This is a genomic window from Hydrogenophaga pseudoflava NBRC 102511 (genome assembly GCF_001592285.1).
Lineage (GTDB): Bacteria > Pseudomonadota > Gammaproteobacteria > Burkholderiales > Burkholderiaceae_C > Hydrogenophaga > Hydrogenophaga pseudoflava.
This window is the reverse complement of record NZ_BCWQ01000001.1, coordinates 164,012-218,082: the sequence shown is the minus strand read 5'-3', so window position 1 is coordinate 218,082 and position 54,071 is coordinate 164,012. Positions and strand designations below refer to the sequence as shown.

General features: G+C 67.3%; 60 protein-coding genes and 1 tRNA gene (2 of these 61 running past the window's edge). 40 read left to right on the top strand and 21 right to left on the bottom strand.

The annotated features are described in order from the left end of the window. From HPS01S_RS01115 to HPS01S_RS01085, 7 genes are all read left to right on the top strand, one after another. Nucleotides 1-290, top strand: the final stretch of a protein-coding gene (locus HPS01S_RS01115) for a nitrate regulatory protein (protein ID WP_066149972.1). Its footprint begins 994 nt before the window's first position; 290 of the gene's 1,284 nt are visible here — the last part of the coding sequence; its start codon lies beyond the left edge, outside the window; it ends in the stop codon at nt 288-290. A 341-nt stretch (nt 291-631) separates the two neighbouring features. Further along, entirely contained in the window at nt 632-1,909 is a 1,278-nt protein-coding gene (locus HPS01S_RS01110) for a CmpA/NrtA family ABC transporter substrate-binding protein (RefSeq protein WP_133156187.1), read from the top strand. A 21-nt stretch (nt 1,910-1,930) separates the two neighbouring features. Then, a complete protein-coding gene (gene ntrB / locus HPS01S_RS01105; protein WP_066149969.1) occupies nt 1,931-2,857 on the top strand; it encodes a nitrate ABC transporter permease in 927 nt (308 codons plus the stop codon). After that, the gene (locus tag HPS01S_RS01100) at nt 2,854-3,654 is read left to right on the top strand and encodes an ABC transporter ATP-binding protein (RefSeq protein WP_066149966.1); all 801 of its coding nucleotides are present in this window, start codon (nt 2,854-2,856) and stop codon (nt 3,652-3,654) included. Before ntrB ends, HPS01S_RS01100 begins: the two co-directional genes overlap by 4 nt. A gap of 204 nt (nt 3,655-3,858) precedes the next feature. Beyond that, nucleotides 3,859-5,073 carry an MFS transporter gene (locus tag HPS01S_RS01095; protein WP_066149964.1) on the top strand — a complete coding sequence of 405 codons (1,215 nt, stop codon included), beginning with the start codon at nt 3,859-3,861 and terminating at the stop codon, nt 5,071-5,073. 78 nt (nt 5,074-5,151) lie between these two features. After that, nucleotides 5,152-6,420, top strand: a complete 1,269-nt coding sequence (serA, locus tag HPS01S_RS01090; protein ID WP_066149961.1) for a phosphoglycerate dehydrogenase — start codon at nt 5,152-5,154, stop codon at nt 6,418-6,420. A gap of 241 nt (nt 6,421-6,661) precedes the next feature. Continuing rightward, entirely contained in the window at nt 6,662-7,360 is a 699-nt protein-coding gene (locus tag HPS01S_RS01085) for a succinate dehydrogenase iron-sulfur subunit (RefSeq protein WP_066149959.1), read from the top strand. Nucleotides 7,361-7,365: 5 nt separating this feature from the next. Here HPS01S_RS01085 and HPS01S_RS01080 read toward each other — a convergent pair whose 3' ends face one another. Further along, nucleotides 7,366-8,283 (bottom strand): 3-hydroxyacyl-CoA dehydrogenase NAD-binding domain-containing protein, encoded by a 918-nt coding sequence (locus HPS01S_RS01080; protein WP_255284124.1) that lies wholly within the window; start codon nt 8,281-8,283, stop codon nt 7,366-7,368. 83 nt (nt 8,284-8,366) lie between these two features. Then, a complete protein-coding gene (locus HPS01S_RS21925; RefSeq protein WP_066149953.1) occupies nt 8,367-9,416 on the bottom strand; it encodes an acyltransferase family protein in 1,050 nt (349 codons plus the stop codon). 300 nt (nt 9,417-9,716) lie between these two features. Here HPS01S_RS21925 and HPS01S_RS01070 point away from each other — a divergent pair, with 300 nt between their 5' ends. The 3 genes from HPS01S_RS01070 to argG all read left to right on the top strand — a co-directional run bounded on the left by HPS01S_RS01070 (nt 9,717) and on the right by argG (nt 13,137). Continuing rightward, nucleotides 9,717-11,375, top strand: coding sequence for an NHL domain-containing protein (locus HPS01S_RS01070; protein ID WP_066149951.1), 1,659 nt, complete (start codon nt 9,717-9,719; stop codon nt 11,373-11,375). 76 nt (nt 11,376-11,451) lie between these two features. Next, nucleotides 11,452-11,769 (top strand): pyrimidine/purine nucleoside phosphorylase, encoded by a 318-nt coding sequence (gene ppnP / locus HPS01S_RS01065; protein ID WP_066149948.1) that lies wholly within the window; start codon nt 11,452-11,454, stop codon nt 11,767-11,769. A 30-nt stretch (nt 11,770-11,799) separates the two neighbouring features. After that, nucleotides 11,800-13,137 (top strand): argininosuccinate synthase, encoded by a 1,338-nt coding sequence (argG, locus tag HPS01S_RS01060; RefSeq protein WP_066149945.1) that lies wholly within the window; start codon nt 11,800-11,802, stop codon nt 13,135-13,137. A 141-nt stretch (nt 13,138-13,278) separates the two neighbouring features. Here argG and murB read toward each other — a convergent pair whose 3' ends face one another. Next, on the bottom strand, nt 13,279-14,343 hold the full coding sequence (gene murB, locus HPS01S_RS01055; RefSeq protein WP_066149942.1) for a UDP-N-acetylmuramate dehydrogenase: 1,065 nt from the start codon (nt 14,341-14,343) through the stop codon (nt 13,279-13,281). 39 nt (nt 14,344-14,382) lie between these two features. On the opposite strand from murB, the gene HPS01S_RS01050 reads away from it, so the two are divergent. From HPS01S_RS01050 to HPS01S_RS01040, 3 genes are read left to right on the top strand one after another with little or no spacing between them, the layout of a single operon-like run. Beyond that, nucleotides 14,383-14,874 carry a YajQ family cyclic di-GMP-binding protein gene (locus tag HPS01S_RS01050; protein ID WP_066149938.1) on the top strand — a complete coding sequence of 164 codons (492 nt, stop codon included), beginning with the start codon at nt 14,383-14,385 and terminating at the stop codon, nt 14,872-14,874. A 22-nt stretch (nt 14,875-14,896) separates the two neighbouring features. Further along, complete coding sequence (locus HPS01S_RS01045; RefSeq protein WP_157576024.1) at nt 14,897-15,496, top strand: hypothetical protein; 600 nt, start codon at nt 14,897-14,899, stop codon at nt 15,494-15,496. Between the two features lie 20 nt (nt 15,497-15,516). Next, nucleotides 15,517-16,185: a retropepsin-like aspartic protease family protein gene (locus HPS01S_RS01040; RefSeq protein WP_066149932.1), complete on the top strand. Its 669-nt coding sequence runs from the start codon at nt 15,517-15,519 to the stop codon at nt 16,183-16,185. On the opposite strand, the gene HPS01S_RS01035 is transcribed toward HPS01S_RS01040, so the two are convergent. From HPS01S_RS01035 to HPS01S_RS01015, 5 genes are read right to left on the bottom strand one after another with little or no spacing between them, the layout of a single operon-like run. Then, entirely contained in the window at nt 16,182-16,550 is a 369-nt protein-coding gene (locus HPS01S_RS01035) for a RidA family protein (protein ID WP_066149929.1), read from the bottom strand. The genes HPS01S_RS01040 and HPS01S_RS01035 overlap by 4 nt on opposite strands. Further along, on the bottom strand, nt 16,547-17,176 hold the full coding sequence (gene plsY / locus HPS01S_RS01030) for a glycerol-3-phosphate 1-O-acyltransferase PlsY (RefSeq protein ID WP_066149927.1): 630 nt from the start codon (nt 17,174-17,176) through the stop codon (nt 16,547-16,549). Before plsY ends, HPS01S_RS01035 begins: the two co-directional genes overlap by 4 nt. Nucleotides 17,177-17,219: 43 nt before the next feature. Continuing rightward, the gene (locus HPS01S_RS01025) at nt 17,220-17,711 is read right to left on the bottom strand and encodes an aminoacyl-tRNA deacylase (protein ID WP_066149923.1); all 492 of its coding nucleotides are present in this window, start codon (nt 17,709-17,711) and stop codon (nt 17,220-17,222) included. Continuing rightward, a complete protein-coding gene (locus tag HPS01S_RS01020) occupies nt 17,711-18,754 on the bottom strand; it encodes an aldo/keto reductase (protein WP_066149920.1) in 1,044 nt (347 codons plus the stop codon). Before HPS01S_RS01020 ends, HPS01S_RS01025 begins: the two co-directional genes overlap by 1 nt. 54 nt (nt 18,755-18,808) lie before the next feature. Then, nucleotides 18,809-20,557, bottom strand: coding sequence for an acetate--CoA ligase (locus HPS01S_RS01015; protein ID WP_066149917.1), 1,749 nt, complete (start codon nt 20,555-20,557; stop codon nt 18,809-18,811). A gap of 35 nt (nt 20,558-20,592) precedes the next feature. Here HPS01S_RS01015 and HPS01S_RS01010 point away from each other — a divergent pair, with 35 nt between their 5' ends. From HPS01S_RS01010 to gloA, 11 genes are all read left to right on the top strand, one after another. Then, entirely contained in the window at nt 20,593-21,510 is a 918-nt protein-coding gene (locus HPS01S_RS01010; RefSeq protein ID WP_066149914.1) for an alpha/beta fold hydrolase, read from the top strand. Between the two features lie 54 nt (nt 21,511-21,564). After that, a protein-coding gene (gene prfB, locus HPS01S_RS21690; RefSeq protein WP_157576022.1) for a peptide chain release factor 2 occupies nt 21,565-22,669 on the top strand; the annotation gives its coding sequence in 2 pieces (ribosomal slippage) (nt 21,565-21,645 and nt 21,647-22,669; 1,104 coding nt in all). Beyond that, complete coding sequence (locus tag HPS01S_RS01000; RefSeq protein ID WP_066149911.1) at nt 22,669-23,331, top strand: HAD family hydrolase; 663 nt, start codon at nt 22,669-22,671, stop codon at nt 23,329-23,331. Before prfB ends, HPS01S_RS01000 begins: the two co-directional genes overlap by 1 nt. Then, nucleotides 23,318-26,017, top strand: coding sequence for an aminopeptidase N (pepN, locus tag HPS01S_RS00995; RefSeq protein ID WP_066149908.1), 2,700 nt, complete (start codon nt 23,318-23,320; stop codon nt 26,015-26,017). The genes HPS01S_RS01000 and pepN overlap by 14 nt, the downstream gene beginning before the upstream one ends. Before the next feature lie 18 nt (nt 26,018-26,035). Then, nucleotides 26,036-27,052, top strand: a complete 1,017-nt coding sequence (locus tag HPS01S_RS00990; RefSeq protein WP_066149905.1) for a class 1 fructose-bisphosphatase — start codon at nt 26,036-26,038, stop codon at nt 27,050-27,052. A 24-nt stretch (nt 27,053-27,076) separates the two neighbouring features. Then, a tRNA-Thr gene (locus HPS01S_RS00985) sits at nt 27,077-27,152 on the top strand. A gap of 52 nt (nt 27,153-27,204) precedes the next feature. Next, nucleotides 27,205-27,687, top strand: coding sequence for a YeeE/YedE family protein (locus HPS01S_RS00980; protein WP_066149902.1), 483 nt, complete (start codon nt 27,205-27,207; stop codon nt 27,685-27,687). Beyond that, entirely contained in the window at nt 27,684-28,109 is a 426-nt protein-coding gene (locus HPS01S_RS00975) for a DUF6691 family protein (protein ID WP_066149899.1), read from the top strand. The genes HPS01S_RS00980 and HPS01S_RS00975 overlap by 4 nt, the downstream gene beginning before the upstream one ends. Before the next feature lie 50 nt (nt 28,110-28,159). Continuing rightward, complete coding sequence (locus HPS01S_RS00970; protein WP_066149894.1) at nt 28,160-28,750, top strand: thioredoxin fold domain-containing protein; 591 nt, start codon at nt 28,160-28,162, stop codon at nt 28,748-28,750. 16 nt (nt 28,751-28,766) lie between these two features. Continuing rightward, the gene (locus HPS01S_RS00965; protein WP_066149891.1) at nt 28,767-29,390 is read left to right on the top strand and encodes a hypothetical protein; all 624 of its coding nucleotides are present in this window, start codon (nt 28,767-28,769) and stop codon (nt 29,388-29,390) included. 11 nt (nt 29,391-29,401) lie between these two features. Continuing rightward, nucleotides 29,402-29,815 carry a lactoylglutathione lyase gene (gloA, locus tag HPS01S_RS00960; RefSeq protein ID WP_066149888.1) on the top strand — a complete coding sequence of 138 codons (414 nt, stop codon included), beginning with the start codon at nt 29,402-29,404 and terminating at the stop codon, nt 29,813-29,815. A 63-nt stretch (nt 29,816-29,878) separates the two neighbouring features. On the opposite strand, the gene HPS01S_RS00955 is transcribed toward gloA, so the two are convergent. Then, nucleotides 29,879-30,460, bottom strand: a complete 582-nt coding sequence (locus HPS01S_RS00955; protein ID WP_066149885.1) for an OmpA family protein — start codon at nt 30,458-30,460, stop codon at nt 29,879-29,881. Nucleotides 30,461-30,591: 131 nt separating this feature from the next. Here HPS01S_RS00955 and HPS01S_RS00950 point away from each other — a divergent pair, with 131 nt between their 5' ends. Then, a complete protein-coding gene (locus HPS01S_RS00950; RefSeq protein WP_066150878.1) occupies nt 30,592-31,212 on the top strand; it encodes a gamma-glutamylcyclotransferase in 621 nt (206 codons plus the stop codon). Nucleotides 31,213-31,235: 23 nt separating this feature from the next. Further along, nucleotides 31,236-31,871, top strand: a complete 636-nt coding sequence (pdxH, locus tag HPS01S_RS00945; protein ID WP_066149881.1) for a pyridoxamine 5'-phosphate oxidase — start codon at nt 31,236-31,238, stop codon at nt 31,869-31,871. A gap of 8 nt (nt 31,872-31,879) precedes the next feature. Here pdxH and folK read toward each other — a convergent pair whose 3' ends face one another. Genes folK through HPS01S_RS00920 form a run of 5 tightly spaced genes read right to left on the bottom strand, consistent with a single transcriptional unit; the run spans nt 31,880 to nt 36,563 of the window. Continuing rightward, nucleotides 31,880-32,356 carry a 2-amino-4-hydroxy-6-hydroxymethyldihydropteridine diphosphokinase gene (gene folK / locus HPS01S_RS00940; RefSeq protein WP_066149878.1) on the bottom strand — a complete coding sequence of 159 codons (477 nt, stop codon included), beginning with the start codon at nt 32,354-32,356 and terminating at the stop codon, nt 31,880-31,882. Between the two features lie 18 nt (nt 32,357-32,374). After that, nucleotides 32,375-34,069: a polynucleotide adenylyltransferase PcnB gene (gene pcnB, locus HPS01S_RS00935; RefSeq protein ID WP_066149875.1), complete on the bottom strand. Its 1,695-nt coding sequence runs from the start codon at nt 34,067-34,069 to the stop codon at nt 32,375-32,377. Further along, entirely contained in the window at nt 34,066-34,734 is a 669-nt protein-coding gene (locus HPS01S_RS00930) for a histidinol-phosphatase (RefSeq protein WP_066149872.1), read from the bottom strand. Before HPS01S_RS00930 ends, pcnB begins: the two co-directional genes overlap by 4 nt. Nucleotides 34,735-34,746: 12 nt before the next feature. After that, a complete protein-coding gene (hda, locus tag HPS01S_RS00925) occupies nt 34,747-35,433 on the bottom strand; it encodes a DnaA regulatory inactivator Hda (protein WP_066149869.1) in 687 nt (228 codons plus the stop codon). Nucleotides 35,434-35,450: 17 nt separating this feature from the next. After that, nucleotides 35,451-36,563, bottom strand: a complete 1,113-nt coding sequence (locus HPS01S_RS00920) for an AI-2E family transporter (RefSeq protein ID WP_066149866.1) — start codon at nt 36,561-36,563, stop codon at nt 35,451-35,453. A 103-nt stretch (nt 36,564-36,666) separates the two neighbouring features. On the opposite strand from HPS01S_RS00920, the gene purM reads away from it, so the two are divergent. From purM to HPS01S_RS00900, 4 genes are all read left to right on the top strand, one after another. Then, nucleotides 36,667-37,704 carry a phosphoribosylformylglycinamidine cyclo-ligase gene (gene purM, locus HPS01S_RS00915; RefSeq protein ID WP_066149863.1) on the top strand — a complete coding sequence of 346 codons (1,038 nt, stop codon included), beginning with the start codon at nt 36,667-36,669 and terminating at the stop codon, nt 37,702-37,704. 93 nt (nt 37,705-37,797) lie between these two features. Next, complete coding sequence (locus HPS01S_RS00910) at nt 37,798-38,364, top strand: isochorismatase family protein (RefSeq protein WP_066149860.1); 567 nt, start codon at nt 37,798-37,800, stop codon at nt 38,362-38,364. Next, a complete protein-coding gene (locus tag HPS01S_RS00905; RefSeq protein WP_066149857.1) occupies nt 38,361-38,993 on the top strand; it encodes a DJ-1/PfpI family protein in 633 nt (210 codons plus the stop codon). The genes HPS01S_RS00910 and HPS01S_RS00905 overlap by 4 nt, the downstream gene beginning before the upstream one ends. Continuing rightward, nucleotides 38,972-39,988, top strand: coding sequence for a GlxA family transcriptional regulator (locus HPS01S_RS00900; RefSeq protein WP_066149855.1), 1,017 nt, complete (start codon nt 38,972-38,974; stop codon nt 39,986-39,988). The genes HPS01S_RS00905 and HPS01S_RS00900 overlap by 22 nt, the downstream gene beginning before the upstream one ends. Nucleotides 39,989-39,992: 4 nt before the next feature. Here the strand turns inward: HPS01S_RS00900 and HPS01S_RS00895 are convergent, their stop codons facing one another. Next, nucleotides 39,993-40,850, bottom strand: coding sequence for a SirB1 family protein (locus tag HPS01S_RS00895; protein WP_066149852.1), 858 nt, complete (start codon nt 40,848-40,850; stop codon nt 39,993-39,995). Between the two features lie 7 nt (nt 40,851-40,857). Beyond that, nucleotides 40,858-42,423: a murein biosynthesis integral membrane protein MurJ gene (gene murJ, locus HPS01S_RS00890; protein ID WP_066149849.1), complete on the bottom strand. Its 1,566-nt coding sequence runs from the start codon at nt 42,421-42,423 to the stop codon at nt 40,858-40,860. Between the two features lie 117 nt (nt 42,424-42,540). Here murJ and rpsT point away from each other — a divergent pair, with 117 nt between their 5' ends. After that, entirely contained in the window at nt 42,541-42,840 is a 300-nt protein-coding gene (gene rpsT / locus HPS01S_RS00885) for a 30S ribosomal protein S20 (protein ID WP_066149844.1), read from the top strand. 247 nt (nt 42,841-43,087) lie between these two features. Here the strand turns inward: rpsT and HPS01S_RS00880 are convergent, their stop codons facing one another. After that, nucleotides 43,088-43,915, bottom strand: coding sequence for a TIGR00266 family protein (locus tag HPS01S_RS00880; RefSeq protein WP_066149842.1), 828 nt, complete (start codon nt 43,913-43,915; stop codon nt 43,088-43,090). 150 nt (nt 43,916-44,065) lie between these two features. Then, nucleotides 44,066-44,386 (bottom strand): DUF3579 domain-containing protein, encoded by a 321-nt coding sequence (locus HPS01S_RS00875; RefSeq protein ID WP_066149839.1) that lies wholly within the window; start codon nt 44,384-44,386, stop codon nt 44,066-44,068. Nucleotides 44,387-44,601: 215 nt separating this feature from the next. Here HPS01S_RS00875 and HPS01S_RS00870 point away from each other — a divergent pair, with 215 nt between their 5' ends. The 5 genes from HPS01S_RS00870 to HPS01S_RS00850 are packed head-to-tail and all read left to right on the top strand — an operon-like array spanning nt 44,602 to nt 48,483. Continuing rightward, nucleotides 44,602-45,807: an aspartate aminotransferase family protein gene (locus tag HPS01S_RS00870; protein WP_066149836.1), complete on the top strand. Its 1,206-nt coding sequence runs from the start codon at nt 44,602-44,604 to the stop codon at nt 45,805-45,807. Nucleotides 45,808-45,825: 18 nt separating this feature from the next. Beyond that, nucleotides 45,826-46,773 carry an ornithine carbamoyltransferase gene (gene argF / locus HPS01S_RS00865; protein WP_066149833.1) on the top strand — a complete coding sequence of 316 codons (948 nt, stop codon included), beginning with the start codon at nt 45,826-45,828 and terminating at the stop codon, nt 46,771-46,773. 9 nt (nt 46,774-46,782) lie between these two features. Then, nucleotides 46,783-47,238, top strand: coding sequence for a GNAT family N-acetyltransferase (locus tag HPS01S_RS00860; RefSeq protein WP_066149829.1), 456 nt, complete (start codon nt 46,783-46,785; stop codon nt 47,236-47,238). Then, entirely contained in the window at nt 47,235-47,546 is a 312-nt protein-coding gene (locus HPS01S_RS00855; RefSeq protein ID WP_066149827.1) for a YkgJ family cysteine cluster protein, read from the top strand. The genes HPS01S_RS00860 and HPS01S_RS00855 overlap by 4 nt, the downstream gene beginning before the upstream one ends. Before the next feature lie 7 nt (nt 47,547-47,553). Continuing rightward, nucleotides 47,554-48,483 carry a class I SAM-dependent methyltransferase gene (locus HPS01S_RS00850; protein ID WP_066149824.1) on the top strand — a complete coding sequence of 310 codons (930 nt, stop codon included), beginning with the start codon at nt 47,554-47,556 and terminating at the stop codon, nt 48,481-48,483. A 6-nt stretch (nt 48,484-48,489) separates the two neighbouring features. On the opposite strand, the gene HPS01S_RS00845 is transcribed toward HPS01S_RS00850, so the two are convergent. Genes HPS01S_RS00845 through HPS01S_RS00835 form a run of 3 tightly spaced genes read right to left on the bottom strand, consistent with a single transcriptional unit; the run spans nt 48,490 to nt 50,851 of the window. After that, the gene (locus HPS01S_RS00845) at nt 48,490-48,675 is read right to left on the bottom strand and encodes a hypothetical protein (RefSeq protein ID WP_066149821.1); all 186 of its coding nucleotides are present in this window, start codon (nt 48,673-48,675) and stop codon (nt 48,490-48,492) included. After that, a complete protein-coding gene (gene feoB / locus HPS01S_RS00840) occupies nt 48,672-50,546 on the bottom strand; it encodes a ferrous iron transport protein B (RefSeq protein ID WP_066149819.1) in 1,875 nt (624 codons plus the stop codon). The genes HPS01S_RS00845 and feoB overlap by 4 nt, the downstream gene beginning before the upstream one ends. Further along, nucleotides 50,543-50,851 (bottom strand): FeoA family protein, encoded by a 309-nt coding sequence (locus HPS01S_RS00835; RefSeq protein WP_079367123.1) that lies wholly within the window; start codon nt 50,849-50,851, stop codon nt 50,543-50,545. Before HPS01S_RS00835 ends, feoB begins: the two co-directional genes overlap by 4 nt. 191 nt (nt 50,852-51,042) lie before the next feature. On the opposite strand from HPS01S_RS00835, the gene kynB reads away from it, so the two are divergent. The 4 genes in view from kynB to HPS01S_RS00815 are tightly spaced (at most 26 nt apart) and all read left to right on the top strand, a layout consistent with a single transcriptional unit that may run on beyond the window. Then, nucleotides 51,043-51,669 carry an arylformamidase gene (gene kynB / locus HPS01S_RS00830; protein WP_066149817.1) on the top strand — a complete coding sequence of 209 codons (627 nt, stop codon included), beginning with the start codon at nt 51,043-51,045 and terminating at the stop codon, nt 51,667-51,669. 19 nt (nt 51,670-51,688) lie between these two features. Beyond that, a complete protein-coding gene (kynU, locus tag HPS01S_RS00825; RefSeq protein WP_066149814.1) occupies nt 51,689-52,963 on the top strand; it encodes a kynureninase in 1,275 nt (424 codons plus the stop codon). Nucleotides 52,964-52,974: 11 nt separating this feature from the next. Beyond that, a complete protein-coding gene (kynA, locus tag HPS01S_RS00820; RefSeq protein ID WP_066149811.1) occupies nt 52,975-53,853 on the top strand; it encodes a tryptophan 2,3-dioxygenase in 879 nt (292 codons plus the stop codon). Between the two features lie 26 nt (nt 53,854-53,879). Next, nucleotides 53,880-54,071, top strand: partial view of a DNA glycosylase AlkZ-like family protein gene (locus HPS01S_RS00815; RefSeq protein ID WP_066149808.1) — the start only. Its footprint extends 900 nt past the window's final position; only the first 192 of its 1,092 coding nucleotides appear in the window; the start codon lies at nt 53,880-53,882; its stop codon lies off the right edge, out of view.

Here is a 54,071-nt window from a genome sequence, read left to right as displayed (position 1 = left end):
CGGTGCAGGCCTACGGCCCGCAGGTGGAACGCTCGATCCTCGAACTGGTGCACGAACAGGCGCAGCGCCTGCAGCAGATGGGTGACGAGCTGGACATGGTCCGTGCCAGCCTGAACGAACGCAAGATCGTCGAACGCGCCAAGGGCCTGCTGATGGCACACCGCCAGCTCAGCGAGCACGAGGCGCACAAGACGCTGCGCCAGATGGCGATGAACCAGAACCGGCGCCTGGTGGACGTGGCGCAGGCGGTGCTGGCCATGGCCGAGATCCTGCCGCCGGGCCTGCGCTGAGCCGCCCTGCTGCGGCGCACAAAAGCTGTGCCGCACCACAACAGCGCACCAGTTTGAAGCCACCCCGACGGCGCCCGCCGCCCCACCGCCTCACTGAGCGTTTCAAAAAACACATACAAATCAAAAACTTACCCCAACACGGCGGCACAGAGCAACAAGCTGGCACGGTCCGTGCTGAAGGATGGACAACGGGACGTGCCAATGGCGGCACACCCTCCCGACCGTCTCAGGACACTCAGGACAACGGCGTCCATTTCTCGCCCCCGACAGGGGGGCCTGAAATGGGCGCCGTTTTGTTTTCCGGTTTCAGTTTTTGGTTTTTTTCTTCACAGGAGTTGAGCATGAACGACCACCGCGCCACGACACCCGAGACCGCCGCCGCGCCCACCGCGGACAGCGCCTCGCGCCGCGACTTCATCAAGAAGGGCGCGGCCGCCGCCACCTTCTTCTCCACCCTGGGCCACAGCGGCGTCTGGGCCGCCGGCTCCGACGCGCCGGAAAAGACCGAGGTCAAGATCGGTTTCATCCCGCTGACCGACTGCGCCAGCGTGGTGATGGCCAGCGTGCTGGGCTTCGACAAGAAATACGGCGTGACCATCGTGCCGACCAAGGAGGCGAGCTGGGCCGGCGTGCGCGACAAGCTGGTCAACGGCGAGCTGGACTTCGCCCACGTGCTCTATGGCCTGGTCTACGGTGTGCACATGGGCACGGCCGGCCCCAAGAAGGACATGGCGGTGCTGATGAGCCTGAACAACAACGGCCAGGCGATCACGCTGTCCAAGGCGCTGGCCGACAAGGGCGCGGTGGACGGCCCGTCCCTGGCCAGGTTCATGGCCGCCAACAAACGCGAGTACACCTTCGCGGGCACCTTCCCGACCGGCACCCACGCCATGTGGATGCACTACTGGCTGGCCGCCGCGGGCATCAACCCGCTGTCGGGCGCCAAGCTGATCACCGTGCCGCCGCCGCAGATGGTGGCCAACATGCGCGTGGGCAACATGGACGGCTTCTGCGTGGGCGAGCCCTGGAACCACCGCGCCATCATGGACGGCATCGGCATCACGGCCAACACCACGCAGGACCTCTGGAAGGACCACCCTGAAAAGGTGCTGGGCACCACGGCCGAGTTCACCAAGAAGTACCCCAACACCACGCGCGCCGTGATGATGGCCGTGCTCGAAGCCAGCAAGTGGATCGATGCCGGTCTGCAGAACAAGCTGAAGATGGCCGAGACCGTGGCGCAGAAGGCCTACATCAACACCGGTGTCGACGCGATCAACCAGCGCATCCTGGGCCGTTATCAGAACGGCATGGGCAAGACCTGGGACGACCCCAACCACATGAAGTTCTTCAACGACGGCAAGGTCAACTTCCCCTACCTGTCCGACGGCATGTGGTTCCTCACCCAGCACAAGCGCTGGGGCTTGATCAAGAGCCACCCCGACTACCTCGGCATCGCGAAGCAGATCAACCAGATCGAGCTCTACAAGTCCGTCGCAGGCGCCATGGGCATCAGCGTGCCCAAGGACCCGATGCGCAGCAGCAAGCTGATGGACGGCGTGGTGTGGGACGGCAAGGACCCCGCCAAGTACGCCGACGGCTTCGCCATCAAGGCCTGACCCTTTACAAGGAGCACCACCATGGTCGCCGCCGTTTTTCACATGCCGCTGGAGGCCTCGGCCCCGCCCGCCGCCAGCCCCACCACCTCGCCCATCGCCAAAGCCATGACCGCCTCGCAAGCCAGGCCCGCCGCAGCGCCCCCTGCTCCGAAAAAGCCTGCGATCGATCTGCGCAGCTTCTGGATGGCCGTGCTGCCGCCGGTGCTGGGCCTGGCGGTGCTCGTGCTGGTCTGGCAGGCCATCGCGTCCACCTCCAACAGCGGCATACCCAAACCGGCCGAGACCTGGGCGCAGGCGGTGCAGGTGTTCTCCGACCCGTTCTACAGCAACGGCCCGAACGACCAGGGCGTGGGCTGGAACGTGCTGGCCTCGTTGCAGCGCGTGGCCATCGGCTTCGGCATGGCGGCGCTGGTGGGCATCCCCGCGGGCTTTGCCATCGGCCGCTCGGTCTTCCTCTCGCGCATGTTCAACCCGCTCATCAGCCTCCTGCGCCCGGTCTCGCCGCTGGCCTGGCTGCCCATCGGTCTGCTGGTGTTCAAGGGCGCCAACCCGGCCGCCATCTGGACCATCTTCATCTGCTCGATCTGGCCCATGGTCATCAACACCGCGGTGGGCGTGCAGCGCGTGCCGCAGGACTACATGAACGTGGCCCGCGTGCTCAACCTCAGCGAGTGGAAGATCTTCACCAAGATCCTGTTCCCCGCCGTGCTGCCCTACCTGCTGACCGGCGTGCGCCTGGCGGTGGGCACCGCCTGGCTGGTGATCGTGGCGGCCGAGATGCTGACCGGCGGCGTGGGCATCGGCTTCTGGGTCTGGGACGAGTGGAACAACCTCAACGTCTCGTCCATCATCATCGCCATCTTCGTGATCGGCATCGTCGGCCTGCTGCTGGAGTTCGCGCTCATCAAGCTGGCCTCTCTCTTCACCTATGAGGAAGTGAAAGCATGAACACGAAGTACATCGACATCCAGGGCGCAGAACAGACCTTCAAGACCAAGAAGGGCCTGTTCCCCGCGCTCAAGGACATCAACCTCTCCGTCGCCAAAGGCGAGTTCGTCGCGCTGATCGGCCACTCGGGCTGCGGCAAGTCCACGCTGCTGAACCTGATCGCCGGACTGACCACGCCCACCAGTGGCGTGCTGCTGTGCGCCGACAAGGAAATCGCAGGCCCCGGCCCCGAGCGCGCCGTGGTGTTCCAGAACCATTCGCTGCTGCCCTGGCTGACCTGCTACGAGAACATCTTCCTGGCTGTGGAGCGGGTGTTCGGCCGCACCGAAACCCGCATCCAGCTGAAGGTGCGCACCGATGCGGCGCTGGAACTGGTGGGCCTGAAGGCCGCCGCGCAGAAGCGCCCCGGCGAAATCTCGGGCGGCATGAAGCAGCGCGTGGGCATTGCCCGTGCGCTGTCGATGGAGCCCAAGGTGCTGCTGATGGACGAGCCCTTCGGCGCGCTGGACGCGCTCACCCGCGCCAAGCTGCAGGACGAGCTGCTGGAGATCGTCGGCAAAACCCACGCCACCGTGGTCATGGTCACGCACGACGTGGACGAGGCGGTGCTGCTCTCCGACAAGATCGTGATGATGACCAACGGGCCGGCCGCCACCATCGGCGAAGTGCTCGCGGTCGACCTGCCGCGCCCGCGCCACCGCGTCGCCCTCGCCGACGATCCGCAGTACCAGCAGCACCGCAAGGCCGTGATCGACTTCCTCTACACGCGCCAGGCGCACGTCGAGAAGGCAGCCTGAGCGCACGCACCCCAAGCTGGTGCATCCCGCCCGTGATTCGACGGGCACGAAGCTTGCAAGAAATCGGGCGAAGGCTGACGAAGGCCTTCCCTCTCTGCGCCACACCGCGTTCGCGGTGAACAGGCGCCTCCGCGACCGCAGCGCCCGCCCGGGTGGCCTGCGGCCGTGGTGCATCCACCCCGCCCCACTCCACAGACCACGACCATGGCCGGATTCCGCTCGTTCCTCCAAAGTGGCCACACGCCCACGCTGTTCGCCGCCTTCTTCTACCTGATGTTCTCCTTCGTCATCTGGGTGATGAACGGCGCCATGGCCCCCTTCATCAGCGAGGAGTTCAACCTCACGCCGGCGCAGAAAGGCCTGCTGCTGTCCATCCCCATCGTGGCCGGCGCGATCATGCGCTTCCCCCTGGGTCTGCTGGCGCAGTACGTGGGCCGCAAGACCGCCACCCTGGTCGAGCTGAGCCTGATCACGCTGACCATGGCCTTCGGTTACTTCTTCGTGCACAGCTACGACGACCTGCTCAAGCTCGCCCTGCTGCTGGGCGTGGCGGGCGCCAGCTTCGGCGTCGCGATGTCGCTGGGTTCGGGCTGGTACCCACCCAAGTACAAGGGACTGGCCATGGGCCTGGTGGGCGCGGGCAATGTGGGCACCGCCGTGGCGGCCCTGCTCGCACCGCCGCTGGCGCAGAAGTTCGGCTGGCAGACCGTGTACGGCTTCGCCGCCCTCGCCTCCTTCGTGCCCATGCTGGTGGTGCTGTTCATGGCCAAGGAGCCGCCCGACCGCGACGAACACGCCCACCTCAAGGACCACCTGGCCTGCCTGCTGGAAAAGGACGGCTGGGTGTTCAGCCTGATCTACGTCGTCACCTTCGGCGGCTTCATCGGCATCACCACCTTCCTGCCCACCTACTACCACGACCAGTTCGGCGTGAGCAAGGTGCAGGCCGGCCAGCTCACCATGCTCGCCGCCTTCATGGGCGCCGCAGTGCGCGTCTTCGGCGGCTGGATTTCGGACCACTGGGGCGGCGTCAACACGCTGACCGTGGTGCTGGTGGTGGTGGCCGCGGCGCTGGTCGGCGTGGGCCTGTCCTCGCAGTCCATCGTGCTCACCACGCTGCTGCTCATCGTGTGTTTTGCTGCGCTGGGCGCGGGCAACGGTGCGTTGTTTCAGCTGGTGCCGCTGCGCTGGCCCACCTCCACCGCCGTGGCCGGCTCCATGATCGGAGAGATCGGCGCCCTCGGCGGTGGCCTGGTGCCCATGCTCATGGGCCAGTCCAAACAGAACACCGACAGCTTCCTCACCGGCTTCATCGTGCTGGCCGTGTTCTCGCTGCTGATGCTGGGTGTGATGCGCAAGATGCAGGTGCGCTGGACGCGGACCTGGGCGGAGAAAGGTGGGCGGGCGCGGACCGCGTGACGGGCCTACCCGCAACCGGCTGAGGGGTATGAGCCGCGAAGAGGGCGCCAGCGAAAGAAGTGACTACATTCATCAGCCATGAACGCAAGCACCACGACGCCCCAGACTCCTCCGCCTCGCCCGAAAACCTCGACCGACAAGAGCAAGATCCGCTTCCTGTTGCTGGAAGGCATTCACCCCTCGGCCGTCGAGGTGCTGCGCGCAGCGGGCTACAGCCAGATCGAGAGCGTTCCGGGCGCCCTGCCCGACGATGAACTCAAGGCCAAGATCGCCGACGTGCACTTCCTGGGCATCCGCTCGCGCACCCAGCTCACCGCCGAGGTGCTGAGCCACACCCACCGCCTGGCCGCCGTGGGCTGCTTCTGCATCGGCACCAACCAGGTGGACCTGGCCGCCGCGCGCGAACGCGGCATCGCGGTGTTCAACGCCCCCTTCTCCAACACCCGTTCGGTGGCCGAACTGGTGCTGGCCGAAGCCATCCTGCTGATGCGCGGCGTCCCCGAAAAGAACGCCGTGGCGCACCGCGGCGGCTGGCTGAAATCGGCCAGCAACTCGTTCGAGATTCGCGGCAAGACACTGGGCATCGTGGGCTATGGCGCCATCGGCACGCAACTCTCGGTGCTGGCCGAAGCGCTGGGCATGCAGGTGGTGTTTTTTGACGTCGCGACCAAGCTGCCACTGGGCAACGCCAGACCGCTCACCAGCCTGGACGAGCTGATGGCCACCGCCGACGTGGTGAGCCTGCACGTGCCCGAAACGCCCGCCACGCAATGGATGATCGGCGCCGCCCAGATCGCGCGCATGAAGCCCAGCGCCGTGCTGATCAACGCCTCGCGCGGCACCGTGGTGCAGGTGGACGCGCTGGCCAGCGCGCTGCAAAACCAGTCCTTGCTCGGAGCCGCCATCGACGTCTTCCCCGAAGAGCCGCACAGCAACAAGGACACGTTCGAATCGCCCCTGCGCGGCCTGGACAACGTGATCCTCACGCCGCACATCGGCGGCTCCACGCTGGAGGCGCAGGAGAACATCGGCATCGAGGTGGCGGAAAAGCTGGTCAAGTACAGCGACAACGGCACCACCACCTCGGCCGTCAACTTTCCCGAGGTGGCCCTGCCCGCGCACCCCGGCAAACACCGCCTGCTGCACATCCATCGCAATGTGCCCGGCGTGCTCTCCGGCATCAACCGCATTTTTTCGGACCACCAGATCAACATCTCGGCGCAGTACCTGCAGACGCGCGACGACGTGGGCTACGTGGTGATGGACATCGACGCTGCGCACTCCGAGCTGGCGCTGGCCGAGCTGGCGCGCGTGCCGGGCACCCTGCGCAGCCGCGTGCTGTTCTGAGGGCTGGCGCCGCACCTGCTGGCCGCCAGCCAGTCGCAGGATGCGCAAGAAGCGTCAGCGCACGGGCAGGCTTGTGCGGACACCATAAAACGGCACAATGCCGTGAAATGGCCAGCGACCTCTCCACTCGGCCAGGCTGCACAGCTCACTCACTCACCATCCATTCGGAAGACCAGATGCGCCACCTGGTGGATCACGCGGACCGCCTCCAGTCCGAGCAGGCTGGCTGAGGGAACGGCTCATGCGGGTCTTCAACATCTACCGCTACGACCCGGACAAGGATGTAGCGCCGCGCATGCAGCGCTACCAGATCGACGTGCACCCGGGCGACCGGATGCTGCTGGATGTCCTGATCCGACTCAAGGCCATGGACCCGACACTGAGCTTCCGCCGGTCCTGCCGCGAGGGTGTCTGTGGTTCAGACGCCATGAACATCAATGGCAAGAACGGGCTGGCCTGCCTCACCAACATGACGACCTTGCCGCAGACCGTGACCCTCAAGCCACTGCCTGGGCTGCCGGTGGTGCGCGACCTGTTCGTCGACATGACCGGATTTTTCAAGCAGTACCACTCGGTCAAGCCGTGGCTCATGACCGAGTCGCCGCCACCAGCCCGGGAGCGACTGCAGTCCAGCCAATCCCGTGAAGAACTCAACGGCCTGTACGAATGCATTCTGTGCGCCTGCTGTTCGAGCGCGTGCCCGAGCTTCTGGTGGAACCCGGACAAGTACGTTGGCCCTGCTGGCCTGCTACAGGCCTACCGATTTCTCGTGGACAGTCGCGATGAGGCCACCGGAGCAAGGCTAGACAACCTGCACGACCCCTATCGCCTGTTCCGCTGTCGGACCATCCTGAACTGCACCGATGTGTGCCCCAAGGGTCTGAACCCGGCACTGGCCATCGGCAAGATCAAGGAAATGATGGTGCGGCGCGCTGCCTGACTCAGTCAGTCAGGCGCAACCCCCAGCACCGCAAACGCCGCCTGCAAGCGCGCCTCGTACCGCTGCCTGAACGCGGCCACCTCGTCGGGCGTCCACTCCTCAAACCCTGCGCCACTCTTCATGCCGGTGCGGCCCTGCTTCACCAGATCGGCCACGCAGGCCGGCGGGGTGCTGATGTTCGACAGGCTGGGGTAGACCGACGCGCCGGAGGCGACGTGTGTGTCCCATCCGGACATTTCTTTCTGCGCCATGGGGCCAAGCGCGGCAAAGCGGAAACCGAAGCCGAAGCGCACCGCGTCGTCGATGTCCTGCGGAGTGACCAGCCCACGATCCACCAGCGAGAGGGCTTCGCGCATCAGCGCGTGCTGCAGACGCGTGATGAGCAGGCCGGGGATGTACTGCCTGATCAGCGTGGTCTTCTTGCCGGTGGCCTGGATGAGGCGGCACACGCCTTCGGCCAGCGGCAGGCTCGTCCTGGAACCCATCGCCACCTCCACCATGGGCACGATGTGCGCGGGCATGGAGTAGTGCACGTTGAGCATGCGATCGGTGGTGCCCAGACCCTCGGTCATCTCGTCGATGCCATAACCCGAACTGTTGCTGCCGATGGGAATGTGCGGCGGCACGCGGTGGTCAAGGTCGGCGAACAGGGCGCGCTTGGCGGCCAGGTCCTCGCTGATGGTTTCGATGACGAGTGCCACATCGTCCCAGTTGTTCCAGGTGAGCACATCAGCGGCCACCAATGAGCCAGGCGGCTGGGCCGCTGGCAGCGTGGCGGCCAGTGCGCCGATGACAGGCAAGCGCGTTTGCAATCGGGCCACATCGCGGCCGAGCAGCACGACTGGGTGGCCAGCGGCGCTGAAGATGGCAGCGATGCCAGCGCCCATGTGGCCGGAGCCGATGATCACGATGGTGTGGTTCACGAGCCGTTCCTTGTCAGGTTTTGTCCGGCACAAACACGGCATTCGGCACGAGGACCGCCTTGGTCATTCTCGACGCCTGGCACTCAGATCGACAGCCAGGTCGCACCGGCAAAAGCCAGCAGAAAGAGCATGGCGAACGCACGGCGAATGCCTCCGGACCAACGGTCCACCCGGTTCTTCAGCAGCCTGTAGAGGCGGATGTCGACCTCCCCCACCAACACGGAAACCAGGAACGTCAGTCCGACGGCGGACCAGAAGAGCGTCATCGGCGCTGCGTCCGTCCACACGGCGTAGAGCGTGCGCACGACCGGCACATGGCACAGGTAGATGGCATAGCTGTAACCCCCCAGGCGGTCTCCGACGGCATCCACCACAGGGTGCGTCCAGGTGGGCACATGGTGCGTCAGGCTGTGCACCAGCAGTGCCGCCCCGACACCCATGCACCATCTCACCTGCATGACCCCGAGCGACGACCCGACGTAGAACAAGGTCACTGCGAGCACGGCCGCCAGCACAGGATGAACCGATCGGTCCCGCCACACCAGGGGAATCAGCATCCCCATCGCAAAGCCGACGTTGACCGTCACGAACGGCAGCAGAAAGGGGTGGTAGACGTTGACCTGCGGGTTGTCCGGTCGAAGGATGTTGTTCAGCAGAATCAGCGCCAGCCATCCCACCAGGAAAGACACCGCGCTGCCTGTCTTCCGGAACCAGATCAGCAAGGCGACAAAGACGTAGAAAGCGATCTCGAAAACCAGCGTCCATTCAACCCCCAGCGGATAGGTCGTCCCTCCGTACGGAAACAGGGACAGCGCACGCCAGTCAAAGGGTGGCTTGATCGGAGACGCCAGGGACGCCAGAAACACCAGCGCCACCACGATGTAGTAAATCGGGTAGATGCGCACCACCCGGTGCATCAGGAAGGTGGGCGCGTCGCTGCGCATCATCAGCATGGCCATCAGGTTGCCGGACAGCGCAAAAAAAAGCGTGACCCCCACGCCGCCAAACCACATGGGCACGAAGCCGACATGCGCGCCCTTTTTCATCATTGTCAGGTACACCGCCGCGTGGTAGAGCACCACCATGGACGCAGCAACGAAGCGCAGCCACTGAAGGCTGACGATCTTGCCCACGGGCTGACTGGGGGACGGAGGGAGGGTCATGGAGGGTCCAGGTGCAGGTCGCGGGATTCTAGAGAACACGGCTTGCACACCCTGAGGGAACCCAGAACGCATACAAAAGTATACTTTCGAATCCAAAAAAACCCGATACTGGGCTCGGATAGTCAGTTCTTTTGTTTCTTCAGGGAGTGATTCGACATGATACGAACGAGCATAGTCAGTGCTCTGTGCGTCTGCGCGCTGCTGAGCGCTTGCGGAGGCGGGAGCGAACAAGACCAACCACAGGCGCAGGAACCACGCAGCGACACGGCGTTGGCAGACACCACAACCGCCGGTCGCCCTGCTGAGGCCCCTGGAGCCACAGCAGCAGACAACGAGGCCTGGGCCGGATCGGCGGCCCTGAATCAGGCCGAGGTCCAGCAGGTTCGAGAGGTAGAAAACATCGAACAAGCCGCGTCGAGCGTCGCCCGAAAAGCGGTGACAGCGCCCGCAGCCCCGATCTACCGCTTCTTCAACAACCAGACAGGCGCCCACCTGCTGACCAAGTCCATCGCAGAACGGGACGCTATCCTCAACACCTTGTCCCAGTTCCGCTACGAGGGCCCGGTCTTTGCCGCCTGGCAGACCACCGATACAGGCCTCGCGCCGGTGTACCGGTTCGCCAACACCCGGAATGGCACACATGTCTTCACCATCAGTGAAACCGAGCGGAACCACATCCTGGCCACCATGCCCTGGATGGCACTGGAGGGCGCCGCCTACTACGCGGCCAGAACCGCGCTGCCCGGCACCACTGCGCTCTACCGCTTCTATCACCTGCAACGCGGTTTCCACTTCTACACCGCCAGCGTCGGCGAACGCGACCACCTGATCGCCAATCTGGCCAGCACTTACCGCTATGAGGGTGTCGCGTACTACGTCAATGCAACCGTGGGTAGCTACAGCAAGGCTCTGGCTTCGTTCGCCGGCAAGGTGAATGCGTACGGAAACGTAAACGCCGCCGGAGAGAGTGCAAGGTTCGGTGGGCTGCGTGGCTTGGTCTTTGATCCGGCGGGGACGTTGTACGCCGTCGACAGCAAACAGACCTCAGCTGACTATCTCGGATACCCCGAGATAAGGAAGGTTTCACCCAACGGAACGGTCAGCAGCTTCGTTGGCTCCTGGAACAGCCCGGTCGCCTACCGAGATGGCGTCGGCAGCGGAGCCGCGCTGTTCGGTATGCAGGCCATCACGTTCGACGCAAATGGAATGGGGTACACCGGCGACAACCACACTGTAAGAACCATCAATCCGACTGGGGTCGTCACCACCATCGCGGGAGATCTCAGGAATTCAGGGTATGTCAATGGACAGGCGCAGGCAGCCCGTTTCCTAGGCATCCGGGGCATCGCACGTGATTCCAGCGGCAACATTTTCGTGAGCGAGTGCTATACCGGTGCCGTCTTCCCCAGCTCGCGGATCAGGAAGGTCACACCGGCCGGCGTTGTCAGCACCTTTGCTGGCGCTCCAACCCAGTACAGCAACTTTGGCTATGCCGACGGTCAGGGAACCGATGCGCGCTTCAGGTGCCCTGGACAGATTGCCGTGGATGCGAGCGACAACCTCTACGTCGCTGACGAGGGAAATCACCGCATCCGAAAAATCACACCGTCGGGCTTGGTGACCACACTCGCAGGACAAGGCGCCTATGGCGTTGTGGACGGCGAGGGTACTGCGGCGCGTTTCGACAACCCTTATGCCCTCACGGTGGACATGGCCACGGGCAACGTGTACACGGCTGACTGGGATGGCTACACCGTCAGGAGAATCACGCCATCCGGTACGGTCACAACCATTGTTGGCTCACCGTACGCGCGTGGTGTGTTTTTCGGCGCCCTACCCGCAGGTCTGGCAGAAGTTGGCGGCCTGGCGATCCGCAATGGTCGTCTCTACATCGCCTCTCTGAACGGCATCTACTGGACCAACCTTTGACACCACCAGTGGTCCACTAAAATCGCGGGTTGCCCGGGCGCCGTTCGGCGCCCGTTTCCTTTTCCGGACCTTCCTCATGACCACCTCGCGCATCGACGGCGTTGCCGTCACCACCCAGGCCAATGTCTACTTCGACGGCAAGTGCGTCAGCCATGGCATCACCTTCCCCGACGGCACCAAAAAGTCGGTCGGCGTGGTGCTGCCCGCCACCCTGACCTTCAACACCGGCGCGCCCGAGATCATGGAATGCGTGGCCGGTGGCTGCGAGTACAAGCTGGCCGGCACCGATGCCTGGATCAAGTCCGGCCCGGGCGACAAGTTCAGCGTGCCCGGCAACAGCAGCTTCGACATCCGCGTGACCGAGGCCTACCACTACATCTGCCACTTCGGCTGATCCGCGGCCGATCCCAAAGAGAGCACACACATGGCCACCATTCTTCAGAACCTGCCCGCCCAGCAGAAAGTCGGCATCGCCTTCTCCGGCGGCCTGGACACCTCCGCCGCCCTGCTGTGGATGAAGCAGAAGGGCGCCCTGCCCTACGCCTACACCGCCAACCTCGGCCAGCCCGACGAGAGCGACTACGAAGAGATCCCGCGCAAGGCCATGGCCTACGGCGCTGAAAAAGCCCGCCTGGTGGACTGCCGCCTGCAGCTGGCGCACGAAGGTATTGCCGCCATCCAATGCGGCGCCTTCCACATCAGCACCGGCGGCATCACCTACTTCAACACCACCCCGCTGGGCCGCGCCGTGACCGGCACCATGCTGGTGGCCGCCATGAAGGAGGACGACGTCCACATCTGGGGCGACGGCAGCACCTTCAAGGGCAACGACATCGAGCGCTTCTACCGCTATGGCCTGCTGACCAACCCGAGCCTGAAGATCTACAAGCCCTGGCTGGACCAGCGCTTCATCGACGAGCTGGGCGGCCGCAAGGAAATGAGCGAGTTCCTGATCGCCAACGGCTTCGACTACAAGATGTCGGTCGAGAAGGCCTACAGCACCGACAGCAACATGCTCGGCGCCACGCACGAGGCCAAGGACCTGGAACACCTCAACAGCGGCATCCGCATCGTCAACCCCATCATGGGCGTGGCGTTCTGGAAGCCCGAAGTCGAAGTCAAGGCCGAGGAAGTCACGATCCGCTTCGAGGAAGGCCAGCCGGTCGCCCTCAACGGCCAGACCTTCGCCTCGCCGGTCGAGCTGTTCCTCAAGGCCAACGAGATCGGTGGCCGCCACGGCCTGGGCATGAGCGACCAGATCGAGAACCGCATCATCGAAGCCAAGAGCCGCGGCATCTACGAAGCCCCGGGCATGGCGCTGCTGCACATCGCCTACGAGCGACTGGTCACCGGCATCCACAACGAAGACACGATCGAGCAGTACCGCATCAACGGTCTCAAGCTCGGCCGCCTGCTCTACCAGGGCCGCTGGTTCGACCCGCAGTCCATCATGCTGCGCGAAACCGCCCAGCGCTGGGTGGCCCGCGCCGTGACCGGCGAAGTGACGCTGGAACTGCGCCGCGGCAACGACTATTCGATCCTCAACACCGAGTCGCCCAACCTGACCTATGCGCCCGAGCGCCTGTCGATGGAGAAGGTGGAGGACGCCCCGTTCAGCCCGCTGGACCGCATCGGCCAGCTGACCATGCGCAACCTCGACATCACCGACACGCGCGCCAAGCTGGGCATCTACGCCCACACCGGCCTGCTGTCGATGGGCGACGGCACGTCGGAGATCTTCAAGCTCGAAGGCGGGAAGTGATCTGACTTCGTGGAGCGGGCGGCGCCGGGGTGCGGCGCTGCGCCGCTCATGTCCCCCGGCGGCCTGTGGCCGCCTCCTCCTTTACTTCGCTTTGCAGCACCCCACCCCGGCACCGCCCTGGGCACGCAAAGATCGAAGACGTCAGATGACGACAGGCTCCGGCTCCAGCCGGATGCCAAAGCGCTCGTAGACACTGGTCTGGATCGCCTTGGCCAGGGTCATCACCTCGCCACCGGTGCAAGGGTGCTCGTCATCCCCCCGGTTGACCAGCACCAGCGCCTGCTTGTCGTACACGCCCGCATGGCCCATGGTCTTGCCCTTCCAGCCGCAGGCGTCGATGAGCCAGCCGGCGGCCAGCTTGATGCTGCCGTCGTCCATCGGGTAGTGCACCACCTTCGGATCGCGCGCGATGATGTCGGCGCACTGCTCGGGCGTCACCGTCGGGTTCTTGAAGAAGCTGCCGGCGTTGCCGATGACGGCCGGGTCGGGCAGTTTGGCGCGGCGGATCGCGACCACCCAGTCGAAGATCTGGCGCGCATCGGGCTGGCGGATGCCCGTCTCGTCCATCTTGCGCTCCAGGTCCAGATAGCCCAGCACCGGTTTCCAGGGCTTGGGCAGCCAGAAGCGCACCCGCGTGATGAGTGCACGACCTTTCAGGCCAAAACTGCGCTCGTCCGAGGGTGCGTGCTTGAACACCGAATCGCGGTAACCGAAACCGCACTGGGCCGCATCCAGCGAAAACATCCGCCCGGTCTCCAGGTCCATCGCGTCCAGCGAGTGGAACCGGTCCTGCAGCTCGACGCCATAGGCGCCAATGTTCTGCACCGGCGCCGCCCCCACCGTGCCCGGGATCAGCGCCATGTTCTCCAGCCCCGGCCAGCCCTGCTCCAGCGTCCAGCGCACGAAGTCGTGCCAGCCCTCTCCGCCGCCGGCCTCCACCAGCCAGCCCTTGTCCGTTTCTTCGACCAGCCGCCGCCCGGCGATCTCCACCTTGAGCACCAGGGCCTTGAGGTCTCCCGTCAGCACCAGGTTGCTCCCGCCGCCCAGCACGAACACCGGGTGTTCCGCCGACGGCTGCCGCCAGTCGGGGCTGGCCATCAGGCCGAGCAGATCATCGACGGAGCGCAGACGAACGAGGCGTTGCGCACGCGCGGCGATGCCGAAGGTGTTCATCGGCTGGAGGGCGACATTGTTCTCGACTAACATCCATGGATTGTCTCATTCACGCATCCGGGAGTACCACTCATGCCCTCTTTCGACACCGTTCTTGAAGCCGATTTCGTGGAAGTGAAAAACGCGGTCGACCAGGTGGCCAAGGAGATCGGCACGCGCTTCGATTTCAAGGGCACCAGCGCCAGCATCGAGCTCAAGGAAAAAGACAAGGAAATCACCCTGTTCGGCGACGCCGACTTCCAGCTCCAGCAGGTCGAGGACATCCTGCGCAACAAGATGACCAAGCGCAACGTCGACGTGCGCTTCCTGGACATCGGCAAGGTCGAGAAGATCGGCGGCGACAAGGTCAAGCAGGTGGTCAAGGTGCGCAATGGCATCGCCAGCGAAGACGCCAAGAAGATCCAGCAGACCATCAAGAACAGCAAGATGAAGGTGCAGGCCGCGATCCAGGGCGACGCGGTGCGCGTGACCGGCGCCAAGCGCGACGACCTGCAGGCGGCGATGGCCCTGATCCGCAGCGAACTCAAGGAACTGCCGCTGGGCTTCAACAACTTCCGCGACTGAGCGACACCGGCTCCCTCGCCTCATGCGCAGCCCCTTCTGTCCTGTCCCGGCGCTGGTCCTGGCAATACCGCTGATGCTCGGCGGGCCGGCTCTCGCCGCTGTCTTCAAGTGCAAGGCCCCGGATGGCGCCACCATCTTCCAGGACAGCGAATGTGGTCCCGGAAGCCAGCCGCTGCAGGCGCCGAAAGCTGGCAACAGCCCCCCGGTCGATCTGACCCAGCCTCTGGACAAACGATTCAAGACACCCGAAGAAAGGGACCGGCTGATGGCGGCCCTCAAGATCGCAGGGCTTGATCTGGGCATGCGCAAAGGCATCGAGTTCTGCAAGACCCACGCGGCCGCGCATGTGGCCGGCATCGAGCAGGTCTACAACGAGTGGCGCCAGCAGCACGCGGTGGCGATCGGCACCGCCGACCGGCTGATCGAGAAGTACACCACCACGCGCGAGCGTGCCGATGGTGTCAGCGACATCGTCGCCCTGCTGGAGCAGTCCCTTCAAACGCGGGCCGGCAACGATGCGGCGCGCAACACGGACAACTGCAAGAGCGCGCCGGTCAAGCTGCGCTCCTTCCTGGACAACCGCCACACCGATATCTATTCGGCGGTCGGCAGCGGCCGCTGACACTCACCACGTGGGGATGCATGTCGACGAAGCCCGTCTTTCACGCCGTGTCGACCGCCCTGCTCCTGGCCCTGCTCGCGGGTCAGGCGGCCGCCCAGACCTCACCACAGGTGGCACTGTCCGGCGTGTCTGGGCAGAAGGCCTTGCTCGTGGTCGACGGCGCTGCACCAAAGTTCCTGGTCGCCGGACAGACACACCAGGGAGTGAAGCTCCTGTCGGTGGATGGTGACTCGGCCACCGTGGACATCCAGGGCCAGCGACACGTGTTGCAGGTGGGCGCGGCGCCGGTGAGCGTCGGCAACGGGCGTTCGGACGGGGGAGGACAGCGCATCGTGCTGACCGCCGACCCCAGCGGCCACTTCCTGCCCGATGGCCAGATCAACGGCAAGTCGGTGAAGTTTCTGGTGGACACCGGCGCCACCACCGTCGCCCTCGGGGCGGCCGAAGCCCGGCGCATCAACCTGAAGTACGACCACGGGCGCCGCATCCAGATGAGCACCGCCAATGGCCTGTCCACTGGCTACCTGATCCGTCTGGCGTCGGTGCGGGTGGGCGATGTCGTGGCCTACGACGTGGACGCCGTGGTCTCGCCACAGCCCATGCCCTTCGTGCTGCTGGGCAACAGCTTCCTCAACCGCTTCCAGATGCAGAAGAACAACGACCAGCTGACGCTGGAGAAACGTTTCTAGACCTGCGCCGCGGTCACGACGATCTCGATCTTCCAGGCCGGATCGGCCAGCGCGGCCTGCACCGTCGCCCGCGGCGGCGCGGTGCCCGGCACCACCCAGGCGTCCCAGACCTCGTTCATGGCCCCGATCTCGCGGATGTCGGTCAGGTAGATCTGCGTGCGCAGGATGCGCGACTTGTCGCTGCCCGCGTCCTTCAGCCGTTGCTCGACCTGGGCCAGCACGTCGGCGGTCTGGCTGCGGATGTCGGTGGCCTCGCATTCCGGCACCATACCGGCGAGGTAGACCACGCCGTTGAACACGGCGGCTTCGCTGTAGCGCGCGGCCATGCCGTGGCGCTGAATCTCTCGGGTGGTGTCGTGGCTCATGACTTCTTCGCTCCCAGCTTGCTTTCCTTGCCTGCGAGCAGGCGGTTGATGTTTTCCGCATGCCGCCAGATCAGCAGCAGGGCCATGAGCGCCAGCGCCAGCACCTGGGTCGACGGTGCGGTCCAGGCCACGTGGTTGCCGAACAGGAAGAACGTGGGCGCGAAGATGGCCGTGACCATGGACGCCAGCGACGAATAGCGGAACGCGTAGGCCACGATCACCCAGGTCAGCAGCGAGGCCAGCCCCAGCCAGGGGTTGAAGCCGATGATCACGCCCGCCGCGGTGGCCACGCCCTTGCCGCCCTCGAATCGGAAAAACACCGGCCAGAGGTGACCCAGGAAGGCCGCCAGCCCGACCAGGGCCACCGAGCCATCGCCCAGGCCCCAGGCCTCGCCCCACCATTTCACGGCCACCACCGGCACCCAGCCCTTGAGCGCGTCCAGCAGCAGCGTGAGGATGGCCGCCTTCTTGCTGCCCGAGCGCAGCACGTTGGTGGCGCCCGGGTTCTTGCTGCCGTAGGTGCGGGGGTCCTGCAGCCCCATGAGGCGGCTGACGACCACGGCAAACGACAGCGATCCGATCAGGTAGGCCACGACGGTGGCGATGGCGGGGGTCAGGAATTCCACGTTCGACGTCCTTGTTGACGCCGCACGGCGGCGGCGCGGGCAACTATTCTGCCAGCGCGCACTGCACCGGCTTCGCGCCCAGCGGCCCCACGAGCACGGCGGGATCGATGCCGACCAGAAAGCCGCGGCGCCCGCCGTTGATCCAGATCTTTGGCAATTCGAGCACGGTCGACTCCACGTAGACCGGCATCTCGCGCTTCAGGCCGAACGGCGAGGTGCCGCCCACCAGATAGCCGCTGTGGCGGTTGGCCACCTCGGGCTTGCAGGGCTCGACCGACTTGGCGCCGATCTGCCGGGCGAGGTTCTTGGTGGAGACGGTGCGGTTGCCATGCATCAGGATGGCCAGCGGCTTCGCCGTCTCGTCCTGCATGATCAGCGTCTTGACCACCGCGAACGGGTCGAAGCCCAGCACCGCCGCGCTGTGCTGAGCACCACCGTGCTCCAGGTACTCGTAGGGGTGCTCGGTGTACACCACACCGTGCGCCTTGAGCCAGGCAGTGGCGGGTGTTTCACTGACGTGGGGCTTCTTCGCCATCACTGGGCCGGGTCGCGCAGCTCCCAGCGGATCGTGTCGATGGCCTTGAGCAGTTCGGGCGACAGCGTGGTGCCCCACGCGTCCAGGCACTGCTCCAGTTGTGTCACCGAGGTCACGCCGATGATGGTGCTGGCCACCTTGGGGTGGTGGTAGCAGAAGGCCAGCGCCAGCTGGGCCGGCGTCAGGCCGTGTTCACGCGCCAGCGCGTTGTAGCGTTTCGCGGCGGCCAACGCCTCAGGCCTGCCCCAACGCTGCGCCTTCATGCTGTCGAACAGGGCCATGCGGCCGTGGTTGCCGACCAGCCCGGTTTCGTCGTACTTGCCGGTCAGCAGGCCGAAGCCCAGCGGCGAGTAGGCCAGCAGCGACACCCCCAGGCGGTGGCAGGTTTCGTCCAGGCCGTTTTCGTAGGCGCGGTTGATCAGGCAGTACGGGTTCTGCACCGTGGCCACGCGCGGCAGGCCCATCTGCTCGGCGATGCGCACGAACTCGTGCACGCCGTAGGGCGACTCGTTGGACAGGCCGATGGCGCGCACCTTGCCGGCCTTGACCAGCTCGGCCATGGCTTCGAGCTGCACCTCGATGGACGGCATGGGCCGGTCCTTGGCCGGATCGAAGTAGATCGCGCCAAACGCCGGCACGTTGCGCGCTGGCCAATGGATCTGGTAGAGGTCGATGACGTCCGTCTGCAGGCGCTTGAGGCTGCCTTCGCAGGCTTCGATGATCCCGGCCTTGCTGACTTCGCCGCGAATCCAGGGCATCCCGCGCGCCGGGCCGGCGACCTTGGTCGCCAGCACCACCTTCTGCCGCGCGCCGGGGTTCTTGGCGAACCAGTTCCCGATGATGGTTTCGGTGGAGCCGCAGGTCTCGGCCCTGGCCGGCACCGAGTACATCTCGGCGGCGTCGATGAAGTTGACACCGCGCGCCAGCGAGCGGTCGAGGATGGCGTGGGCGTCGGCCTCGTTCACCTGCTCGCCAAAGGTCATGGTGCCCAGGCAGATGGGGGTGACGGACAGGCCACTCTGGCCGAGGGTGACGTGATTCATGGGTGGTTCTGGAAAGGGTGGAAACGCGAGACAGCCGGCGAGTTTAGAAGCGAATCAAAGCCCACGCTGTCCTGCGCGTTCCCGCGCCCGCTCCTCCTCCTTCAGGCGCAGCACGCGCCGCTGCACCTTGCCGGTGGTGGTCATGGGCAGGGCGTCGACGAACTCGATCTCCTTGGGGTACTCATAGGGCGCGAGCTTGCCCTTGACGTGGGCCTGAAGGCTGGCGACCAGCGCCTCGTCGCCGGTGGTGCCCGGGGTCAGCACCACATAGGCCTTGACCACCGCGCCGCGTTCGGGGTCGGGCTTGGGCACCACCGCGGCGTTGGCCACCGCAGGGTGCTTGACCAGGCAGTTCTCGATCTCGCTGGGCCCGATGCGGTAGCCGGCGGCCTTGAACACGTCGTCGCTGCGGCCTTGGTACCAGAGGTATCCGTCGGCGTCGCGCACCGCGAGGTCGCCGGTGCGGCACCAGCTTTCCGCCATGTCACCGGTGAACTTGGCTTTTGTGGCGGCCTCGTTCTTCCAGTAGCCCAGGAAGAAGATCGGGTCCGGGTCGCCGTGGATGTCGAGCCGGTGCACCGCCACATCGCCCGGCACGCCGACCGGGCACTCGTGGCCTTCCTCGTCGATCACCGCCACGCGGTGACCCGGGTAGCCCTTGCCCATGCTGCCCGGCTTCGCGGGGTACAGCCGCGCGCAGTTGCCGACGATGTAGTTGATCTCGGTCTGACCGAACATCTCGTTGACGGTCACACCCAGCTGCTCGCGGCAGTAGGCGAACACCGCGTCGCCCACCGCCTCGCCCGCACTCATGATGGCTTCGAGCTTCAGCGTGAACTGTTCGCGCGGCGTCGGGAAGGCTTTCATCATGGCCTTGAGCGCGGTGGGGAACAGGAAGGTGTGGGTGACGCCGTGGCGCTGCATCAGCTCGAACGCGGTCTGTGGCGCGAAGCGGCCGTTGAAGCCAACGATGGGGCGGCCGAAATACAGCGTGGGCAGCAGCGCGTCCATCAGGCCACCGGTCCAGGCCCAGTCGGCCGGCGACCAGAACACCGCTTGCGAGGTTGCCGACGCGTCGAACGGGTCAAAACCGAACCAGTTCTGGCTGCAGACGAACCCGGTGAGGTTGCCGATCAGCGCGCGGTGCGGAATCAGCGCGCCCTTGGGATTGCCGGTGGTACCGCTGGTGTAGATCAGCACGGCCGCCTCGTCCGCCAGCGTGTTCACCACCTTGAACTTGGCCGGCTCCTGCGCCAGCACCGCCGACCAGTCCAGCACACCCGGCGCCGCGGCGTCCACCGCGATCATGTGGCCGAGCAGCGGGCACTGCGCCGCCACCGCTTGCAGCGCCGGCAGGGTGCTGGCGTCGCAGATGGCCACCACCGCCTCGCTGTCGTGCAGACGGAACTCCAGTGCCTCGGGCCCGAACAGCTGCGACAGCGGCATGCCGACCGCGCCCATCTGCAGCACCGCCATGTAGGCCACGGCGGTCTCGAAGCGTTGCGGCAGCACGATGGCCACGCGGTCGCCGCGCCGCACGCCCAGCGCTGCGAGCGCGTTCGACAGCCGGTTGGCCTGCGCCTGCAGCTCGGCATAGCCGTGGTAACGGTCCTCACGGTCGGGCGAACAGGCGATGACCGCCGTCTGCGAGGCCGTGGCCGGGTCGGCCGCCCAGCGGCGCGAACAGACCTCGGCCATGTTGAAGTGCCTCGGCACCTTCCAGCCGAAACGCCGGTGCAGATCGGCGTAGCCATCGGCCTGCGGGCGGGGTTTGTGGGTGTCGCTGTGTTGACGCTGGCGCATCGCGTGTCTCCGTCTCGTTCCTTATGATGGATCGAATGTATCAAGCCCTGAACGCCTCCCGCAGCCGCTTCGTGCCCGTGCGCCACCTGTCCTACCACGTGCGCGAATGGGGCACACCGGTGGCCGGTGAACCGCCGCTGGTGCTGGTGCATGGCTGGATGGACGTCGCGGCCTCGTGGCAGTTCATGGTGGACGCGCTGCGCACACCTCGCTGGATCGTGGCGCCCGACTGGCGCGGCTACGGACTCACGAAATCGGGCATCGGCGACGGACCGCCCGCCGACAACTTCTGGTTCCCCGACTACCTGGCCGACCTGGACTTCCTGCTCGACGCGCTCGCGCCCGGCGAGGCGGTCGACCTGGTGGGCCACAGCATGGGCGGCAACGTCGCCATGATGTACGCGGGCGTGCGGCCCGAGCGCATCCGGCGCCTGGTCAACCTCGAAGGCTTCGGCATGCCCGAAACCCGCCCCGCCCAGGCCCCTGGCCGCTACGCCCAGTGGATCGACGAGCTCAAGGCGCTGCACCGCGGCGAGATGGACCTCAAGGCCTACGACAGCGCCGAGGGCGTGGCTCGCCGGTTGATGAAGACCAACCCGCGCCTGACGCAAGACAAGGCGGACTGGCTGGCCCGCCAGTGGGCCGCACCGGACGCCCAGGGCCGCTGGACGATCCTGGGTGACGCGGCGCACAAGGTGGTCAACGCCCACCTCTACCAGGTGCCCGAGGCACTGGCCCTGTACGAGCGCATCAGCGCGCCGGTGCTCTCGGTGACGGCCAGCGACGACAGCCTGGGCCAGTGGTGGAAGGGCCGGTTCACGCTGGAGCAGTACCGCGAACGCCTGCGCCACGTGCCCCAGCTCACCGAGGCGCACATCGACGACGCCGGCCACATGCTGCACCACGACCAGCCGGAAGAACTGGCACAGCTGATCGAAAACTTCCTGGCGTGAGAAAATCGCGGGTTTCGCGGGTCCGCCCCGCGCCACCGACAGCGAGAACACACCATGGAAGCCGAACGCATCAACGCCATCCGCAATCAACTGGCCGACCTCAGCGCACGCGTGGTCGAGCTCCGGAGGTATCTTTGACTACGATGCCAAGGCATTGAAGTTATCGGAGGTCACCAGCGCGCTGGAAGACCCCACCGTCTGGGACAACCCCAAACGCGCCCAGGAGCTGGGCAAGGAAAAAAAATCGCTGGAAGACGTGGTGGTCGTGCTTGACCGCCTCTCCAACGAGCTGGCCGACAACAGCGAACTGTTCGAGATGTCCGAGGCCGAGGGTGACGACACCGGGCTGGAGACCATCGAAGGCGAGGCGAAGAACGTGCAGGCCGAGGTCGAGAAGCTCGAGTTCCGCCGCATGTTCAACAACCCGGCCGACCCGCTGAACTGCTTTGTGGACATCCAGGCCGGCGCGGGCGGCACCGAAGCCTGCGACTGGGCCAGCATGCTGCTGCGCCAGTACCTCAAGTACGCCGAACGCAAGGGCTTCAAGGCCACGGTCGAGGACGAGACCCCGGGCGACACCGCCGGCATCAAGAGCGCCACCATCAAGGTCGAGGGCGAGTACGCCTACGGCCTGCTGCGCACCGAGACCGGCGTGCACCGCCTGGTGCGCAAGAGCCCGTTCGACAGCTCGGGCGGCCGCCACACCTCGTTCGCCTCGCTGTTCGTCTACCCCGAGATCGACGACTCGATCCAGATCGACATCAACCCCGCCGACGTGCGGGTGGACACCTTCCGCGCCTCCGGCGCCGGCGGCCAGCACATCAACAAGACCGACTCGGCCGTGCGCCTGACGCACATTCCGACCGGCATCGTGGTGCAGTGCCAGGACGGCCGCAGCCAGCACAGCAACCGCGACGTCGCCTGGCAGCGCCTGCGCTCGCGCCTGTACGACCACGAGATGCGCAAGCGCCAGGAAGAGCAGCAGAAGCTGGAAGACACCAAGACCGACGTGGGCTGGGGCCACCAGATCCGCAGCTACGTGCTGGACAACAGCCGCATCAAGGACCTGCGCACCAACGTAGAAATCTCGGCCACGCAGAAGGTGCTCGACGGCGACCTGGACCCGTTCATCGAAGCCTCGCTCAAGCAGGGCGTGTGATGGTCGGCGCGCTGATCTTCGACATGGACGGCACGATGATCGATTCGATGCCGTGGCACCAGAAGAGCTGGGTCGCGTTCTGCGAACGCCGCGGCCTGGACATCGACGTGCCCGACCTGATGCGCCGCACCACCGGCCGCACCGGCATCGAATGCATGGTCGAGCTGTTCGGCGGCCTGCCGCCCGAACAGGCGCAGGCCTATGTCGACGAGAAAGAAGGCATCTACCGCGAGCTGTTCGCCCCCGTGTTCGCCGAGATCGCCGGCTTCAAGGCCTTCCTCGGCCAGGCGCAGTCGCGCGGTCTGGCGGTGGGTGTGGGAACGGCCGGCGACCGCCACAACCAGGCCTTCGCCTACCGTCACCTGTCGCTGGGCCAGACCCTGCCCACCGTGGGCGGCGACGAAGGCCTGCCCGGCAAGCCCGAGCCCGCGATCTTCCTGGAGGTGGCGCGCCGGCTCGGCGTGCAGCCCGAACACTGCATCGTCTTTGAAGATGCACCACTGGGCATCGAGGCCGCGCGCCGCGCCGGCATGCGCGCCGTGGGCATCTGCAGCTCGCACGCCGCCGAAGAACTCGTCGGGCCCCATGTGCTGGCCCGTGTTCCCGACTACCAGACCCTGATCCACAACCGTTTTCTGGAGACCGTCCATGCAACTGCGTGAGGCCACCGGCCCTGCGATGGTGATCCGTCGCGAAGACTACACCCCGCCCCCGTTCTGGATCGACCGCATCGAGCTCAGCTTCGACCTCGACCCGGTCAAGACCCGTGTGCTCAACAAGATGGTCCTGCGCCGCAACACCGAGGTGCCGGCGCAACCCCTGCGCCTGGATGGCGAGGACCTGAACCTCGCCCGTGTGGTGCTCAATGGCGGCGGCTGCTCGTTCAAGATGGACGGCGACGCCCTGGTGCTGGGCAGCCTGCCCGAAGGGCCGGAGCCCTTTGAGCTGGAGATTTTCACCACCTGCTCGCCCGAGAAGAACACCCAGCTCTCGGGCCTGTACTTGAGCCAGGGCGACTTCTTCACCCAGTGTGAGGCCGAGGGCTTCCGCCGCATCACCTATTTCCTGGACCGTCCCGACGTGATGGCCAGCTACACCGTGACGCTGCGCGCCGACAAGGACAAGTACCCGGTGCTGCTGTCCAACGGCAACCTGGTCGAGCAGGGCGAGCTGCCCGACAACCGCCATTTTGCGAAGTGGGTCGACCCGCACCGCAAGCCGTCCTACCTGTTCGCCCTGGTGGCCGGCCGCCTGATCTCGCGCGAGCAGCGCATCGTCACCCGCGCCGGCAAGGAACACCTGCTGCAGGTCTACGTGCGCCCCGGCGACATGGACAAGACCGAGCACGCCATGAACTCGCTGATCTCCAGCGTGATCTGGGACGAGGCCCGCTTCGGCCTGCCGCTGGACCTGGAGCGCTTCATGATCGTCGCCACCAGCGACTTCAACATGGGCGCGATGGAGAACAAGGGCCTGAACATCTTCAACACGAAGTACGTCCTGGCCAACAGCGCCACCGCCACCGACACCGACTTCGCCAACATCGAGTCGGTGGTCGGCCACGAGTACTTCCACAACTGGACCGGCAACCGCATCACCTGCCGCGACTGGTTCCAGCTCTCGCTCAAGGAAGGCCTGACCGTCTTCCGCGACCAGGAGTTCAGCATGGATCTGTGCGCCGAGCCTTCGGCGCGCGCGGTCAAGCGCATCGAGGACGTGCGCGTGCTGCGCACCATGCAGTTCCCCGAGGACGCCGGTCCGATGGCCCACCCGGTGCGGCCCGACCAGTACGTGGAGATCAACAACTTCTACACCGTCACGGTCTATGAAAAAGGCGCCGAGGTCGTGCGCATGATGCAGACCCTGGTGGGGCGCGACGGCTTCCGCAAGGGCATGGACCTGTACTTCCAGCGCCACGACGGCCAGGCCGTCACCTGCGACGACTTCGCGCAGGCCATCGCCGACGCCAACCCCGACAGCGAACTGGCGCGCCAGCTCGTGCCGTTCAAGCGCTGGTACAGCCAGTCGGGCACGCCGCGGCTGCAGGCCAGCGGCCACTACGACGCAGCCGAGCGCCGCTACACCCTCACGCTCAGCCAGAGCTGCCCGGCCACGCCGGGCCAGAGCGAGAAGCAACCCTTCGTGATCCCGGTCGCGCTCGGCCTGATCGACGCCCAGGGCCAGGATCTGGCGCTGCGGCTGCAAGGCGAATCGCAGGCCAGCCGCGGCACCCGCCTGCTGGTGCTGACGCAGGCCAGCGAAAGCTTTGTCTTCGAGGACATCGACGCCGAGCCGGTGCCGTCCCTGCTGCGCGGCTTCTCGGCCCCGGTGATCGTTGACAACGGCCTGACCGACGACCAGCTGCTGCACCTGCTGGCCCACGACAGCGACGCCTTCAACCGTTGGGAAGCGGGCCAGCAACTGGCCCTGCGCCGCGCGGTGCAGGCCGTGCGCGCCGAGGGTCCGGTGGGCGCTGCGCCGCTGGACGAAGCCTTCATCGGCGCGATGCGCGCCGTGCTGCGCCACCCGGTGCTGGACGCCGCGCTCAAGGAGCTCGTGCTGACCCTGCCGGCAGAAACCTACATCGCCGAGCAGCTCGACGTGGTCGATCCGCAGCGCATCCACGCGGTGCGCGAAACCATGCGCGAACAGCTGGCCCAAGCGCTGCAGGCCGACTGGGCCTGGGCCTATGAACAACACAAGGACAACGGCGCCTACCGGCCCGACCCACTCAGCAGCGGCCGCCGCGCCTTGGCAGGCATGGCGCTGACCATGCTCTGCATCGCAGCGCGCGAGACCAGCGACACCGTCTGGCCCGGCAAGGCTTACCAGCGCTTCAAGGACGCGGGCAACATGACCGACCGCTTCAACGCGCTGTCGGCCCTGGTGGTCAGCGGTCAGCCGCTGGCGCAGGAGGCGCTGGCGCGCTTCCACACGAAGTTCAAGGACGAGGCCCTGGTGATCGACAAATGGTTCGCGCTGCAGGCCGGTGCGCCCGACCGCGGCGGCAACGTGCTGCCCGCTGTGCGCCAGCTGATGAACCACCCCGATTTCAACCTGAAGAACCCCAACCGCGCGCGCAGCGTGATCTTCAGCTTCTGCTCCGCCAACCCGGCCGGCTTCCACCGCAGCGACGCGGCGGGCTACGTGTTCTGGAGCGAGCGCGTGCTCGAACTCGACGCCATCAACCCGCAGGTCGCCGCCCGCCTGGCGCGCGCGCTGGACCGCTGGAAGAAGCTGGCCGAGCCCTACCGCAGCGCCGCCCGCGAGGCCATCGCCCGCGTCGCGGCCAAGAGTGACCTGAGCGCCGACGTGCGCGAAGTCGTCACCCGCGCCCTGGCCGAATAAAAGACATCTGGAGCCTCCATGAAACGCATTTCCCTCACCCGCTACCTCGTCGAACAGCAGCGCGTCGACGGTCACATCCCCGGCGACCTGCGCCTGCTGCTGGAAGTGGTCGCGCGCGCCTGCAAGCGCATCAGCCAGGCCGTCAACAAGGGCGACCTGGGCGAGGTCATGGGCTCGGCCGACACGGAGAACGTGCAGGGCGAGGTCCAGAAGAAGCTGGACATCATCGCCAACGAGGTGCTGATCGAGGCCAACGAATGGGGCGGCCACCTGGCGGCCATGGCCAGCGAGGAAATGGACAGCATCTACCTGGTGCCCAACCGCTACCCGCAGGGCGAGTACCTGCTGATGTTCGACCCGCTGGACGGCTCGTCCAACATTGACGTCAACGTCTCCATCGGCACCATCTTCAGCGTGATGAAGAAGCCCGAAGGCAGCCCCGGCGTGAGCGAGGCCGATTTCATGCAGCCCGGCAGCCAGCAGGTGGCCGCCGGCTACTGCGTCTATGGCCCGCAGACCACCCTGGTGCTGACCGTGGGTGACGGCGTGGCCATGTTCACGCTGGACCGCGAACAGGGCTCGTTCGTGCTGACCAAGGAAAACGTGACGATCCCGGCCGACACCAAGGAGTTCGCGATCAACATGAGCAACATGCGGCACTGGGCGCCACCGGTGAAGCGCTACGTGGACGAGTGCCTGGCCGGCAAGGAGGGTCCGCGCGGCAAGGACTTCAACATGCGCTGGGTGGCCTCGATGGTGGCCGACGTGCACCGTATCCTCACCCGCGGCGGCGTCTTCATGTACCCATGGGACAAGCGCGACCCGGACAAGCCAGGCAAGCTGCGCCTGCTGTACGAGGCCAATCCCATGGGCTGGCTGGTGGAACAGGCCGGCGGCGCGGCCACCAACGGTCACGGCCGCATCCTGGACATCACCCCGACCAAGCTGCACGAACGCGTGAGCGTGATCCTGGGCTCCAGGAACGAGGTCGAGCGCATCACCGCCTACCACCTTGAGGCCGAAGCAGCGAAATGAGTTTTTGCTAGAATTGCGGGCTTCGCCGGTGTAGCTCAGTTGGTAGAGCAGCTCATTCGTAATGAGAAGGTCGGGGGTTCGACTCCTCTCTCCGGCACCAATCCCAAAGCCCTGACTCGAAAGACTCAGGGCTTTTTCATTTCATTCATGCCATGGACGCCGTCGCTTCTTCCATTGCCGCCCTGTTTCCCTTGGGCTGGGTCCACTACTTGGCCGGCGGGCTGCTGATCGGCGCGGGCGTGGCCCTGCTGTTCGTCTGCACCGGCCTGGTGGGCGGCATGAGCACCGTGTTTTCGTCCACCTGGTCGTTTGTCGTTCGGCGGCCGTTCTTCCAGCAGGCGCGGTTCACCGATTCGCGGGTCTGGCGCCTGGTCTACGCCGCGGGCCTGGTCCTGGGGGCGCTGGTCTGGTGGCTCGGCTTCTCGGATGGCACGCCGGGCTCCACCGACATCCCGGCCTGGCAGCTGTTGCTGGGTGGCGTGCTGGTTGGCTACGGCGCGCGGCTTGGCAACGGCTGCACCTCGGGCCACGGCATCTGCGGCCTGGGTTCGCTGCAACTGCCGTCGCTGGGCGCGGTGCTGACCTTCATGGCCACCGCCTTTGTGGTGGCCAACCTGGTGGGGCGTTGGGTATGAGCGGCTTCAACATGACGCCGCTCAAGGGCCTGGCCGTGCTCGCCAGCGGCGCGCTGTTCGGCTTCGGGCTCTCACTGGCCACCATGATCCGGCCCGAGGTGGTGCTGAGCTTCCTGCGCTTCCAGGACATGGGACTGATGCTGGTGATGGGCGGCGCGGTGCTGGTCACCCTGCTGGCCTACCGCTTCGGCCCGGCGCTGCTGCGCCAGCCGCTGCTGGGCGGTTACTTTCACCAGCACGTGAGTGTCTGGAACCGCGACACCCTGGTGGGCGCCGCCCTGTTCGGCGCCGGCTGGGGCCTGTGTGGCGTCTGCCCCGGTCCGGCCATCGCCGGACTGGGCACCGGCAACTGGGACCTGCTGTGGGCGTTGGGCGGCATCGCCCTGGGCGCCCTGCTGCAGGGCCTGCGCGCCCGCACCTGACGAACTTCCTCTCTACCGGCCGATCCCAACCGCTTTTCACGGAGAACACCATGATCACCCGCCGCCTCTCGCTCGCCCTGCTGGCCAGCTCCGCCCTCGGGCTGATGGCCTGCTCCAGGGAAGATGCCGCCAGCGGACAGCCTGCGACCGCTGCCCCGATCGATCCCGCACAGGCCTACGACACCGTGGCCCGTGAAGCCAAGGGATTCACCGCCGGCGCGATGATGAGCGCCCACACCGTCTATGTGCTGTTCGACCCGCAGTGCCCGCACTGCAGCCACCTCTGGGAGTCGTCGCTGCCGCTGCAGACCAAGGTGAAGTTCGTCTGGGCGCCGGTGGCCATCCTCGGCCCCAAGAGCCTTCCGCAGGGCGCAGCGCTGATGCAGGCCGCCAACCCGGTCGAGACCATGACGGCTCACGAAAAATCGCTGCTGGCGGGACAGGGCGGCATGTCCGCCTCGGCCAGCATTCCGGCCGAGGTCGAGGCCACCATCAAGACCAACACCGCCCTGCTCGACCGGCTGGGCGCCGACTCGGTGCCGTTCATCGTGGCGCGCCACGCGGGCAGTGGCCAGGTGATCACCCGCGCGGGGTCCATGGACACCGCGGGCCTCTCCAGCTGGCTGGGCATGCAGCCCTGACGCACCGGCCCGCTGCATGGACGTCCTCACCCTCGCCCTGCTGTTTGCGGTAGGCAGTTTCCTGCTCAAGACCCGCGAACAGCGCCAGCGCATCACCCTGCTGGGCACCCACCTGGCACAGTTCCAGATCGAGAAGCTGATGGAGCGGCTCAACGACGGCTACCTGAGAGCGCTGGACGAGCCGGACGAGCAGCGGCAGCAGCAGATCTGGTCGCTGCACACCGCCACCGAAGATGCACTGGCCCAGCAGTTCGAGCGTTTTGCGCAGGCGTTCTCGCAGGCCGAGACCTCCTCCACCTGGGTCAATCGCAACCCCCTGCCCCACGCGCACCGCTGGCTGCCCGCCTGGCTGGCCCCGGGCTTCGACGCGCGGGCTCTGATGCAGCTGCACGCTCAGGGCATCGCGCGCGTGGTGGCGAACCCGCAGCAGTGGCCGGTGCGCGAGCGCGCCCGCACCCTGCTGGCCGAGCTGTACCTGATGCAGCACAGCTGCCACTGGTTCTGTCGCTCTCACAGCCTCGCCTCGGCGCGGCTGCTGGCCCGCCACAAAACATCCTACGCACAGGTGCTGCAGGCGGTATCCCCTGCCACGCGGGAGGGCTATCAGGCCCTCACTGGCGTGCGCGCCCCTCTTCCCTGACCATCACGACCATGCGAATCCTCCACACCATGCTGCGCGTCGGCAACCTGCAACGCTCCATCGACTTCTATACCCAGGTGCTGGGCATGCAGTTGCTGCGCACGTCCGAGAACCCGGAATACAAGTACTCCCTCGCCTTCCTCGGCTTCGATGGCGGCAACCCCGGTCAGGCCGAGATCGAGCTGACCTACAACTGGGGCGTCGAGCAGTACGAGCTGGGCACGGCCTACGGCCACATCGCGCTGGGCGTGCCCGACGCCTATGCGGCCTGCGACAAGATCCGCGCCGCCGGCGGCACCATCACGCGCGAGGCCGGCCCGGTCAAGGGCGGCACCACGGTGATTGCCTTCGTCACCGACCCCGACGGCTACAAGATCGAACTCATCCAGCGCGCCGACACCGGCGCCGGACAGGGCCTGCGCTGAAACGGCCCACCCACAAAAAAGCCCGCGGTCCGCGGGCTTTTTTGTGGGGAACGGACCGACCGCTTACTGGGCGATCACCACTTCCACGCGGCGGGCCTCGGCGTTGTTGCCGGAACCGGTGGCGGTCTCGGGTTTCTTGAGCTCGATGCCCGAGTCGGCCACACCGGCGGTCTTGAGCGCGTCGCGCACGGCCAGGGCGCGCTGCTTGGCCAGCTCGGCGTTCTTGGCGGGATCGCCGGTCGAGTCGTGGAAACCGGAGATCACCAGCTTCTGACCCGCCTTGCCGGCGGCAATGGCATCGGCCAGCGCTTCCACGGCACCAGGCGCCAGGTCGGACCTGCCCGACGCGAAGTAGAACTTCACCACGCCGTTTTCCACCACCACGCTGGCATCGTCGCTGCCCGCCGCCGGAGCTGCAGCCTCGGGTGCAGCGGCGGCCGGTGCGCCGGCCGCAGCACCGCTCGCCGCCCCTGCGGAGGCGTCGCCCGCCGTCGCTGCAGCCACCGCGGCCGGAGCCGCCTTCGCGCCCGAGCCACGCACCTTCTGGATCGCCACACCGACGGCCAGACCGACCGCCATCAGCACCACTGCGATCAGCACCACCGCCGCGACGCGGTATTCCTGTTGTTCGTCCTGGGAAGACATGGGCAACACTCCGTGAAGAATAATGAGGGATTGAACTTCAGCCCCCTGCAACTCCTCCCTGAAGGAGTCCGACAGGCGCAAAAACCCGAAGATTGTAAATGGCTGCCCCTCGCGCCCAACCGCTGCCCTTCATGCCCCGCAACCTCCCCCAGAGCACCTGGGAACCCTCGCAACGCGATGGGCGGCAGATGATGGCGGACACCCTGGCGCAGTGGCGCTCGCTCGGCCCGGGTGCCGACCTCTGGGTGTTCGGCTACGCCTCGCTGGTCTGGCGCCCCGAGTTCGAGGCCGCCGAGCAGCGCCTGGCCCAGGTGCACGGCTACCACCGCTGCCTGAACATGTACAGCCGCGTCAACCGCGGCACGCCCGAGCGCCCCGGCCTGGTGTTCGCGCTCATGCCCGGCGGCAGCTGCACCGGCATGGCGCTGCGCCTGCCGCACGACCAGGTCGAGGCGGCCATGCCCGCACTGTGGGCGCGCGAGATGCCGAACCCGGTCTACGACCCCAAGTGGCTGCTCTGCCGGACCGCGCAGGGGCCGGTCTGCGCCCTGGCCTTCACCCTCTCGCCCCGCAGCCCCAACCACACCGGACCGCTGAGCGACGCTCAGTACCGCGACATCTTCGAACACGCACGCGGCCGCTACGGCACCACGCTGGACTACGCACGCCAGACCCTGCAGGGCCTGCGCGCGCACGGTATTGAAGACCGTGCGTTGGCGCGGCTGCTCAGCATCGCAAACGATCTGCCCTGAACACGACACCACCAGGACCCACCATGAACATCGCCGACCTGCGCAAGAGCTATGAAAAAGCCGAACTCAGCGAATCCGCCTCGCACGCCGACCCACTGCAGCAATTCGACCAATGGCTGAACGAGGCCATCCGTGGTGAAGTGCCCGAGCCGAACGCCATGACGCTGGCCACCGTGGGCGCCAACCTGCGGCCCACCACGCGCGTGGTGCTCATCAAGGGGTACGACGAACGCGGCATCGTCTGGTACACCAACTACAACAGCCAGAAGGGCCGGCAGCTGGCTGGCAACCCGTACGCCGCGCTGCAGTTCCACTGGGTCGAACTCGAGCGCGTGGTGCGCATCGAAGGCCTCGTCGAGAAGGTCAGCGACGAAGAGAGCGACGAGTACTTCCACAGCCGCCCGCTGGACAGCCGCATCGGCGCTTGGGCCAGCCCGCAGAGCGAGGTGATCGAGAACCGCGCGGTGCTGGTCACCAACGCCGCGAAGTACGGCGCCCAGTTCATGCTGCGCCCGCCCCGCCCGCCGCACTGGGGCGGCTACCGCCTCAAACCCGACACCTGGCAGTTCTGGCAGGGTCGCAAGAGCCGCCTGCACGACCGGCTGCGCTATTCGCTGCAGGCCGACGGTCAGTGGTTGCGGGAGCGGCTGGCGCCGTGAGCCCCTTTTCAGAGACGTTCGATCGCCTGGTCGGCAACGGCTGAGAGGCGTTGCCCGGTCACCAGACCGGGCGCAATCTCGTGCAACGGCACCAGCACAAACGCCCGTTCCCACATGCGCGGGTGCGGCACGGTCAGTGCGGGTGAGTCGATGCGGGCGCCGCCGTACAACAACAGGTCCAGGTCCAGCGTGCGCGGGGCGTTGCGGTAGGGGCGCTCGCGGCCGGCGGCGTTTTCGATCGCCTGCAAGGCGTGCAGCAGCGCGGGCGCAGTGAGCGTGCTGGCCACTTCGGCCACGGCATTGAGGTAGTCGGGACCGCTGGACTCGATGGGCGCGGTGCGGTAGAGGCTGGAGGCCTTGACGAGCCGTAGGCCGTGCGTGCTGCCCAGCGCCTGCAGCGCATCACGCAGCGTGCGGGCGGCATCTCCGAGGTTGGCACCGAGGGCCACGTAGGCCGTGACCTCGGGGCGCCCGGTGTCGCTCATGGATACAAGAGGTCTTTGTCAGTCGGCCGACGGCGCAGGAGGGGCGCCTTCACCACCACCAGACGGCTTGCGGCGGCGACGGCGGCGCTTGCGGGCCGGCGCCTCGCCCTCGCCGGGCGCGGCGGCGTCGTCGACATGGTCGCTGTCGGGTGCAAAAGCGCTGCCATAGAACACGGTGCGCGCAGGGCTCTCGTCCTGCTCGTCACCGCCCTCCGCGGGGCGGAAACGCGGATCGTCCCGCACCGGCTCGGCGACGCCCGACGCCGGATGGTCGGCGTCGGTCTTCTTTACGCGGCGCGCCTTGCCGCCACCGCCAACCCCCTTGGGCTGACCGGCCTTGCGCTGCGCGTCGACCATGTCCTGGCGGTGGTCGTCGTCGGCGGTGCTGAAGGTTTCCCACCAGTGCGCCAGCTCTTCGTCGACTTCACCGGTTTGCGCGCGCAGGCGCAAAAAGTCGAAGCCGGCGCGGAAGCGCGGCTGTTCAACCAGGCTGAACGGACCGGTGCCCACGCGCTTGTCGAAGCGCGGCTGCATCATCCAGATCTCGCGCATGTCGGTGCCCAGCTTGCCGCGGCCCGACACGTCGCCGATGCGCGCGTCAAAGGCTTCGTCCACCGCGTCCTGCAGCGCCGCGAACGGGGTGGGCGGGCGCTGGTTGCCGCGCGGTTGCAGCCGCCGCTCCCAGCCCTTGCGCACGTCGGCCCAGAGCACGCAGGCCAGCAGGAAGCTGGGCGCCACCGGCTTGCCCTCGCCGACGCGGCGGTCGGTGTCCTGCAGCGCCAGCTTGACGAAGTCGTCCTCGGCCCGCTCGACCACCAGGTCGAGCAGCGGGTAGATGCCGCGAGCCAGGCCGTGGGTCTTGAGCGCCTCGACGCTGGCCAGCGCGTGGCCGGTCTGCAGCAGCTTGAGCATCTCGTCGAACAGGCGGCTCTGCGGGACTTCTTTCAGCAGATCCACCGAGGACACCAGGGGTTCGCGCGTCTTGGCGTCGAACTTGAAACCCAGGGCATTGAGCTTGGCGGCGAAACGCACGGCGCGGATGATGCGCACCGGGTCTTCGCGATAGCGCGTGGCGGCGTCGCCGATCATGCGCAGCGTCTTCTTCTGCGCGTCGCGGATGCCGTGGTGGAAGTCGACCACGATCTGCGCCTCGGGGTCGTAGTACATGGCGTTGATCGAGAAGTCGCGCCGCGCGGCGTCCTGCTCGATCGGACCCCAGACGTTGTCGCGCAGCACCCGGCCGCTGGCGTCCACCGCGTGCTTCATGCCCGAGAGCTCGCCCTTGCTGGTACGCTCGTTGCCGCTGACCTGCTCGGCGTCGGCGCTGTCAAGGTAGGCGCGGAAGGTCGAGACCTCGATCACCTCGTGTTCACGGCCGCGGCCATAGATCACGTGCACGATGCGGAAGCGCCGGCCGATGATGAAGGCGCGGCGGAACAGGTTCTTGACCTGCTCGGGCGTGGCGCTGGTGGCGACGTCGAAGTCCTTGGGCCGCAGGCCCAGCAGCAGGTCGCGCACCGCGCCGCCGACGATGTAGGCCTCGAAGCCGGCCTGTTTGAGGGTGCGCACCACGTCCAGGGCGCGCTGGTCGACCAGCTTCGGGTCGATGCCGTGGACGGAAACCGGCACGTCTTCGCGCTTGCCGAACTTGCTGGCCTTGGCGCTTTTGCCGGAGGCCTTGCCCAGCAGCTTGTCGATGAATTTCTTGATCATTCGAATAGGTTCAGGATGCGCCAGCCTCGCTCGGTGGCGATGGCGCTGAGGCGGGGGTCCGGGTTGGTCGCCACCGGCTCGGTCACTTTCTCCAGCAGCGGGAGATCGTTGAGGGAGTCGCTGTAGAAGCTGCTGTGCTCCACGTCGGCCCAGGACAGGCCGCGGGAAGCCAGCCATTGTTCCACACGCGCGACCTTGCCCTCTCGGAACGAGGGGGTGCCCCAGATGGCACCGGTCGGGTTGCCCTGCGGGTCGCGCTCCAGGTCGATGGCGATCAGCTCGGAAACACCGAAGGCCGCGGCGATGGGGCGGGTGACGAATTCGTTGGTGGCGGTGACGATCAGCACCTGGTCGCCCGCCGCCTGGTGGCGGCGCACCAGCTCGACAGCCACCGGCCGGATGGCGGGGCGGATCACCTGGTCCATGAAGCGGCGGTGCGCAGCGTTGGACTTGTCCACCCCGTGCTCGGCCAGCGGGGCGACCGAGAAGCGGATGTACTCGTGGATGTCCAGCGTGCCGGCCTTGTACTGCTCGTAGAAGGCGTCATTGGCGCGGGTGTGGGTTTCGGCGTCGCGCCAGCCCAGCGCCACGGTGAACTGGCCCCAGGCGTGGTCGGAGTCCAGGGGCAGCAGGGTGTGGTCCAGGTCAAACAGCGCGAGTCTCATTCGGGGAAGTCTTCATTCGTTGTCCAGCATGGACTTGATCAGCGGAATCGTGATGGCGCGCTGCGTGCGCAGGGCGTAGGCGTCGAGTTGGTCCAGCAGCATCATCAGGCTGGAGAGGTCGCGCGAGAAGCGGTTGAGCATGAAGTCCATGACCTCGTCGCCCAGAAACACGCCGCGCTCGTCGGCGGCGCGCCGCAGCACGGATCGGCGCTCGGTCTCGCCCAGGGCCTTGAGCTGGAACACATGGCCCCAGCCCAGGCGCGTGCGCAGGTCTTCGCGCAGGCGCAGGTCGGCCGGCGGCCGGTCGGCCGCGGCCAGCACCCAGCGCGCCGGGCCGTGGGCCGGGGTCTGGGCGTTGACGAACCAGTTGAAAGCCGCGGCCTGCTGCTCGGCGGTGTAGAGGTGGCAGTCGTCGAGGATCACCGCGTCCCAGCTCTCGTCGAACTCGATCGGGTGCAGGATGCCCGCCCCGATCCAGCCGGTGCGGGCGCCCAGGTCGCGCAGGGTTTCGCGCACCGCCCGCAGCAAATGGGTCTTGCCGCTGCCGGGCTCGCCCCAGAGATAGGTGGGCACCGGCGACCGCAAGGGGTTGTAGGTCCACAGCCGCAGGTGCTCCAGCACGGCCTCGTTGCCCGCCGCCACGAAGTTGTCCAGCGTGGGCACGGGCGCCAGCCCGATGTCCAGCGCCATCTGTTTCATGGGCGGCTGAACCGGTTTCATTCCGCGCCGTCCTTCGGCTGGGCCGGCGCGGCCGGGGCGGTGGCTGCGCCGGGCAGGTACAGGTCGCTGGCCAGGTAACCGGCCCTGGCGCGGCGGATCGCCACCAGCAGCACGGCGCTGGCCGGCAGCGCGATCAGCACCCCCACGAAGCCGAACAGATGACCAAAGGCCATCAGGGCGAAGATGACCGCGATGGGGTGCAGGCCGATGCGCTCGCCCAGCAGGCGCGGCGTCACGTACATGCTTTCGGCCACCTGGCCCACCGTGTAGACCACACCGACAAGCACCACGCCGGTCAGGCTCTGGAACTGCAGCACCGCCGCCAGCAGGCCCATCACCAGGCCCAGGCCGAAGCCCAGGTAGGGCACGAACACGGCCAGACCGGTGAACACGCCGATCGGCAGCGCCAGCTTCAGGCCCACCAGGGCCAGCGCCACGGTGTAGAACACCGCCAGCACCCCCATCACCAGCAGCTGGCCGCGCAGGTACTGGCCCAGCACCTCGTCCGTTTCGTCCAGGAAGCTCTGCACCGAAGGCAGCCAGCGGGGAGGAATCAGCCGCTTGCTGCGTTCCACCAGCCCCGCCCAGTCCAGCAGCAGGTAGTAGGCCACGATGGGCGTGAGCACCAGGTTGCCGAACACCGCCGCCAGCGCGCTGCCGCCGATGCGCAGCGAGGACAGCAGGCCGTTGATCAGTTCCTGTTCGTGCCCGGTGACAAGATCCTTGAGCCACTCGCGCACCTGGGCCACGTCGATCTGCAGGTCGATGCCAAAGCGCCCCGCCAGCGGCACCAGGCTGTCGTTGACCCGGTCCAGCAGCGCCGGCACCTGCTCCTTGAGCAGCGGCACCTGCTTGGTGATCACCGGCACGATCAGCAGCACCACAGCCAGCAGCACCAGCATGAGCAGGGCGATGGCCACACCCGCCCCGAGCCAGCGGGGAATCCGCCGGTCGTTGAGCTTTTCCACCAGGGGATGCAGCGCGTAGGCCATCACTGCGGCCAGCACGAAGGGCATCAGCACCGGCGCCAGCACCGTCAGCAGCGCCCAGATCGCCACGGCGATGGCGACCCAGGTCAGGGAACGGATCTGCGCGGGGGAAAGGGTCATGGGGTGCAAGCTCGGGTGAACGGGGGCCGGAGGGCGAACCCTTAAAATCAGCCGCAAATTCTAGTCCCCGGCCCGCGCGGGCCCTCTCCCCGCCCTCCCCCCTATGACCTCCAGCACCACCCCCCTTTCCTACAAAGACGCCGGCGTCGACATCGACGCGGGCGACGCGCTGGTCGAGCGCATCAAGCCGCTGGCCAAGAAGACCATGCGCGAAGGCGTGCTGGCCGGCATCGGCGGCTTCGGCGCGCTGTTCGAAGTGCCCAAGCGCTACCAGGAACCGGTGCTGGTGAGCGGCACCGACGGCGTGGGCACCAAGCTCAAGCTGGCCTTTGAATGGAACCTGCACGACACCGTGGGCATCGACCTGGTGGGCATGAGCGTCAACGACGTGCTGGTGCAGGGCGCCGAGCCGCTGTTCTTCCTCGACTACTTTGCCTGCGGCAAGCTGGACGTGGAAACCGCTGCGGCCGTGGTCGGCGGCATCGCCAAGGGTTGTGAACTCTCCGGCTGCGCCCTGATCGGCGGCGAAACCGCCGAAATGCCCGGCATGTACCCAGCCGGCGAGTACGACCTGGCCGGCTTCTGCGTCGGCGCGGTCGAAAAGTCCAAGATCCTGACCGGCAAGGACGTGAAACCCGGCGACGTGGTGCTGGGCCTGGCCTCGCACGGCGTGCACTCCAACGGCTTCTCGCTGGTGCGCAAGTGCATCGAGCGCGCCGGCAGCGACCTGCCCGCCACGCTGGACGGCCAGCCCTTCCGCCAGGCCATCATGGCCCCGACCCGCCTGTACGTGAAGAACGTGCTCGCCACCCTGGCCAAGCACCCTGTGAAGGCGCTGGCCCACATCACCGGCGGCGGCCTGCTGGAGAACATCCCGCGCGTGCTGCCCGAAGGCACGGCCGCTCACCTGAAAAAGGGCAGCTGGCCGCAGACCGAGCTGTTCGCCTGGCTGCAGAAGGTCGCTGGCATCGACGACATCGAGATGAACCGCACCTTCAACAACGGCATCGGCATGGTGGTGGTCATCGACGCCGCCGAGGCCGCCGCCTGCGCCGCCACGCTGCGCGAACTGGGCGAGACGGTCTATGAAATCGGCGCCATCGCGCCCAGGGACGACGGTGCCGCGGTGGTCGTGGCCTGATGTCCTGATCTGATCGAAACCTGTCCGCGGTGGTGGCGGACAGGCGGCGTCCCGGCGGGAACAATGCGGCCATCTTTTCAACGGAGCTGCCCCATGAACACCGCCCTGCTGGTCATCGACGTCCAGGAATCCTTCCGCCACCGCCCCTACTTCGACGCCTCGGCACTGCCGGCCTACATGGCCGAGCAGAACGCGCTGATCGACGGCTGCGTCGCGCAGGGCATCCCGGTGGTGCGCATCCTGCACAGCGACGGACCGGGGACTCCGGACAACCCCTTCTCGCACGCCAGCGGCCATGTCCGTCCGCTGGCCGAGTTGTCCGTTTTTGATCCGGCCGCCAGCTTCGTCAAGCACCGGCACAGTGCCCTGGTCGGCACCGGGCTGGACGTCTGGCTGACCGAAAACGGCATCCGCCGCCTGATCGTCAGCGGCATCCGCACCGAGCAGTGCTGCGAAACCACCACCCGCCACGCCTCCGACCTCGGCTGGGAGGTCGACTATGTGCTGGACGCCACGCTGACCTTCGACATGACCCAGCCCGACGGCTCGCCCCTGACCGCGGCCGAGATCAAGGCGCGCACCGCCACCGTGCTGCAGGGGCGCTTCTGCACCCTCACCTCGGTGGACGAGGCGCTGGCACGCGCCGGGGCCGTGGCGTGACCCGCCCGTTCGGCATCGCCATCCTGGCCTTCGACGATGTCGAGGCGCTGGACCTGGCCGGGCCCTACGAAGTGTTCACCACGGCCGCCCGCATGGCGGCCCGCCCCGAGGCCGCGGACTGGCCCGGCCAACCGGTCGCGGCGGGCTGGCAGGTGGCCTGCGTGGCGCGCACCCGGGCGCCGGTGCGCGCCAGGGCCGGGTTGCAGGTGCTGCCGACCCGGCACTTCAGCGACGAGACGCCGGTGGACCTGCTGATCGTGCCCGGTGGTGTGGTCGACGCCGCCGCCCGCTGCCCGGACACGCTGGCCTGGGTGCGGCGCGCCGGCGCTCAGGCGACGCTCACGGCCTCGGTCTGCACGGGCGTGTTCGTGCTGGCCGCCGCCGGGGTGGTGACCAACCACCGGGTGACGACGCACTGGGAGGACCTGGCCGACCTGCGTCGCCAGTGGCCGTTGCTGGACGTGGTCGATGGCGTGCGCTGGGTCGAGGACGGCCGCGTGTTCAGTTCGGCGGGCATCAGCGCCGGTATCGACCTGTCGCTGCACCTCGTGGCCCGCCTGACCTGCCCCGAACTGGCCGAACGCACCGCACGACAGATGGACTACCGATGGATGAACCGACCCGACTGACATCCGCCACTGTGGTGGACGTGCATTTCGTGCTGCTGGACGACAGCCTGATCCTCGACTGGGCGGGTCCGGCCGAGGCGCTGCGCATGGCCAACCAGTCGCTGCTGGCTAAGGGCCGGCCTGCGGCCTTTGCGCTGCACTTCACAGGCCCCCGCGCCGAAACGGTCAGCTCGGTGGGCGCCCGGGTGTCGAATCTGGCCCCGCTGCCCGACCTGTCCCGGCCCCAGCGCCCGCAGTGGGTGGTGCTGGTGGGCCAGCCGGGTGACCAGGTCGCGCTGGACAGCCCCGCCGCGCGCGAGCTGCTGCACTGGCTGCGCGGCCTGCGCCTGGCCGAAGGCCAGGTGGAGCTGATGTGCATCTGCGCTGGCGCCGTGGTGGCCGCCCGCGCCGGCCTGCTGGCGCGCCGCAAAGCCACGACGCACCACCACCATCTGGACGAACTGCGCCAGTCCGCGCCCGACTGCGAGGTGCTGGCCAACCGGGTGTTCGTACTGGACGCTCCGGTGTTCAGCAGCGCCGGCGTGACCACCGGCATCGATCTCACGCTGCACCGCATCGCCGCCCGTCTGGGGCCGGCACTCGCAGCCGAAGTGGCACAGACCATGGTGGTGGCGCTGCGCCGAGGCCCGCAGGACCCCGAACTCTCGCCCTTCCTGCACCACCGCGACCACCTGCACCCCGTCCTTCACCGGGTGCAGGACGCGGTGAGCCAGGCGCCGCAGGAGGCCTGGACCGTGCCGCGCATGGCCGACCGGGGCCACACCTCGGCGCGCCACCTGACCCGCCTGTTCGAGGAGCACGCGGGTGTGTCACCGCTGACCTACCTGCAGCGCATCCGGCTCGCGGTGGCCCAGGCGGCGCTGCAGAGCGGTCACAACGTCACGCAGGCCGCGCAGATCTCGGGGTTCGGGTCGGACACCCAGTTGCGCCGCGCCTGGCACCGGCACGGACAGCCGGGCACGCCCGGCACCACGCACAGAGCGGCGGCCCGCTGAGCGCTCAGCCCCGGGCGCGGCGCAGCTCGTTCAGCCGCGACTGAATGGCGTCGCGGTCCAGCGCATCGTCGGTATGGGCGATGTAGACCTCCAGGTCCTGCGCGGCCAGGGCCGCATCGCCCATTTCGGCCCAGGCCAGGCCCCGGTCGCGGTACTCGATCCAGGCGTCGGGCAGCAGGATCAGCAGCCGGTCCTGCACCGCGATCAGGCGCAGCCAGTCTTCCTGCGTGCGGTGGATTTCCTTCAGGTTGCGCAGCATGCGGGCGATGATGTCGCGCGAGGGCGCCGCCTGCAGGTACAGGCCCACCGGCACGTCGAAGTCGTCGACCAGCCCGTTGCGCCGCTTGTAGGGTTCCAGCCGCTCGGACAGCTCCTCGCGGCTGAGCGACTGGCCGGTGAAGGGGTCAATCACCACCTGCCCCTCGGGCAGATTGATCTTGACCAGGAAGTGCCCGGGGAAGTTGATGCCGCGCGCCTTCAGGCCCAGGCCTTGCGCCAGCTCCAGCCACAGCACCGCCAGCGAGATCGGGATGCCGCGGCGCGTCCTGAGCAACACGTTGAGGTGGCTGTTGTCCGGGTCGTGGTAGTCGTTGACGTTGCCGCCGAAGCCCAGATCCCGGAAGAAAAACTGGTTGAGCGCGCGCAGGCGCTGCAGGGGCTCGGCGTCCGAGGGGCTGCGCCGGCGCAGGCGGGAGAGCAGCACATCCACCTCACCCAGCACCTCCTGCACATCCAGGTCCGGGTATTCGTCCTGGGCGATGGAAGCGGCCGCTTCCAGCAGGGGCAGGCTGTCGTCGTCCTTCACCAGCGAGGCGAAATACGCCAGCGGCGTCGACGAGGGGAGTTCAAAGGCAGAAGGCATGATGGGTTCATTTTCGGACGAATTGCCGAAGTTTTAAACCCGAGAGCATCAGCGCGACAAAGTACAGCAGCGCCGCCCCCACCACGATCGCGGCCATCAGGACGACCCGCAGCAGCGCGCCGCCCTCGAACGCCACCCAGTTCACCGACCCGGCGCTCCACATCAGGAACACCGCCAGCAAGGCGCTGGCGGCCAGCACCTGCATCGAAAACCGTGCCCAGCCCGGGGCCGGACGGTAGGCGCCGCGCCGCACCAGGCCGATCAGCAGCCACAGCGCGTTGACCATCGCGCCCAGGCCGATGGCCAGCGCCAGACCGGCGTGGGCCAGGCGGGGCACGAACACCAGGTTCATGGCCTGGGTCAGCAGCAGCACCACGATGGCGATCTTCACCGGCGTGCGGATGTCCTGGCGCGCATAGAAGCCCGGCGCCAGCACCTTGATCGCCACCAGGCCCAGCAGGCCGGCGCCGTAGCCCATGAGGGCGGTCGTGGTCTGGGCCACGTCGCGCTCGGAGAACGCGCCGTAGTGGTAGAGCACCGCCACCAGGGGCTTGGCAAAGGTCAACAGGGCCACCGCGCAGGGCACCGCCAGCAGCACCACCAGCCGCAGACCCCAGTCCAGCAGCGCGCTGTAGCGCTCGCCGTCGTCGGCAGCCCGGGCGGCCGCCAGCTGAGGCAGCAGCACCACGCCCAGCGCCACACCCAGCATCGCGGTCGGGAACTCCATCAGCCGGTCGGCGTAGCTGAGCCAGCTCACGCTGCCGGTGGCCAGGTGGGATGCGATCTGCGTGTTGATCAGCAGCGAGACCTGCGCCACGCTCACGCCCAGCAGGGCCGGCAGCATCAGCGTGGTCACGCGCCGCGTGCCCGGGTGCGCCCAGGCCGCCTTGAGCGACGACCAGCGCAGGCCCACGCGCGGCAGCATGCCGATGCGCAGCAGCGCCGGGATCTGGACCCCCAGCTGCAGGGCGCCGCCGAGCATCACGCCGGCCGCCATCGCGTAGATCGGCTCGATGCCCAAGGACTCGAACCAGGGTGCGCCCAGCCAGGCGGCCCCGATCATGGCCACGTTCAGCAGTACCGGCGTCGCAGCTGGCACGGCGAATTTTTTCCAGGTGTTCAGCACACCCGCCGACAGCGCCACCAGCGACATGAAGCCGATGTAGGGAAACATCCAGCGCGTCATCAGCACCGCCGACTCGAAGCCCTGGGGGCTCTGCTTGAGGCCGCTGGCCATGGCCCAGACCAGCACGGGCGAGATCGCCACACCGACGACGCAGGTGGCCACCAGCGCCCAGACGAGCACAGTGGCGATCTGGTTCACCAGCTCGCGGGTGGCATCGTCACCGTCCTTGGCGCGCACGCCGGCGAGCACCGGCACGAAGGCCTGGCTGAATGCGCCCTCGGCGAACAGCCGGCGCAGCAGGTTCGGAATGCGGAAGGCGACGTTGAAGGCGTCGGTCAGGGCGCTGGCGCCGAACGTGGATGCCATCAGCAGCTCGCGCACCAGACCGGTGATGCGCGAGGCCAGCGTCAGCAGGGAAACCAGGGAGGCGGACTTGAAGAGCGACACCGCGGCAGTGTAACCACCCGGCCACCGCCCGGCGGGCAGAACTGGCTCTGCTTGGGGGTGCGTGGTAGAATCGCGGGCTTTGCTGGCAACATCCCCAAACACTCAAAGGATATACACATGGCAACCAAGCCGAAGAAAAAGAACCCCCGTCTGGCGTCTGGCCGCAAGCGCGTCCGCCAGGACGTCAAACTGAACGCCGCCAACACCTCGCTGCGTTCCAAGTACCGCACCGCCGTCAAGAACGTCGAGAAGGCTGTTCTGGCCGGTGACAAGACCAAGGCCGCCGAGCTGTTCGGCAAGATGCAGGCCGTGGTCGACAGCGTTGCCGACAAGGGCATCTTCCACAAGAACAAGGCCGCTCGCGACAAGAGCCGCCTGTCCGCCAAGGTCAAGGCCCTGGCCACTGCCGCCGCCTGATCGGGCGACGTGCACCAGCCCGGACCGGTTCTCCGGTCCGCCGTTTGAAACGGTGCGCTGCCAGCAAAAAAAGAAAACCGCCCTCCGGGGCGGTTTTTCTTTGGGCGCTCGACAACCGACAGGAGAGGTTTCCGGCGCGCGTGACCGTCCCCCAGGGCACCCGTGGAACTGGCTTTGCCAGGCCACAGGGTGCGTCCCCCCGCGCAGCAGGGGGGAAACCGCGTCAGCGGCGCAGGGGGGACTTCATTCAGTCATCCCCGCCGATGAGCCCGCCCAGCAGGCCACCGCCCAGGATGCCCGCCGCCAGGCCGCCCTGCTCCCCGCCCGAGCCACCACCGCCCTGCGTGCGCGGCGCCGCCGCGAAGATGCGCGAGGCCAGGCGCGCAAACGGCAGCGACTGGATCCAGACCGTACCGGGGCCTCGCAGGGTGGCGAAGAACAGGCCCTCGCCGCCGAACAGCGCGGTTTTCACGCCCCCCACGAACTGGATGTCGAAATCGATGCCCGTGGTGTAGGCCACCACGCAGCCGGTGTCCACCCGCAGCACCTCGCCCGGCGCCAGATCGCGCTTGAGCACCGTGCCGCCCGAGTGCACGAAGGCCAGGCCGTCGCCTTCGAGCTTCTGCATGATGAACCCTTCACCGCCGAAGAAGCCGGTGCCCAGCTTGCGCTGGAAGGCGATGCCCAGCGACACGCCCTTGGCGGCACACAGGAAGGCGTCGCGCTGGCAGATCAGGGTGCCGCCGATCTGGGACAGATCGAAGGGAATGATCTTGCCGGTGTAGGGCGCCGCGAAGCCGACCTTGCGCTTGCCACTGCCCTGGTTGGTGTAGACCGTCGTGAACAGCGACTCGCCTGTGATCAGGCGCTTGCCCGCACCCAGCAGCTTGCCGAACAGGCCGCCGGCTCCCGACCCGGCGGAGCCGTCACCGAAGACGGTGGTCATGCCGATGCCGTCCTCCATGTACATCATGCTGCCGGCCTCGCCGATCGCGGCCTCGCCCGGGTCAAGCTCGATCTCGACGAACTGCATGTCGTCGCCGTGCAGGTAATAGTCAACAACGTCCATCGCCATGGAAATCACTCCAGAAACAGGGCACATGCCCGAGCGGCGGAGGATAGCGGAAGCGAACAGAGCCCAGTGCCAGAACGCGGCGAAACTGGCTCTGCCAGGCCGCATCGCGTTGCCCCTCGAGGGGGTCGCGCGCAGCGCGGCGGGGGTGGACTACTTGACTTCGGGCAGCAGGCAGCCTTCGACGACCTGCAGGTCGTTGTCCTTGGCGAAGTTCATGACGAAGTCCCAGGCCATGGGCTCGGCCTCGCGCAGGTCGGTGTGCACGATCACCACCTTGGTGCCGTTCATCACCGTCGGCACGCACCAGGGCGAGTACGCAATGTGGCTGCCGATGCGGCCGGACGCACCACCCGGGCCGAACGGGCTCATCACGCCCGCCAGACGCTCCGCCCAGTCGCTGGGGCGAAACGTGCGCCCATCCCGGGTGATTCCCTGGATGAACACTTGTTTGGTGGTGGGGCGGTCGGCCATGGAATGGAATGCCGTTGCGGATGGCGGTATTCTATCTTATATAAGACTTGAGATCAGGGTTAACCCGGCCGACGGCGGCTGACGGTACTGTGCCGCATCTCTGTGATGCAGAACAAGCAAAGAAGATGCCGGTGCCTGCCCCTAAAATCGCCTTTCAACGGCTCAACCTGCGTTGAGCCGCTTCTTTTTCTGGCCCCTGCTTCCGGAGTTCCCTCATGAAAGCCGCCCCCATCGTTCCGTCTTCGCCCCATGTGATGAACACCTACGGCCGCCTGCCGATCGCCCTGACGCACGGCAAGGGCTGCCGTGTCTGGGACGTCAACGGCAAGGAGTACCTGGACGCGCTGGCCGGCATCGCGGTGAACACCCTCGGGCATGGCCACCCCAAACTGGTGAAGGCGCTGCAGCAGCAGGTGGCGGACATGATCCACTGCTGCAACTACTACCACGTGCCCGGCCAGGAAGAACTGGCGAAGCTGCTGGTGGAACGTTCGGGCCTGACCAATGCCTTCTTCTGCTCCACCGGGCTGGAGGCCAACGAGGCCGCGCTCAAGCTGGCGCGCAAGTTCGGCCACGACAAAGGCATCGAGAAGCCGCAGATCGTGGTCTACGAGAAGGCCTTCCACGGCCGCTCCATCGCCACCCTGTCGGCCACGGGCAACCCCAAGGTGCAGGCCGGCTTCGGCCCGCTGGTCGAAGGCTTCATCCGCGTGCCGGCCAACGACCTGGAGGCACTGAAGAAAGCGACCCAGGGCAACCCGAACGTGGTCGCCGTGTTCTTCGAGACCATCCAGGGCGAAGGCGGCATCAACCCCATGCGTGCCGAGTACCTGCAGGGCGTGCGTGCGCTGTGCGACGCCAACGACTGGCTGATGATGATCGACGAGGTGCAGTGCGGCATGGGCCGCACCGGCAAGTGGTTTGCCCACCAGTGGGCCGGCATCAAGCCGGACGTGATGCCGCTGGCCAAGGGCCTGGGTTCGGGCGTGCCGATCGGCGCCGTCGTCGCCGGCCCCAAGGCCGCGAACATCTTCGGTCCGGGCAACCATGGCACCACCTTCGGTGGCAACCCGCTGTCCATGCGCGCGGGCATAGAGACCATCCGCATCATGGAAGAAGACGGCCTGCTGCAGAACGCCGCCAGGATGGGCACGCTGATCCAGACCAAACTGGTCACCGCCCTGATGGGCAAGAAGGGCGTGAAAGAGGTGCGCGGCCAAGGCCTGATGATCGGCATCGAGCTGGAGCAGCCCTGCGGCGTGATCACGCAGCGCGCGGCCGACGCCGGCCTGCTGCTGTCGGTCACGGCCGACAACGTGATCCGACTGGTGCCGCCGCTGATCATCAGCGGCGCCGAGGCCGACGAAATTGTCGCCCGCCTGCTGCCGATCATCGAGACCTTCCTGAAAGAACAGGGCTGACCGCCCGGAGCGCACCGCATGAGCATCCGCCACTACCTGCAGTTCAAGGATTTCAGCGCCGAGGAATACGGCTACCTGCTGCGCCGCGCCGCCTTCATCAAGGCCAAGTTCAAGGCGGTCGAGAAGTACCAGCCCTTCGCCGACCCGGACCGCACCCTGGCCATGATCTTCGAGAAGGCCAGCACGCGCACCCGCGTGAGCTTCGAGGCCGGCATGTACCAGATGGGCGGCTCGGTGGTGCACCTGACCACCGGCGACAGCCAGCTCGGCCGCGCCGAGCCGATTGAAGACAGCGCGCGCGTGATCAGCCGCATGGTCGACATCGTGATGATCCGCACCTTCGGCCAGGACAAGATCGAGAAGTTCGCGCAGTTCTCGCGCGTGCCGGTCATCAACGGACTGACCAACGAGTTCCACCCCTGCCAGATCCTGGCCGACCTGTTCACGCTGACCGAGTACCGCCCGGCCCCCAGCGGCGACCCGCTGGACGCCGTCCGCGGCAAGGTGGTGGCCTGGGTGGGCGACGGCAACAACATGGCCAACACCTGGCTGCAGGCGGCCGAGCTGCTGGGCTTCACGGTGCACGTGAGCACGCCCAGCGGCTACGAGGTGGACGCGAAGCTGGCCGGCATCAGCAACCCGGCCTGCTACAAGGTATTCAAGGACCCAAAGGAAGCCTGCCAGGGCGCCGACCTGGTGACCACCGACGTGTGGACCAGCATGGGCTACGAGGCCGAGAACGAGGTGCGCCGTGCCGCCTTCAAGCAGTGGTGCGTGGACGAGGCCATGATGGCCGTGGCCCAGCCCGACGCGCTGTTCATGCACTGCCTGCCCGCCCACCGCGGCGAGGAAGTGACCGCCGAGGTCATCGACGGCCCGCAGAGCGTGGTCTGGGACGAGGCCGAGAACCGCATGCACGTGCAGAAGGCGCTGATGGAATACCTGCTGCTGGGCCATCTGGCCTGAGCGGAATCGATGCGGATTCGCCCTATCGAACAGGCAGACTACGCCGGCTGGCGCCCGCTCTGGGACGGTTACAACGCGTTCTACGGACGTGCGGGCGACACGGCCTTGGATGAAGCGATCACCTGCCAGACATGGGAGCGCTTCTTCGTGGCATCCGATCCCGTCAAAGCATTTGTCGCAGAGTTGGACGGGCAAATCGTAGGCCTGGTTCATCTGGTCTACCACCCCAGCACCACCCGCCAATGCGACGTCTGCTACCTGCAAGACCTGTTCACCTCGCCAATGGCCAGAGGCCGTGGCGTTGGGCGCAGGCTGATCGAGCGGGTGTACGCAGAAGCGCAATCCAAAGGCTGCTCCAGGGTGTACTGGACGACCTTTGAAGACAACAGAACGGCCCGCGCGCTCTACGACCAGGTTGCGCAGTACAACGGCGCGATCATGTACGTGCAAGAGATCGCCTCATGAGCGCCTGCACCAGCTGCGGCGCCTGCTGCGCCAGCTTCCGCGTGGACTTCTCGGTGTACGAGACCCAGTCCGAAGGCGGCAGCGTGCCCGAAGGCCTGTGGGTGCCTGTGACCGACCACATCAGCCGCATGCGCGGCACCGACCACGGCCGTCCGCGCTGCGCGGCGCTGTACGGCCCCGTGGGCCAGAAGGCCACCTGCGGCATCTACGAATGGCGACCCAGCCCCTGCCGCGAGTTTGAAGAGGGCAGCGACGCCTGCGACACCGCGCGGCGCCGCCACGGGCTGGCACCGCTGGCCGGCCACTGATAGCCCCATGCAAGCCCTGCTCGACGCCATTGCTGGCGCCACACCCGGCACCGACGCCTGCCGCCTCTTCCATGGCCGCGGTGGCCTGCACCCCGGCAGCGAGGACTGGGCACTCGACTGGTACCCGCCCGTGTGGGTGCTCACCAAGTTCGGAGAGGCCACCGACGACGAGACCCGTGCCGTGGGTGAGGCGCTGGCCGCCCGGCAGGCCCAAGTCGCGCCCGGCCAGCCGCTGAACTGGGTGTTCCAGCGCCGCCAGCCCGACGGCCCGGTCAGCCGTCCCGTCACCGACGTGATGGCCGGCGGCGTGCCCGATCCGCATGTGGTGACCGAAGACGGTGCGCGCTACCGCGTGCAGGTGCAGCGCGGCCAGAACCACGGCCTGTTCCTCGACATGGCCGAAGGCCGGCGCTGGGTGCGCGCGCATGCGCAAGGCGCCAAGGTGCTCAACCTGTTCGCCTACACCTGTGCCTTTTCGGTGGCCGCGCTGCAGGGCGGCGCGAAAGAGGTCATCAACCTCGACATGGCGCAGGGCGCGCTGACCACCGGCCAGCAGAACCACCAGCTCAACGGCATCCACGGTCGCGCCAAATTCCTCGCGCACGACCTGTTCAGCTCCTGGGGCAAGGTCACGCGCATGGGGCCGTACGACCTGGTGGTTGCCGACCCGCCGAGCTACCAGAAGGGCAGCTTCGTGGCGACCAAGGACTGGCCGCGCCTGCTGCGCCGCCTGCCCGACCTGCTCAAGCCCGGCGGCCGTGCCCTGCTCTGCCTGAATGCTCCGGAGATCCCCGAACAGTTCCTGCGCGACCAGCTGGCCGCCGAGGCGCCGGCACTGGTGATCGAGCAGCGCCTGCCCAACCCCGCCGCCTTCGCCGACGTGTCGCCCGACCGCGCGCTCAAGGTGCTGGTGGTGCGGCTGCCGGCGCTGGCCTGACCGGCTTCAGTGGCAGCCACCCGAGCGGCCGCTGCAGCCCTTGCAAGCCCCGCAGGCCGACGGTGGTGGGGTCTCGGCCTCCGCCGGGTTGCGCAGCGGCGACCCGGACCGCACGCGGCGCCACCACGGCCGCAGCAGGTAGACCAGCGCGCCGCCCACGCACAGCAGCACGATCAGAAACTGGATGTTCATGAACCGCTCCAGGCCAGCACCAGCCGGTAGGTGAACCACGAGGCCACCCAGGCCAGGGCGAACAGGTAGACCGTGACGATGGCCGCGTGGCGCCAACCCCCCGCCTCGCGCCGGATCGCCGCCAGCGTGGCCACGCACTGCGGCGCGTAGACGAACCACACCAGCAGCGACAGCGCCGTGGCCAGTGACCACTGGCTGCCGATCAGGCCACCGAGTGCGTCGGCCACCTGGTCGCCGCTGGCGCTCAGCGCGTACACCGTGCCCAGCGCCGCAACCACGACCTCGCGCGCGGCCATGGCCGGGATCAGCGCCACCACGATGCGCCAGTCGAAACCCAGCGGCGCGAACAGCGGCGCCAGCAACAGGCCCAGGCGGCCGGCGAAGCTGGCCTCAACCGGCGCGCCGGTGAATCCCTCCGGCGGCGCCGGGTAGCTGGAGAGGAACCACAGCAGCACCATCAGCGCCAGGATGATCCCGCCCACGCGCCGGATGAAGATCAGCGCGCGCTCCCACAGGCCGCGCGCGATGTTGCGCACGCTGGGCCAGCGGTAGGCCGGCAGCTCCATCAGCAGCGGCGTCGACCGGCGGCCGGCGCCGCGGCGCGAGACGATGAAAGCCACCGCCATCGCGCTGGCGATGCCCAGCGCGTACAGCCCAAACAGCACCAGACCCTGCAGGTTGAACAGGCCCGCCACGCTGCGCTGAGGCACGAAGGCGCCGATCAGCAGCGCGTACACCGGCAGCCGCGCCGAGCAGGTCATCAGCGGCGCCACCAGGATGGTGAGCCAGCGGTCGCGCCAGTGGCTGATGGTGCGCGTGGCCATGATGCCGGGCACCGCGCAGGCGAAGCTGGACAGCAGTGGAATGAACGAGCGGCCCGAGAGCCCCACGCTGCCCATCAGCCGGTCCATGAGGAAAGCCGCGCGCGGCAGATAACCCGAGTCTTCGAGCAGGAAAATGAACAGGAACAGCACCAGGATCTGCGGCAGGAACACCAGCACGCCACCCACGCCCGCGATCACGCCGTCCACCAGCAGGCTGCGCAGCGGCCCCTCGGCCATGTGCGCAGCCACCTGCTCGCCCAGCCAGCCCATGCCCGCTTCGATCAGGTCCATGGGCCAGGCGGCCCAGGCGAACACCGCCTGGAACATCAGCAGCAACAGGCCCGCCAGCAGCACGTAGCCCCAGACCGGGTGCAGGGCCCAGCGGTCGATGCGGTCGTCGGCGGTCCAGCGGCGCGGCGGCTCGTCCAGCACCGCGGCCAGCAGGCTGCGCACGCGCAGGTTCAGCTGCCCGGGGTCGGTCGCCACGCCCAGGTCGCCGGGTGCTTGCGCTGGCGGCAGACCGGCCGCCATCAGTTCGTCGAGCTGGCGCAGCAGGGCCTGGGCACCGTCGCGCTGCACGCCCACGGCCGTGACCACCGGCAGGCCCAGTTCTTCGGCCAGGCGGGCGGTGTCGATGCGCAGCCCCCGCGCCTGCGCCACATCGGCCATGTTCAGCACCAGCACCATCGGCAGGCCCAGCGCCTGGGCTTCCAGCACCAGGCGCAGGTTCAGGCGCAGGTGGGTGGCGTCGACCACGCAGACCAGCAGGTCGGGCCGCGCCTCGCCGGGCAGGCGGCCGGTGACCACGTCGCGCGTGACCGACTCGTCCTGGCTCAGCGGCTCCAGGCTGTAGGTGCCCGGCAGGTCCAGCACCTGGGCCCGCCGGCCCTGCGGGGTTTCGAGCCAGCCCTGCTTGCGCTCGACCGTCACGCCGGCGTAGTTGGCGACCTTCTGGCGCGCACCGGTGAGCAGGTTGAACAGCGCGGTCTTGCCGCAGTTCGGGTTGCCCAGCAGCGCCAGGCGGGGCAGTGCCACAGCGCCGTTCATGCCGCCTCCCGAACGCGCAGCAGCGCCGCCTCGTGGGCCCGCAGCGCGAAGGTCGAGCCACCCACGCGCACGGCGATCGGCCCACCACGGCCGCCGGCGCGCGCCACGATTTCGACCACCTCGCCGGGCAGGAAGCCGATCTCGGCCAGGCGGTGCAGGGTCCGGCGAACCTCGGGGTCGTGCACCGTCGCAAAACCCTGCAGCAGCGCCGGGGTGCGCAGGGGCCAAGCGTCGAGCGTGCGCGGCGCGGTGTCGCGGGCGTCCGGGCAGGCGCCGGTGCAGGAAGGGGACGGGGCAGTGGACATGGTGGAACCCGACATTGGAAGAAGAGATGTTTTCAATGTAATCAAACGAGAGTGGTTCTCATTTGCTTTTAATCAAAGTCTGGCCGGATTTCTTTGCCCTGCATCCGATTTGCTTTAGGTTTAAATTATTGTCTGATCGTTGGGAATAACCGACACCACGGTTTTTTCGTGGGTGCTACCTTCCGCTAACCATGAAAAAGCTCTGGGACATTTCCCCTCCTGTGCACGCCGGATCGCCCGTGTTTCCGGGCGACACGGCCTATTCGCAACTGTGGGTGGCCCGCATCGGCCCCGGCTGCCCGGTCAATGTGAGCGCCCTCACGCTGAGCCCGCACGTGGGCGCCCACGCCGACGCGCCGCTGCACTACGACCCCGAGGGCGCGGCCATCGGCGCTGTGGACCTGCAGGCCTTCATCGGCCCGTGCCGGGTGGTCCACGCCATCGGCTGCGGGCCGCTGGTGCGGCCGGAGCACATCGCGCACGCGATGGACGGCCTCCCGCCACGGGTGCTGGTCAGGGTCTACGAGCGCATGCCGCAGGACCGCTTCGATACCGCCCTGCCCGCCTTCGCACCCGAGACCGTGGCCCTGCTGGCCGACCGCGGCGTGGTGCTGATCGGCATCGACAGCGCCAGCATTGACCCGGCCGAGAGCAAGACCCTGGACAGCCACCAGACCATCCGCCGGCGCGGCCTGCGGGTGCTGGAGAACCTGCTGCTGGACGACGTGCCCGAGGGCGACTACGAGCTAATCGCCCTGCCCCTGAAACTGACCACCGCCGACGCCAGCCCGGTGCGCGCGGTACTCAGAGAACTGTGAACCCGAAGGAAACGCACCGATGACCACCAAAGAAGACTGCCTGCAGAGGGACATCCAGGACCCGCTGCGCGACCTGCGCGACGAGTTCAACCTGCCCGTCGACACCATCTACCTCGACGGCAACTCGCTGGGCGTGATGCCGCGGGCCGCCCCCGGCCGCGTGGCCCAGGTGGTGACGCAGGAATGGGGCACCGACCTGATTCAAAGCTGGAACAAGCACGGCTGGTTCCAGATGCCCGGAAAGGTGGGCGACAAGATTGCCCGACTGATCGGCGCCGGCCCTGGCGAGGTGGTGGCCACCGACAGCACCTCGGTCAACCTGTTCAAGGTGCTGAGCGCGGCCATGAACATCGCCGCCGCCGACGCACCCCAGCGCAAACGCATCGTCAGCGAGCGCAGCAACTTCCCGACCGACCTCTACATCGCCGAGGCGCTGTGCAAGCAGCACGGCATGGAACTGGTGCTGGTCGAGCCCGAGGAGATCGCCGCCTCGCTGACCGCCGAGGTCGCCATCCTCATGCTCACGCACGTGAACTACCGCACCGGCGCGATGCACGACATGGCGGCCGTGACCGCGGCCGCGCACGCCGAGGGCATCCTGACCGTGTGGGACCTGGCGCACAGCGCGGGCGCGGTGCCGGTGGACCTGAAGAAGGCCAAGGCCGACTTCTCGGTCGGCTGCGGCTACAAGTACCTCAACGGCGGCCCCGGCGCGCCGGCCTTCGTGTGGGTCAACCCGCTGCATGCCGACCGCTTCTGGCAACCGCTGGCCGGCTGGTGGGGCCACGCCGCGCCCTTCGCCTTCACGCCCGACTACCAGCCCGCACCGGGCATCACGCGTTACCAGTGCGGCACGCAACCCATGATCAGCCTGGCCGCGCTGGAATGTGGTGTGGACACCGTGCTGGGCGCCGAGCCCTTCGGCGGCATGGCCGCGCTGCGCGCCAAGTCGCTGGCGCTGACCGACCTCTTCATTCAACTCGTCGAAGAGCGCTGCGCGGGCCACGGCCTGGGTCTGGCGACGCCACGGGAACACGCGCTGCGCGGTTCCCAGGTCTGTCTGACCCGAGACGAAGGGGCGTACGCCATCGTGCAGGCCCTGATCGCGCGCGGCGTGATCGGCGACTACCGCGCCGGCGACGGCGGGCGCCACAAGGACATCCTGCGATTCGGCTTCACGCCGCTGTACATCGGCTTTGTCGACGTGTGGAACGCGGTCGAGTACCTGAAGCAGGTGCTCGAATCGGGCGAGTGGAAGCGCCCCGAGTTCAACCAGAAACATGCGGTGACCTGAGAGGAGACGCCATGACCTGCCCCTACCACGACACCGGCGGCAGCACGCCCGCCTCGGCCACCGAATCCATCGTGCGCGACGAGAAGGCGCAGCTGGATTTCAGCCACGACATGAGCTACGGCGACTACCTGCAGCTCGACGCCATCCTGACGGCGCAGAAGCCGCTCTCACCCGCGCACGACGAGATGCTGTTCATCGTGCAGCACCAGACCAGCGAACTCTGGATGAAGCTGATGCTGCACGAGCTGACCGCCGCCATCCGCAACATCGCGGCCGACGAGCTGAACCCCGCCTTCAAGCAGATGGCGCGCGTCTCGAAAATCATGGAACAGCTGGTGCACGCCTGGGACGTGCTGGCCACCATGACACCGCCCGAGTACAGCGCCATCCGGCCCTACCTCGGTCACTCCAGCGGCTTCCAGAGCTTCCAGTACCGCTGCATCGAGTTCGCGATGGGCAACAAGAACGCGGCCATGCTCAAGCCCCACGCCCACCACCCGGAGCGCGCGGCCATGGTGCAGGCGGCCTACGAAGCGCCTTCGCTGTACGACGAGAGCCTGCGACTGCTGGCGCGCCGCGGCATCGCCGTGCCGGCCTCGCATCTGCAGCGCGACTGGACCCAGCCCTACGAGGCCAGCGAGGCGGTGGAGCAGGCCTGGCTGCAGGTCTACCGCAACCCGAAGCAGCACTGGGACCTGTACCAGCTCGGCGAAGAACTCACCGATCTGGAGGACGCCTTCCGCCTCTGGCGCTTCCGCCACGTCACCACGGTCGAGCGTGTGATTGGTTTCAAGCGCGGCACCGGCGGCACCGGCGGCGTGAGCTACCTGCGCAAGATGCTCGATGTCGTTCTTTTCCCCGAGATCTGGACCCTGCGCACCGCGCTCTGATCTCCCACGCTCCGGCATGATGGCGCATGGCCGCCATCACCCTTGCCCACCTGCGCCGCCACGCCGTGGCGCGCAGCCTGTTCACACCCACCACCCTGCCCCGGGCCATCGCGCGCCTGGGGTTTGTGCAGGCCGACCCGATCCGTTCGCCCGCCCGCGCACAGGACCTGACGCTGCGCCACCGCGTCCAGGGCTACCGGGTGGGTGACCTGGAACGG

Excerpts from the sequence above, each read along its gene's own strand:
- HPS01S_RS01110 (WP_133156187.1), top strand. The coding sequence starts at position 632 with ATGAACGACCACCGCGCCACGACACCCGAGACCGCCGCCGCGCCCACC.
- ntrB (WP_066149969.1), top strand. The coding sequence starts at position 1,931 with ATGGTCGCCGCCGTTTTTCACATGCCGCTGGAGGCCTCGGCCCCGCCC.
- HPS01S_RS01100 (WP_066149966.1), top strand. The coding sequence starts at position 2,854 with ATGAACACGAAGTACATCGACATCCAGGGCGCAGAACAGACCTTCAAG.
- HPS01S_RS01095 (WP_066149964.1), top strand. The coding sequence starts at position 3,859 with ATGGCCGGATTCCGCTCGTTCCTCCAAAGTGGCCACACGCCCACGCTG.
- serA (WP_066149961.1), top strand. The coding sequence starts at position 5,152 with ATGAACGCAAGCACCACGACGCCCCAGACTCCTCCGCCTCGCCCGAAA.
- HPS01S_RS01085 (WP_066149959.1), top strand. The coding sequence starts at position 6,662 with ATGCGGGTCTTCAACATCTACCGCTACGACCCGGACAAGGATGTAGCG.
- ppnP (WP_066149948.1), top strand. The coding sequence starts at position 11,452 with ATGACCACCTCGCGCATCGACGGCGTTGCCGTCACCACCCAGGCCAAT.
- argG (WP_066149945.1), top strand. The coding sequence starts at position 11,800 with ATGGCCACCATTCTTCAGAACCTGCCCGCCCAGCAGAAAGTCGGCATC.
- murB (WP_066149942.1), bottom strand. The coding sequence starts at position 14,343 with ATGTTAGTCGAGAACAATGTCGCCCTCCAGCCGATGAACACCTTCGGC.
- HPS01S_RS01050 (WP_066149938.1), top strand. The coding sequence starts at position 14,383 with ATGCCCTCTTTCGACACCGTTCTTGAAGCCGATTTCGTGGAAGTGAAA.
- HPS01S_RS01045 (WP_157576024.1), top strand. The coding sequence starts at position 14,897 with ATGCGCAGCCCCTTCTGTCCTGTCCCGGCGCTGGTCCTGGCAATACCG.
- HPS01S_RS01040 (WP_066149932.1), top strand. The coding sequence starts at position 15,517 with ATGTCGACGAAGCCCGTCTTTCACGCCGTGTCGACCGCCCTGCTCCTG.
- HPS01S_RS01035 (WP_066149929.1), bottom strand. The coding sequence starts at position 16,550 with ATGAGCCACGACACCACCCGAGAGATTCAGCGCCACGGCATGGCCGCG.
- HPS01S_RS01025 (WP_066149923.1), bottom strand. The coding sequence starts at position 17,711 with ATGGCGAAGAAGCCCCACGTCAGTGAAACACCCGCCACTGCCTGGCTC.
- HPS01S_RS01020 (WP_066149920.1), bottom strand. The coding sequence starts at position 18,754 with ATGAATCACGTCACCCTCGGCCAGAGTGGCCTGTCCGTCACCCCCATC.
- HPS01S_RS01015 (WP_066149917.1), bottom strand. The coding sequence starts at position 20,557 with ATGCGCCAGCGTCAACACAGCGACACCCACAAACCCCGCCCGCAGGCC.
- HPS01S_RS01010 (WP_066149914.1), top strand. The coding sequence starts at position 20,593 with ATGTATCAAGCCCTGAACGCCTCCCGCAGCCGCTTCGTGCCCGTGCGC.
- HPS01S_RS01000 (WP_066149911.1), top strand. The coding sequence starts at position 22,669 with ATGGTCGGCGCGCTGATCTTCGACATGGACGGCACGATGATCGATTCG.
- pepN (WP_066149908.1), top strand. The coding sequence starts at position 23,318 with ATGCAACTGCGTGAGGCCACCGGCCCTGCGATGGTGATCCGTCGCGAA.
- HPS01S_RS00990 (WP_066149905.1), top strand. The coding sequence starts at position 26,036 with ATGAAACGCATTTCCCTCACCCGCTACCTCGTCGAACAGCAGCGCGTC.
- HPS01S_RS00980 (WP_066149902.1), top strand. The coding sequence starts at position 27,205 with ATGGACGCCGTCGCTTCTTCCATTGCCGCCCTGTTTCCCTTGGGCTGG.
- HPS01S_RS00975 (WP_066149899.1), top strand. The coding sequence starts at position 27,684 with ATGAGCGGCTTCAACATGACGCCGCTCAAGGGCCTGGCCGTGCTCGCC.
- HPS01S_RS00970 (WP_066149894.1), top strand. The coding sequence starts at position 28,160 with ATGATCACCCGCCGCCTCTCGCTCGCCCTGCTGGCCAGCTCCGCCCTC.
- HPS01S_RS00965 (WP_066149891.1), top strand. The coding sequence starts at position 28,767 with ATGGACGTCCTCACCCTCGCCCTGCTGTTTGCGGTAGGCAGTTTCCTG.
- gloA (WP_066149888.1), top strand. The coding sequence starts at position 29,402 with ATGCGAATCCTCCACACCATGCTGCGCGTCGGCAACCTGCAACGCTCC.
- HPS01S_RS00955 (WP_066149885.1), bottom strand. The coding sequence starts at position 30,460 with ATGTCTTCCCAGGACGAACAACAGGAATACCGCGTCGCGGCGGTGGTG.
- HPS01S_RS00950 (WP_066150878.1), top strand. The coding sequence starts at position 30,592 with ATGCCCCGCAACCTCCCCCAGAGCACCTGGGAACCCTCGCAACGCGAT.
- pdxH (WP_066149881.1), top strand. The coding sequence starts at position 31,236 with ATGAACATCGCCGACCTGCGCAAGAGCTATGAAAAAGCCGAACTCAGC.
- folK (WP_066149878.1), bottom strand. The coding sequence starts at position 32,356 with ATGAGCGACACCGGGCGCCCCGAGGTCACGGCCTACGTGGCCCTCGGT.
- pcnB (WP_066149875.1), bottom strand. The coding sequence starts at position 34,069 with ATGATCAAGAAATTCATCGACAAGCTGCTGGGCAAGGCCTCCGGCAAA.
- HPS01S_RS00930 (WP_066149872.1), bottom strand. The coding sequence starts at position 34,734 with ATGAGACTCGCGCTGTTTGACCTGGACCACACCCTGCTGCCCCTGGAC.
- hda (WP_066149869.1), bottom strand. The coding sequence starts at position 35,433 with ATGAAACAGATGGCGCTGGACATCGGGCTGGCGCCCGTGCCCACGCTG.
- HPS01S_RS00920 (WP_066149866.1), bottom strand. The coding sequence starts at position 36,563 with ATGACCCTTTCCCCCGCGCAGATCCGTTCCCTGACCTGGGTCGCCATC.
- purM (WP_066149863.1), top strand. The coding sequence starts at position 36,667 with ATGACCTCCAGCACCACCCCCCTTTCCTACAAAGACGCCGGCGTCGAC.
- HPS01S_RS00910 (WP_066149860.1), top strand. The coding sequence starts at position 37,798 with ATGAACACCGCCCTGCTGGTCATCGACGTCCAGGAATCCTTCCGCCAC.
- HPS01S_RS00900 (WP_066149855.1), top strand. The coding sequence starts at position 38,972 with ATGGATGAACCGACCCGACTGACATCCGCCACTGTGGTGGACGTGCAT.
- HPS01S_RS00895 (WP_066149852.1), bottom strand. The coding sequence starts at position 40,850 with ATGCCTTCTGCCTTTGAACTCCCCTCGTCGACGCCGCTGGCGTATTTC.
- rpsT (WP_066149844.1), top strand. The coding sequence starts at position 42,541 with ATGGCAACCAAGCCGAAGAAAAAGAACCCCCGTCTGGCGTCTGGCCGC.
- HPS01S_RS00880 (WP_066149842.1), bottom strand. The coding sequence starts at position 43,915 with ATGGCGATGGACGTTGTTGACTATTACCTGCACGGCGACGACATGCAG.
- HPS01S_RS00875 (WP_066149839.1), bottom strand. The coding sequence starts at position 44,386 with ATGGCCGACCGCCCCACCACCAAACAAGTGTTCATCCAGGGAATCACC.
- HPS01S_RS00870 (WP_066149836.1), top strand. The coding sequence starts at position 44,602 with ATGAAAGCCGCCCCCATCGTTCCGTCTTCGCCCCATGTGATGAACACC.
- argF (WP_066149833.1), top strand. The coding sequence starts at position 45,826 with ATGAGCATCCGCCACTACCTGCAGTTCAAGGATTTCAGCGCCGAGGAA.
- HPS01S_RS00860 (WP_066149829.1), top strand. The coding sequence starts at position 46,783 with ATGCGGATTCGCCCTATCGAACAGGCAGACTACGCCGGCTGGCGCCCG.
- HPS01S_RS00855 (WP_066149827.1), top strand. The coding sequence starts at position 47,235 with ATGAGCGCCTGCACCAGCTGCGGCGCCTGCTGCGCCAGCTTCCGCGTG.
- HPS01S_RS00850 (WP_066149824.1), top strand. The coding sequence starts at position 47,554 with ATGCAAGCCCTGCTCGACGCCATTGCTGGCGCCACACCCGGCACCGAC.
- HPS01S_RS00845 (WP_066149821.1), bottom strand. The coding sequence starts at position 48,675 with ATGAACATCCAGTTTCTGATCGTGCTGCTGTGCGTGGGCGGCGCGCTG.
- feoB (WP_066149819.1), bottom strand. The coding sequence starts at position 50,546 with ATGAACGGCGCTGTGGCACTGCCCCGCCTGGCGCTGCTGGGCAACCCG.
- HPS01S_RS00835 (WP_079367123.1), bottom strand. The coding sequence starts at position 50,851 with ATGTCCACTGCCCCGTCCCCTTCCTGCACCGGCGCCTGCCCGGACGCC.
- kynB (WP_066149817.1), top strand. The coding sequence starts at position 51,043 with ATGAAAAAGCTCTGGGACATTTCCCCTCCTGTGCACGCCGGATCGCCC.
- kynU (WP_066149814.1), top strand. The coding sequence starts at position 51,689 with ATGACCACCAAAGAAGACTGCCTGCAGAGGGACATCCAGGACCCGCTG.
- kynA (WP_066149811.1), top strand. The coding sequence starts at position 52,975 with ATGACCTGCCCCTACCACGACACCGGCGGCAGCACGCCCGCCTCGGCC.